Source organism: Acinetobacter sp. YH12058 (assembly GCF_013419805.1).
In the GTDB taxonomy this organism is placed as follows: domain Bacteria; phylum Pseudomonadota; class Gammaproteobacteria; order Pseudomonadales; family Moraxellaceae; genus Acinetobacter; species Acinetobacter towneri.
This window is the reverse complement of record NZ_VOZL01000021.1, coordinates 1-40689: the sequence shown is the minus strand read 5'-3', so window position 1 is coordinate 40689 and position 40689 is coordinate 1. Positions and strand designations below refer to the sequence as shown.

38 protein-coding genes and 1 pseudogene are annotated in these 40689 nt (G+C 42.3%); 24 read left to right on the top strand and 15 right to left on the bottom strand.

Annotation, left to right across the window (positions count from 1 at the left end; all coding sequences use genetic code 11):
• Positions 1-261: 261 nt before the first annotated feature.
• The 4 genes from leuC to leuB all read left to right on the top strand — a co-directional run bounded on the left by leuC (position 262) and on the right by leuB (position 4243).
• Positions 262-1710 (top strand): 3-isopropylmalate dehydratase large subunit, encoded by a 1449-nt coding sequence (gene leuC, locus FTU09_RS11450; RefSeq protein ID WP_004976092.1) that lies wholly within the window; start codon positions 262-264, stop codon positions 1708-1710.
• A 97-nt stretch (positions 1711-1807) separates the two neighbouring features.
• Positions 1808-2458, top strand: a complete 651-nt coding sequence (gene leuD, locus FTU09_RS11445; protein WP_004976094.1) for a 3-isopropylmalate dehydratase small subunit — start codon at positions 1808-1810, stop codon at positions 2456-2458.
• Positions 2459-2560: 102 nt separating this feature from the next.
• Entirely contained in the window at positions 2561-3124 is a 564-nt protein-coding gene (locus FTU09_RS11440; protein WP_154321072.1) for a hypothetical protein, read from the top strand.
• 39 nt (positions 3125-3163) lie between these two features.
• Positions 3164-4243 (top strand): 3-isopropylmalate dehydrogenase, encoded by a 1080-nt coding sequence (leuB, locus tag FTU09_RS11435; RefSeq protein ID WP_004976098.1) that lies wholly within the window; start codon positions 3164-3166, stop codon positions 4241-4243.
• Between the two features lie 114 nt (positions 4244-4357).
• On the opposite strand, the gene FTU09_RS11430 is transcribed toward leuB, so the two are convergent.
• Positions 4358-4768: a hypothetical protein gene (locus tag FTU09_RS11430; RefSeq protein WP_167845758.1), complete on the bottom strand. Its 411-nt coding sequence runs from the start codon at positions 4766-4768 to the stop codon at positions 4358-4360.
• A 158-nt stretch (positions 4769-4926) separates the two neighbouring features.
• On the bottom strand, positions 4927-5148 hold the full coding sequence (infA, locus tag FTU09_RS11425; protein ID WP_001284370.1) for a translation initiation factor IF-1: 222 nt from the start codon (positions 5146-5148) through the stop codon (positions 4927-4929).
• A gap of 230 nt (positions 5149-5378) precedes the next feature.
• On the opposite strand from infA, the gene FTU09_RS11420 reads away from it, so the two are divergent.
• Entirely contained in the window at positions 5379-6386 is a 1008-nt protein-coding gene (locus FTU09_RS11420) for an AraC family transcriptional regulator (RefSeq protein ID WP_004976104.1), read from the top strand.
• A 132-nt stretch (positions 6387-6518) separates the two neighbouring features.
• On the opposite strand, the gene truA is transcribed toward FTU09_RS11420, so the two are convergent.
• The 5 genes from truA to asd all read right to left on the bottom strand — a co-directional run bounded on the left by truA (position 6519) and on the right by asd (position 12436).
• Positions 6519-7316: a tRNA pseudouridine(38-40) synthase TruA gene (gene truA, locus FTU09_RS11415; protein WP_180080378.1), complete on the bottom strand. Its 798-nt coding sequence runs from the start codon at positions 7314-7316 to the stop codon at positions 6519-6521.
• 12 nt (positions 7317-7328) lie between these two features.
• Positions 7329-8309 carry an asparaginase gene (locus FTU09_RS11410; protein WP_004976109.1) on the bottom strand — a complete coding sequence of 327 codons (981 nt, stop codon included), beginning with the start codon at positions 8307-8309 and terminating at the stop codon, positions 7329-7331.
• Positions 8310-8355: 46 nt separating this feature from the next.
• Positions 8356-9663, bottom strand: coding sequence for a fimbrial protein FimV (locus tag FTU09_RS11405; RefSeq protein ID WP_180080375.1), 1308 nt, complete (start codon positions 9661-9663; stop codon positions 8356-8358).
• Positions 9664-9729: 66 nt separating this feature from the next.
• Positions 9730-11148, bottom strand: a complete 1419-nt coding sequence (locus FTU09_RS11400) for a FimV family protein (RefSeq protein WP_257226858.1) — start codon at positions 11146-11148, stop codon at positions 9730-9732.
• A gap of 169 nt (positions 11149-11317) precedes the next feature.
• Positions 11318-12436, bottom strand: coding sequence for an aspartate-semialdehyde dehydrogenase (asd, locus tag FTU09_RS11395; RefSeq protein WP_004976115.1), 1119 nt, complete (start codon positions 12434-12436; stop codon positions 11318-11320).
• Between the two features lie 189 nt (positions 12437-12625).
• Here asd and FTU09_RS11390 point away from each other — a divergent pair, with 189 nt between their 5' ends.
• On the top strand, positions 12626-13753 hold the full coding sequence (locus tag FTU09_RS11390; protein WP_096901696.1) for an endonuclease/exonuclease/phosphatase family protein: 1128 nt from the start codon (positions 12626-12628) through the stop codon (positions 13751-13753).
• A gap of 345 nt (positions 13754-14098) precedes the next feature.
• Here the strand turns inward: FTU09_RS11390 and FTU09_RS11385 are convergent, their stop codons facing one another.
• The 3 genes from FTU09_RS11385 to FTU09_RS11375 form a co-directional block, all read right to left on the bottom strand.
• Positions 14099-15211, bottom strand: coding sequence for a glycosyltransferase family 4 protein (locus FTU09_RS11385; protein WP_180080370.1), 1113 nt, complete (start codon positions 15209-15211; stop codon positions 14099-14101).
• A gap of 24 nt (positions 15212-15235) precedes the next feature.
• A complete protein-coding gene (locus FTU09_RS11380) occupies positions 15236-16171 on the bottom strand; it encodes a lauroyl acyltransferase (protein ID WP_180080367.1) in 936 nt (311 codons plus the stop codon).
• A gap of 167 nt (positions 16172-16338) precedes the next feature.
• Positions 16339-18246, bottom strand: a complete 1908-nt coding sequence (locus FTU09_RS11375; protein WP_179990480.1) for an ATP-binding cassette domain-containing protein — start codon at positions 18244-18246, stop codon at positions 16339-16341.
• A gap of 35 nt (positions 18247-18281) precedes the next feature.
• Here FTU09_RS11375 and FTU09_RS11370 point away from each other — a divergent pair, with 35 nt between their 5' ends.
• The 11 genes and pseudogenes from FTU09_RS11370 to FTU09_RS11320 all read left to right on the top strand — a co-directional run bounded on the left by FTU09_RS11370 (position 18282) and on the right by FTU09_RS11320 (position 29158).
• Complete coding sequence (locus FTU09_RS11370; protein ID WP_004976120.1) at positions 18282-18524, top strand: SlyX family protein; 243 nt, start codon at positions 18282-18284, stop codon at positions 18522-18524.
• 127 nt (positions 18525-18651) lie between these two features.
• Complete coding sequence (locus FTU09_RS11365) at positions 18652-19617, top strand: hypothetical protein (RefSeq protein ID WP_179989444.1); 966 nt, start codon at positions 18652-18654, stop codon at positions 19615-19617.
• A 16-nt stretch (positions 19618-19633) separates the two neighbouring features.
• Positions 19634-20641 carry a PIN domain-containing protein gene (locus tag FTU09_RS11360; RefSeq protein WP_096901707.1) on the top strand — a complete coding sequence of 336 codons (1008 nt, stop codon included), beginning with the start codon at positions 19634-19636 and terminating at the stop codon, positions 20639-20641.
• Positions 20642-20742: 101 nt separating this feature from the next.
• Complete coding sequence (locus FTU09_RS11355; RefSeq protein WP_004976129.1) at positions 20743-21192, top strand: ammonium transporter; 450 nt, start codon at positions 20743-20745, stop codon at positions 21190-21192.
• Between the two features lie 34 nt (positions 21193-21226).
• Positions 21227-23866 carry a type I DNA topoisomerase gene (gene topA / locus FTU09_RS11350; RefSeq protein ID WP_180051881.1) on the top strand — a complete coding sequence of 880 codons (2640 nt, stop codon included), beginning with the start codon at positions 21227-21229 and terminating at the stop codon, positions 23864-23866.
• An 11-nt stretch (positions 23867-23877) separates the two neighbouring features.
• Positions 23878-24846, top strand: a complete 969-nt coding sequence (locus FTU09_RS11345; RefSeq protein ID WP_180080364.1) for an NYN domain-containing protein — start codon at positions 23878-23880, stop codon at positions 24844-24846.
• A gap of 14 nt (positions 24847-24860) precedes the next feature.
• Positions 24861-25616: pseudogene (locus FTU09_RS11340) on the top strand (hypothetical protein).
• Between the two features lie 158 nt (positions 25617-25774).
• Positions 25775-27763, top strand: a complete 1989-nt coding sequence (locus FTU09_RS11335; protein ID WP_180044360.1) for an ATP-dependent helicase — start codon at positions 25775-25777, stop codon at positions 27761-27763.
• A 79-nt stretch (positions 27764-27842) separates the two neighbouring features.
• Positions 27843-28097 (top strand): RNA-binding protein, encoded by a 255-nt coding sequence (locus FTU09_RS11330; protein ID WP_004976139.1) that lies wholly within the window; start codon positions 27843-27845, stop codon positions 28095-28097.
• A 175-nt stretch (positions 28098-28272) separates the two neighbouring features.
• Positions 28273-28776 carry a DUF6586 family protein gene (locus FTU09_RS11325; RefSeq protein WP_179988458.1) on the top strand — a complete coding sequence of 168 codons (504 nt, stop codon included), beginning with the start codon at positions 28273-28275 and terminating at the stop codon, positions 28774-28776.
• A 103-nt stretch (positions 28777-28879) separates the two neighbouring features.
• On the top strand, positions 28880-29158 hold the full coding sequence (locus FTU09_RS11320) for a hypothetical protein (protein WP_131261040.1): 279 nt from the start codon (positions 28880-28882) through the stop codon (positions 29156-29158).
• A 190-nt stretch (positions 29159-29348) separates the two neighbouring features.
• Here the strand turns inward: FTU09_RS11320 and FTU09_RS11315 are convergent, their stop codons facing one another.
• From FTU09_RS11315 to FTU09_RS11300, 4 genes are all read right to left on the bottom strand, one after another.
• Positions 29349-31064, bottom strand: coding sequence for a cation:proton antiporter (locus tag FTU09_RS11315; protein WP_180061247.1), 1716 nt, complete (start codon positions 31062-31064; stop codon positions 29349-29351).
• A gap of 158 nt (positions 31065-31222) precedes the next feature.
• On the bottom strand, positions 31223-31378 hold the full coding sequence (rpmG, locus tag FTU09_RS11310; RefSeq protein ID WP_004976146.1) for a 50S ribosomal protein L33: 156 nt from the start codon (positions 31376-31378) through the stop codon (positions 31223-31225).
• A 16-nt stretch (positions 31379-31394) separates the two neighbouring features.
• A complete protein-coding gene (gene rpmB / locus FTU09_RS11305) occupies positions 31395-31631 on the bottom strand; it encodes a 50S ribosomal protein L28 (protein ID WP_004976147.1) in 237 nt (78 codons plus the stop codon).
• Between the two features lie 163 nt (positions 31632-31794).
• Entirely contained in the window at positions 31795-33243 is a 1449-nt protein-coding gene (locus FTU09_RS11300; RefSeq protein ID WP_004976148.1) for a coniferyl aldehyde dehydrogenase, read from the bottom strand.
• Between the two features lie 117 nt (positions 33244-33360).
• Between FTU09_RS11300 and FTU09_RS11295 the strand changes: the two genes are divergently transcribed.
• The 6 genes from FTU09_RS11295 (at position 33361) to FTU09_RS11270 (ending at position 38226) form a co-directional block, all read left to right on the top strand.
• Positions 33361-34062, top strand: a complete 702-nt coding sequence (locus tag FTU09_RS11295) for a TetR/AcrR family transcriptional regulator (RefSeq protein WP_004976150.1) — start codon at positions 33361-33363, stop codon at positions 34060-34062.
• A 91-nt stretch (positions 34063-34153) separates the two neighbouring features.
• On the top strand, positions 34154-35020 hold the full coding sequence (gene purU / locus FTU09_RS11290; RefSeq protein WP_004976151.1) for a formyltetrahydrofolate deformylase: 867 nt from the start codon (positions 34154-34156) through the stop codon (positions 35018-35020).
• 261 nt (positions 35021-35281) lie between these two features.
• Positions 35282-36073, top strand: a complete 792-nt coding sequence (locus tag FTU09_RS11285) for an energy transducer TonB (RefSeq protein WP_104853035.1) — start codon at positions 35282-35284, stop codon at positions 36071-36073.
• 20 nt (positions 36074-36093) lie between these two features.
• Positions 36094-36717 carry a MotA/TolQ/ExbB proton channel family protein gene (locus FTU09_RS11280; RefSeq protein ID WP_096901723.1) on the top strand — a complete coding sequence of 208 codons (624 nt, stop codon included), beginning with the start codon at positions 36094-36096 and terminating at the stop codon, positions 36715-36717.
• The gene (locus FTU09_RS11275) at positions 36717-37121 is read left to right on the top strand and encodes a biopolymer transporter ExbD (RefSeq protein WP_004976158.1); all 405 of its coding nucleotides are present in this window, start codon (positions 36717-36719) and stop codon (positions 37119-37121) included. The genes FTU09_RS11280 and FTU09_RS11275 overlap by 1 nt, the downstream gene beginning before the upstream one ends.
• Before the next feature lie 166 nt (positions 37122-37287).
• Positions 37288-38226, top strand: a complete 939-nt coding sequence (locus FTU09_RS11270; protein WP_136144062.1) for a DMT family transporter — start codon at positions 37288-37290, stop codon at positions 38224-38226.
• A 146-nt stretch (positions 38227-38372) separates the two neighbouring features.
• On the opposite strand, the gene FTU09_RS11265 is transcribed toward FTU09_RS11270, so the two are convergent.
• Positions 38373-39620 (bottom strand): YihY family inner membrane protein, encoded by a 1248-nt coding sequence (locus FTU09_RS11265; protein WP_178866098.1) that lies wholly within the window; start codon positions 39618-39620, stop codon positions 38373-38375.
• 114 nt (positions 39621-39734) lie between these two features.
• Here FTU09_RS11265 and wrbA point away from each other — a divergent pair, with 114 nt between their 5' ends.
• On the top strand, positions 39735-40331 hold the full coding sequence (gene wrbA, locus FTU09_RS11260; RefSeq protein ID WP_026438329.1) for an NAD(P)H:quinone oxidoreductase: 597 nt from the start codon (positions 39735-39737) through the stop codon (positions 40329-40331).
• Positions 40332-40689: the final 358 nt, after the last annotated feature.

Genomic DNA, 40689 nt, shown 5'->3' with positions numbered 1-40689 from the left:
GTATTTTTCTTAATAGTGACTATATTACAAGTATTTAAAACGACATTTCGTGTCGTTCATATGGTTTACTCCAGTCGCTTATATCCTCGTGCTGAACCACGAGGTTTTACGCTCCAGTGGATAAAAATTATTTTGCTAGAAACAACTAAATAATTCCTAAAAGTTTTTAAATTAATAAAAATGATAAATTAGATTTATACAAATTCGCGGTTATAATCAAATTAATGAAAAAATTACCCAGTCCAGTGGAGTAGATCTGACATGGCAGGCGAAAACCAACAAGCACAAAATCCAGCTGCAAAAACTTTGTACGACAAATTGTGGGATGATCACTTGGTCACTCAACGTGATGATGGCTCGGCTTTATTGTATATCGACCGTCATTTATTGCATGAAGTGACTTCTCCACAAGCCTTTGAAGGTTTGCAACTTGCAGGACGTAAGCCGTGGCGTTTAAGTGCCAACGTGGCAACGCCTGACCATAACGTACCAACGTCTAAGAAAGAACGTGCAGACGGTATTGCAGGTATTGAAGATGATACCTCACGTATTCAGGTACAAACTTTAGATGACAACTGTAAAACCTTTAACGTGGTGCAGTTTGACATCAACGACATCCGTCAGGGGATTGCGCACGTGGTTGGGCCTGAGCAGGGCTTAACTTTGCCAGGTATGACCGTAGTTTGTGGTGACTCACATACAGCGACTCACGGTGCATTTGGGTGTTTAGCGCATGGTATTGGGACGTCTGAAGTTGAACACGTATTAGCAACCCAATGCTTAGTTCAAAAGAAAATGAAAAACATGCTAGTGCGTGTAGATGGCAAATTAGGTCAAGGCGTTACACCGAAAGATGTCGTTTTAGCGATCATTGGTAAAATTGGTACTGCAGGCGGTACAGGTCACGCGATTGAGTTTGGTGGTCAAGTATTCCGTGATATGTCGATTGAAGGACGTATGACAGTATGTAATATGGCGATTGAAGCAGGCGCGCGCGTAGGTATGGTCGCTGTGGATGACAAAACCATTGAATACGTGAAAGGTCGTAACTATGCACCAAAAGGCGAGCAATGGGATGCAGCAGTTGCTTACTGGAATACTTTACACTCAGATGAAGGCGCGCACTTTGACACCGTAGTGGTATTACAAGGCGAAGAAATTGAGCCGCAAGTGTCTTGGGGAACTTCACCTGAAATGGTCATTCCAGTATCACAAGCCGTACCAACTTTAGAGCAGGCGAAAGATGATGTACAGCGCAATGACTGGACGCGTGCTTATCAATATATGGGCTTAACTGCAGGTCAGTCTTTGGCAGATATTCAATTAGACCGCGTATTTATTGGCTCATGCACCAACTCGCGTATTGAAGATATTCGTGCAGCCGCTGAAGTGATTAAAGGTCGTAAAGTTGCAGCAAGCATTAAACAGGCGATGGTGGTTCCGGGTTCTGGTTTAGTTAAGCAACAAGCGGAACAAGAAGGCTTAGACAAAGTGTTTGTAGAAGCAGGCTTTGAATGGCGTGAACCAGGTTGTTCAATGTGCTTGGCAATGAACGCAGACAAATTGCAACCGGGTGAACACTGTGCATCGACTTCAAACCGTAACTTTGAAGGTCGTCAAGGTAACGGTGGTCGTACCCATTTGGTGAGTCCAGCAATGGCAGCTGCGGCAGCAATCGCAGGTCATTTTGTAGACGTACGTTCATTCTAAGTTATGCCTTCATCCCAGCCTTCTCTCAGAGAGATGGCGTTCCCTCTCGCTATAGCAGAGGGTAAGGGAGAGGTTACGGATTCAGTGAGAATTAAACATGAAAAAATATACCGTTGAACAAGGTATCGTTGCACCATTAGACCGTGCCAATGTCGATACAGACTTAATCATTCCAAAACAGTTTTTGAAATCTATCAAACGTACAGGTTTTGGCGATAACTTATTTGATGAATTGCGTTATTTAGATGAAGGTTATCCGGGTCAGGACAACTCAAAACGTCCGATTAATACTGAGTTTGTATTGAATCAGCCGCGTTATCAGGGTGCTTCAATCTTAATTTCACGTGCCAACTTTGGTTGTGGTTCAAGCCGTGAGCACGCACCTTGGGCATTGAATGAATATGGTTTCCGTACCGTTATTGCACCAAGCTTTGCCGATATTTTCTTCAATAACTGCTTTAAAAACGGCATGTTGCCTGTGATCTTGTCTGAAGAGCAGGTCGAGCAATTATTTAAAGAGTGTGCGGCGACTGAAGGCTATCAATTAACCATCGACTTGGACGCACAAGAAGTACGTACACCAAGCGGTACGGCATTTAAATTTGAAGTAGATCCATTCCGTAAACACTGTTTATTGAATGGTTTGGATGATATTGGCTTAACATTACAAGCAGCCGATGACATTCGTGCTTATGAAGAGAAAACTAAGCAGTCGCGTCCATGGGTTTTTGCCGAAATTCAGGCATAAATTCGCTGAAATTTGTCATAGCATCGCTGCCTAACTCTTGCTAACATCGGCACATAATAATTTTTATATTTTGTATCTAACAGGTGAGGTTGGGCGCGAACAATGACTAAAATTTTCGGTCGGCTTGCTGTCATTGGATTATGTATCACCATGCTAAGCGCATGCCAAACGTGGAATACAGCACGCATTAAACAGGTGAAAGAAACTGAACAAAGCAAATCCAATGCACTGATTTACTGTGCGGGTACAGATGATTGTGAGTTTGAGCGTTTAAATACGGTCACAATTGTCGATGCAGAAAAACATCGTGTTACACGTGCTGCCATTCAGGAGGGTTTAGTGCGTTTACAGGAATCATCCTTAAATAAATCCAATGCCTTGTATTTATCTGTACCGCCTAAACAACATGAATTGGTGATTCGCTTTTATCCCATTTCTAAAGATCGTGCAGAAAAACTGCATGTAATTCATAAGTTTAATGCCAAGCAAAAATATACCTTTAGAATGTATCGTGATCGAAGTCGTACTAAAGGCAGCTTATTAAATGTGTCTGCGCCAGATCCTTTATGTGTAGATTTGGTGCAAAACAACAAAACCATTCGACGTTTTTGCAAACCCTACAATGTCTTAAATGGCTTGGGTGAGTTTGTAGAACAAAAAATTTAATCCCACAGTCTTTGACTGTCATGAACAATGGAAACTCTCATGTCAAAACATATTTTGATTTTAGCTGGTGACGGCATTGGTCCAGAAATTGTGAAAGCTGCTGAACAAGTGCTGACACGTGTCAATGAAAAATTCAATTTGGGTTTGACTTGGGAACAAGGTTTATTGGGTGGTTCTGCAATTGATGCACATGGCGAACCGTACCCAGCAGTGACATCTGAGCAAGCGAAAAAAGCCGATGCAATTTTATTGGGTGCAGTTGGTGGTCCAAAATGGGACAACATTGAGCGTTCAATCCGTCCAGAGCGTGGCTTATTAAAATTGCGTTCAGAACTCAATTTATTTGCTAACTTACGTCCTGCAATTTTGTATCCACAATTGGCAGATGCTTCAAGCTTAAAACCTGAAATTGTATCGGGCTTAGATATCTTAATCGTGCGTGAATTGACAGGTGGTATCTATTTCGGTCAGCCACGTGGTATCCGTGAATTAGAAAATGGTGAAAAACAAGGTTTTAATACCGACGTATATGCTGAGTCAGAAATCAAACGCATTGCAAAAGTAGCGTTTGAAATGGCGAAATTGCGTGGCGGTAAAGTATGTTCGGTGGATAAAGCCAACGTACTGGAAGTGACTGAATTGTGGAAGCAAACCGTGACTCAGTTACATGCAGAACAGTACCCAGAAATCAACTTGTCGCACATGTATGTCGATAACGCAGCGATGCAATTGGTACGCGCGCCAAAACAATTTGACGTATTGGTGACAGGTAACTTGTTTGGTGACATCTTGTCTGATGAAGCGGCGATGTTGACAGGTTCTATTGGTATGTTGCCATCTGCATCTTTAGACGAAAATGGCAAAGGTATGTATGAGCCTTGCCATGGTTCAGCGCCAGATATCGCAGGTCAAAACTTGGCAAACCCATTGGCAACCATTCTTTCTGTGGCAATGATGTTACGTTACACCTTCCGCGAAGAAGCGGCAGCAAAAGCCATTGAAGATGCAGTAGGCAATGTATTAGATCAAGGTTTACGTACTGCCGATATTATGTCTGAAGGCATGAATAAAGTTGGTACTGTTGAAATGGGTCAAGCAGTCGTTACGGCACTCAACTAAAAATTTAAGCGATTTAACCTATCGCTTACAGCTCAAAATCAAATCATTAAACGCAGTCTTCGGGCTGCGTTTTTTTATTGGTTTTGTACTTTCAGAGTGTTTTAGCTAGGAGACTTAACAGCGTTGTCCCGAAACATACACTGCGGTAGCAATACCCTGCTGTAGGCGAAAATACAAATCACAAGTCAGTGCAACATCGTAACTTTCATGACTCGGGATACCGATATTTAACGGAACAGCACCAATACCTGTAGTGGGATGCTGCGCCATAGGGATCGGAACACGTACAGGACGAATAATGATACGGTAATGTAGCAATTGAGGGGTAGCTTGAGCTGTACCAAGCTGTTGATAGCCAATTTGGCTTAATTGCAAATGGGTCAGGATATATTGGCTAGATTGACCAATAAATTGCTGTAAATACGCATCGCGGTTTAAAGTGGAATGCGGTGGATTACTACTACACGCCACTAAACTGAGCGCAAAAAGACCTGTTATACAAGCAACGCAGGATCGAAATAACATGCTTTTTCTCCCTTGCTCAAAACTTTATTGTAGAAGGCAATGCAAGAAAAGAATGTGGTGATTCGATAAGCGGCGGGGACGAATTAAAGGCTAAACAGAATTTTTTTAAGTGAACGTAAAAAAGCCACTCCGAAAGTGGCTTTAGCTTACTCTAAAACTTAGCGTGCGCGATAAGTGATGCGACCCTTGGTTAAGTCGTAAGGTGTCATTTCAACTTTCACACTGTCGCCTGTTAAAATACGAATATAGTGTTTACGCATTTTACCAGAAATGTGAGCAATCACTTCATGACCGTTTTCTAAACGTACACGAAACATAGTATTAGGAAGCGTTTCGGTGACAACGCCTTCGAACTCGATGAGTTCCTCTTTATTGGCCATAGCCTACCTGAGTATCAAATTGGAAAGGCGCAAATTATAGGCAATTTTTCTGAAAAAAACAAGATGCTTTACCCTATACACAGCGCATCTGTTAGTAAAATAAGCGAATCATCGGTTTATACTTTTTCTGTAAAAATGGGCTTGGGTAGGTTGTCAGTTCGGTCAATCGCAGTTAATCTAATTTCAATCTTTTTAAGTATAAATGAAGTACATACAAGGAAGGTTTTTGCGTGGGTCAGCTAACTGATGCATCGGTTGTATTGCGTTTAGGCTACCAAGCGATTCGTCGTGCGGGGTTGCCAACCGAAGATATTTTAACAAAAGCAGGTGTGGCCTTAAATCAGGTCGAAGCCAATGAACGTACGCCTTTAAATGCACAATATGCGTTTTGGGTTGCGGCTGAGGAAGTCAGTAAAGACCCTGATATTGGTTTACATCTGGGGGAACATTTGCCACTTTATCGCGGGCAGGTGATTGAACATTTGTTTATTTCTTCAGAAAACTTTGGTGAAGGCCTAAAACGTGCTTTGGCTTATCAACGCCTGATTAGTGATGCTTTTGATGCCAAATTGGTGGTGGAAGATGGACGCTGCTATTTAACCAATGGCGTGCAGCCGTGGTCAGAAAATATCGTCAATCGTCATTTTTCTGAATGCGCCATGTCGGGTGTTTTACGCTTCTTTAAATTCATTACCGAAGGTCGTTTTCAGCCTATTTATATTGACTTTAACTTTAGTGATGGTGCTGCAGATGATGAATATTTCCGTGTCTTTGAATGTCCTGTGAGTTTGGGGCAGAAAGAAACGCGTTTGTATTTTGATCCGAGTATTTTGGATTATCCACTGTGGCAGGCAGAACCTGAGTTATTGCAATTACACGAACAGTTGGCATTGGAAAAACTGCAGGAACTGGCGCGTTATGATTTGGTTGGTGAAGTGCGCCGTGCCATTGGTTCGACCTTAGAAAGTGGAGAAACGACACTAGAAACAGTGGCGGCACAATTGAATATCACGCCACGTCGTTTGCGTACCCAATTGAGTGAAGCCAATACCAGTTTTCAGCAAATTCTGTCCGATTATCGATGTCGTTTGGCTAAACGATTATTATCGAATACCAATGAAAGCGTGGAGCGGATTGTGTACTTAACGGGTTTTTCAGAGCCAAGTACTTTTTATCGTGCTTTTAAACGCTGGACCAATGAAACTCCAGTGGAATATAGAAAACGTAAACAGCGTTAAGTTTGAAAATTTAAAACCTTTCCTAAACAGAATCCTCCCTAAATCCCCCTTTTTCAAAGGGGGGGACTTTCGTTTTTAACGCCTCGAAATGGAGCTCCTCTCTTTGGAAAAGGGAGGTCGGGAGGGATTAAATTATTCCGGCATGTTTAACCAATGTGGCCCTAAAGGAACTTTCGGTAAATCATACTGTTCAGGATAATGTGCCTGAATAAAATACAAGCCATCTGGCGGGGCAGTAATTCCTGCTGCTTTACGGTCTTGAGCTGCAAAAATTTGGTCAATATGTGCAATGTCATACAAACCTTGCCCGATCTCCAATAGACAACCCATGATATTGCGAACCATGTGATGCAAAAAACCATCGGCTTGAATATCTAACACTAAATAATTGCCGTGACGAATTAAGCGGCAATGGCTGACATGACGGACAGGCTGATTGGACTGACACGCTGCGGCACGAAAGCTTTCAAAATTATGTTTCCCTTCAAATTTCTGCGCAGCCGCAATCATTTTATCGACATCTAAGGGATAATAAGCGTGAGTGACTTGTTTGTGCAGCAAGGCAGGGCGTTGTGGATTGTTATACACGACATAGCGATAACGCCGTGCCTGAGCCTTAAAACGAGCATGGAAGTCCATATCCATCGTTTTAATCCATTGAATTGCAATGTCTTTGGGTAGTTGGCTGTTGGCACCCATCAACCAACCGCGTTCAGGGCGAATGGCATGCGTATCAAAATGTGCCACCATATTGGTTGCATGCACGCCTGCATCGGTACGTCCTGCACCATGTAAAATAATGGGTTCATCGGCAATTTTGCTCAGAACTTTTTCAATGGTTTCCTGCACACTAGGTACGCCTGCTTGCTGGGTTTGCCAACCCCGATACCGAATGCCACAAAACTCAATTCCGATTGCAAAACGCTGCATAATCACCTCAAATCACACTGAAGACTGCCAATGCGCATACCACTGTGCAAGGCTGTCGTATTGTAAATACATTTTTAAGGCTTTGGCATAAAGATCTGCGTGACTTTGGCAATCACTGATTAAAATTTTACTGTCCTGTAACCACTGGCTGATCGCATAGCGTTGTTGCATGCCACCAAAAGTGACTTGGGTGGTGAGAATCACGGCACATTGTTGAGCTTGTAAGGCCTGAATTAACTCAATCACTTCGGCATTGACGGCCATATTGCCTGTACCATAACTCTGTAAAATGAGGCAGTGTGGTGGCTGTTGCTGTAAGGCTTTTAAATTATCGACCAAAGCGGAAATGGCAATTGGCTGTAACATCCAGTTCAGGCAGTTAAAGTGCTGGGCTTTTTCAATATGTTGAGTGCTAATGTTGAATGCTGGCTCATTCTGCGATTTGTTCTCCGTGTAAACCAAAGCAGACTGACCTGTAAATGCATTTAACTCGGTGGTGTGTTGTTTCAGTGCCGTTGCGGCATGAATCAGTTGCTGATGGAAGGCCAGATATACTCCCTGAGTCACTTGATGAATCTGTTGTAAAGCAAAATTTAGGTTGTCCAAGGCATCACTAAATTCACGGGTATCTGTGCCTTGTGCATTGAGTAAGGGATATTGGCTACCCGTGAGAATGACATGGGTACTTTGCGCTAAAAAACGTGCCAAGACTGCGCTGGCATAGCTGAGGGTGTCGGTGCCATGTAAAATAACGAAATGTTGAAAATCATCGTGTTGTAATTTTTGAATATATTGAATGAGCTGTAACCAGTCTGCGGCTGTGCAGGCACTACTGTCTTTAATGACAGGGGCAACAAAGCATTCAATCTCTAAATTTAGGGGTAAGACCTGTGCCAAGCGTGGCAGAAATTGCTCCGCAGGCATTGGGCTTAGTGGTTCACCGACACAGCCAAAAGTGCCGCCCATATAGATTAACGCAATTTTTTTCATCATAAAAAAAGCAGCCAAGAATGACTGCTTTATCTTAATCTGATTTGAATTAAGAAGCGATTTGATTCAGTAACTGATCGGCACGTTGGCGTTGTTCAGCAGAATAATTTGCGCCTTGTTCGCTAAGTAAAGCTTTCGCAGCATCATAAGCGCCCAATTCCACATATTGGTTCGCCAAGTCTAAATTCAACTGAATTTCATCTACTTGAGATAAGTCTGGGAATGATTTCACCAATGGATCATTTAGATCAACATCTGTGCTGACAACGGTTGCAGCAGGTTCAAGTGCAATACTTGGTGCAGCAATGACTTCAGGTTCAATTGCAGGCTGAAGGTTGGTTTCCTCAGCAGGCGCACTGTCAAATGTGAAATTAAAATCAGGCGTTGCAGGTTCAGCTTTTGCTTCAACCGCAGATGCGCTTTCTGGTGTAGAAAAATTGAAGTCTAGACTTGGGGCTTTGACTGAAGAAGCTTCATTGACTGTTGATTCTGGGGCTGTTGTTTCAGCTGGACTTGGTGTTAAATCAAACGTGAAGTCGAGCGGTTTAACTTCCTCTGCAGGGCTTACACTTGGTTCAGCTGTAATTGCAGGCGCTTCAGTTTTTGCTTCTGCTGCTGTGGAATCGAGTGAGAAATTAAAATCCAGTGCAGCAGGTTCTGCTTTGACTTCAGGTTCGGCTGCTTTTTCTACAACAGGTGTAGCTGCAGGGCTGAAATTTAACGATGAGGTGTCAAATTCTAAAGCTGCTTCAGGTTCTGCAGTTTTATTTGAGGTCAGTTCGTGCTGTAACTGGTCAAAAGAAGCCGTTTGATTTGGCGTACTCACAGGTGCAGTAAAATCTAAGCTGCTTGGAGCTGCTGTCGGCGCTTCATTTGCTGATTTTTCAGCAATATCTTCATGTGCATGACTGGCTTTTTTCGCTTCAGCTTGTGACAGAATATCGTCAAGCTCTAAAGAACGTAAATGATTCAGCAATTGATCAATTGCAAATTCATCTTTTTGTTGTAAATGAATATCAAGCAAGAATAAATACAAACCATGCAATGAGTTATCACGTTTTAATGCTTGGTTAATTTGTGCTTCTGCAGCAAAGAAATTACGTTCTTTGATCAGGTTTTCAATGTTGGTTTGGATTTTTACAGGAACAGGGGTAGAGTGTTGTGGTGTTGGAACAACCTCTTCAACCACCACCGATTTCTGGGCAACTTTTTTGGTAGTTGTGGTTTTCTTGCCACTGGTTTTGGCTGGCGCTGCTGTTTTCTTGTTGCTTGGTTCGGCTTCTTTACTTGCTTCACGCTTTTTCAAGAAAATTGCGATCACCAGTAATAAAATAAACGGAATCACATAAATCAGCATGTTTATACCCCTTGAGGATGTGGTCCCTGTTTGACCTTATCCCAAAAAAATCATTGTGTGTAACATTTAGTGTTTTGGCTTATTTGCGGCTTGTTGTTTTTGCAATTGTTGTTGCAGTTCGGCAAGGCGCGCGTTGAGTAATTGAATTCTGTGATCCTTCTGACGTAATGCCAATTCTAATTCTGTTACGTTTCTCTGTAATTTAACGGTTTTCTCGCGGGATGTCATAACTTTTAATGACAAGTCACCCGAAGTTTGTGTGGATTGTGTGTTCTTCTTGGCAGAACCGTGGGTCGAGTCTTGTTGATTCTCTGCCACGAGGCTCATTTCTGCTTGATTTAAACGATATTTGGCTTTGCCTGATTGTGGTGCACTGGCCGTTTCTGGTTTTGGAATTGCGGCTTTTTTCTCTGGTTTAGAGTTAGCTTGTGCATGTAAGTTTAAGGTCGCACCACGACGTAAACGATTGGCATCGCCTTGAATAAAAGCATGCTCATTATTGGCTTTAATTTGTTGCATCACTTCGGCAACAGGGCGATTGTTTTCGCCCGCAATGCGTGAGGCAATGGCCCATAATGATTCATTCGATTGCACTACATGTTGAGTATTGACCGTAGGCTTCGCTGTTACAGGGCTTGGTTTAGCTTGTGTAGCCGCTATTTGTGCAGGCTTTTTCGTTGCAGCAGCAGGCTGAGTTTGTGCTAGTTGCTTCGTACGTTGCTGTTCAGCAAATTTTTGTACCAATGGATCAGCCGATTGTTGTGCGGTGACTGAAGTGGTGGCTGTAGATGCTGTCGGTGTTGGGTTGTTATTTGTCTGTGCTGGCGCTACTTTTGGGGTAATCACAGTCGTATTTTCACTTGCTGCGCTACGGCTTGGTGCAGTTTGAATCACTGTTACTGCTTGATGGTTTAACGCAGGCGGTGTATTGCGTTTAATGGTTAGCGGTGCTTCAAAAGCCTGTTGTTCAATTGCTTTGGGTGTTTCAACCTGATAGGCCGTACTTACAGGTAAATTTAAAGCAATATCTTGCTCATTGACAATCATAACAGGCATTAAAGCTTGTTCATTGCTACGTTGCATAGCGGCCAATGGCGCAGGTGCACTGCGTTTTAATGGGGTGCGAATATGTTGCAGGCGGGTTGCATTGCCTTCTTTAATTTTGACCACAATATTCAACTCAGACTCGGTTAACGGTCGAGATGAGGTAATGGTGATAACCCCTGTACCATTGCTGTTACGACGTGTAAAAAAGTTAAGATGACCAGGCGGACGGTGACTCGCACCAATCGACATCAGATCTTCTGCCGTAGCTAAACTGACATCAATCGCTTCATTCACATTCGATTGACGAAAGTTGATTTCGGCATAGAGCAATTCCCCAGTTGTTGACTGAATTTGAATCGGGTCAACATTCATTGCATACATTTGCTGTGAAGCCAAAATAGATAAAATGGCGATCTTTAATTTGTTATATACAGTCATCTTAATTGTTAGCTCGGTCATTTATCGCAAGGCGAAAAGGATAGAGTAGCGAGTTGTATGTCGATTGTAAAATATTAACACGTTGATTACATAAAAAAGCCAGTCAAATTTGACTGGCTTGTTGAGTTTGATCACAGAATCCAAAATGATTCAGTGCTCAAGACGAGGCTTAAGCATTTTTGTAATCAATTAAGATGCGTAACATGCGACGTAATGGCTCTGCTGCACCCCAAAGTAATTGGTCACCTACAGTGAATGCACCAAGGTACTCTTTACCCATGTTCATTTTGCGTAAACGACCAACAGGTACTGTTAAAGTCCCTGTAACTGCAACTGGGGTAAGATCGGTCATTGATGCTTCGCGTGTATTTGGTACCACTTTTGCCCATTGGCTTGATTGACGAATCATATCTTCAATTTCGTTCAATGGAACGTCTTTTTTCAGCTTCAATGTGATTGCCTGAGAGTGACAACGCATTGCACCAATACGTACACAGTGACCATCAATAGGAACAATCTGCTGATTGCCTAAAATTTTGTTGGTTTCAACCTGACCTTTCCATTCTTCTTTTGACTGACCGCTTTCAAGCTGTTTGTCGATATATGGAATGAGAGAACCCGCTAAAGGCACACCAAAGTTTGCCGATGGGAAACCTTCGCCGCGTTGTAATTCGGCAATTTTAGAGTCGATGTCTAAAATTGGTGAACGTGGGTCATCCAACAAGTCTTTGGTGTTGTTATACAAGTAGCCCATGCCTGTGATCAGCTCACGCATGTTTTGCGCACCTGCACCAGAAGCTGCTTGATAGGTCATTGAAGTTGCCCATTCCACCAAATTGTTTTGGAATAATGAACCCAAGCCCATCAACATGAGTGAAACAGTACAGTTACCGCCCACAAATGTTTTGGTGCCATTCACCAAGCCATCTTTAATGACATTCATGTTGACTGGATCAAGTACGATAATCGCTTCATCATCCATACGTAGGGTAGATGCAGCATCAATCCAGTAACCATTCCATCCTTCAGCTTTAAGCTTCGGGAAAACGGCAGAAGTGTAATCACCACCTTGACAGGTAATAATGACATCCATTTGCTTCAGACTTTCAATATCTGTTGCATCCATAAGTGCTGGGGCAGTCTTACCACCAAATGCTGGTGCTTCACCACCAGCATTACTGGTAGAGAAATAGAATGGTTCAAAATGAGCAAAATCATTTTCTTCAACCATACGTTGCATAAGGACGGAACCCACCATCCCGCGCCAACCGACCAGACCTACTTTCATGCCACTTTGCCTCGGTGCGTTAAAAAACAATAAAGGAATATAAGTCTATCAAAAGGGGGCGCAACTGCAAGCATTACATGAACAAAACATGAGTATTATTGAGTGAAATCTCTTGTTTGTGTTACATACAAAATTGATAACTTTGGTTTTCATGTAAAAACGACAAAAAATACAAAAGAGTAAAGCAAGATGATTTGGGTAAAAGGGCTTGCAATATTAGTCATTTGGTTAAGTTTTTGGTCACTGATTCCACGTGATGAATGGTGGATTCGGGGCGCAGATTTTCCACGTTTACAGATCTTGGTTTTAGGCATCATTGCCTTTGTTTTGCTACTGATTTGGGAGCAGACGTGGGATGTGTCTAGCCAAGTGATTTTAATTGGACTGATTGCGGCTTTGGCTTATCAGCTCAAAATGGTCTTGCCCTACACCTTGCTGTGGAAAAAACAGGTCAAACAAGTTCGTCCAGAACAGCTAAATCCTGAAAAACAAATTTCATTAATCGTGTCCAATGTTCTGACACCAAATCAGAAATATCATCTGTTGATTGAACATATTCAAGCCTTAAAACCAGACTTGGTATTGACTTTAGAAACTGATTTGGCATGGCAACAAGCCTTGTCTGTGATTGAAGCCGACTATCCTTATCGGGTCGCTGTGCCTTTAGATAATTTATATGGCATGCATTTGTATAGCCGTTTGCCATTAAAAGACACTGAGATCAAATTTATTCTCAGCGATGAAATTCCATCCATTCATACCAGTGTGATTTTGCCTTCGGGGCAGCCTGTACAGTTGTATTGTTTGCATCCTAAACCACCAAGTCCTACCGAAGCCAAAGATTCAGTTTTAAGAGATGCCGAATTGTTGATTGTAGGCGATCAAATCAAAGATTTAGATGAAAGCTGTATCGTAATGGGTGATTTAAACGATGTGGCGTGGTCGCGGACTACGCGCTTGTTTCAAAGAATCAGTGGCTTGCTCGACCCGCGCGTAGGGCGGCACTATATCAATACCTTTCATGCCGATTATCCTTTACTGCGTTGGTCATTAGACCATGTATTTCATAGTACCGATTTTGCATTGGTGGATATGCAGCGTTTGGCGCATATCGGTTCAGACCATTTTCCTGTGTATGTGGTATTGCAAACTGGGCGGGTGTTTGATCGAATTCAGGAAGAGCTGCCCCAAACTGATGCCGATGAGCAGGAAGCACAACAGGCGATTCAGGAGGGGATTGAAAAAGCAGAGCGAGAAGAAAAACTGGTGACCGATGAAATTGCACAACCGTATAAAGCACAGGATAAATCGGTTTAGAAATTAAACGAAAAGTGTACGAAATGGCTTACACGGATTTAGGCACATGACGCATGGTTTATTCTGACTGATCTGGTTAAGATTAATTCATCAGCACAAGGACTCGGGAACGGAATATCCCATTAAGGAAGACGACGCTGACGGATAAACATCAAGGATATGATGTAGGTAAGGAACGCCATACAATAAAATAACAATAAGTTTTGAAAGCACAACCTCATGAGCCCGAGTTTTACAGGATGTAGAACTCGGGCGATGATTTTTGGGGGACTTATTTTTTTCACTCTCATAGTTTTTAAAAAAAATTAAACTTCAATCAGCTCGATTCAGTTCTATGGTTTGGTTTTAGGCGTATTTTGACTGCAAAACTTGCTGATATAAATCTAAGGTTTGATGACACATATCTGCCAAGCTGAACAATTCAACAGGGACGACACTTTGCGGTGTTTCCAGATGCAATTGCACTGCATTGAATAAAGCGACTTGGTCATCTACCGCGATGAGTCCTTGCGGATACAGTTGTGATAGAATTTCAGCCACACCACCACGGTTCCAGCCAATCACAGGTGTTCCTAACGATAAAGCCTCGAGCGCAGTGCGTCCAAAGGTTTCTGCCTGATTGGAAAGTGAAAGTACAATATCGCTAAACGCAAGCCACTCGCGAATGTCAGAACGGTGTCCAACAAAGGTTATCGCTTCGGTCAGATGTTTATCCCGAATATTGCGTTCCAGTTCCTGTAAATAAGCTGCTTTTTTAACATCTGCACCGCCTACAACAACAGCATGAATCTGTGGATACTGGGTTTTTAATTTCGCAATTAGATCAATCAATGTTTCATGACCTTTTAAGCGGGTGATACGTCCCGGCAAACAAATTAAAAACTTATGTTCAAGTTCTGGGAAATCTTGATAGGTTTGTTGCATCCATTGTGCCGAAGGTTGATACCCGTGCGGAAATGCAGCAGGGTCAATTCCACGATAAATACGGACAATATCTTCAGGTGGACAGTTTTGATAATGATCACGAATGTATTTGACTACACTGTCAGAAACTGCGATCACTTTTTCCGCTTGGGTCATAATTTGGCTGTAACGGTTAACTGAATAAAAACCATGTACAGTTGAAATTAAGTGTGGACGTTTTTCGGCTGGAATACCTTTTAGGGAAAAATGAGTTAGCCATGCAGGTACGCGGGAACGTACATGCACAATATCAGGTTGATGTTGCATAATCAGTTGGCGTAAAGGACGGATTTGCCACAAGCTTGATAATGATTTTTTGTGGATGGCTAACTTTAAATGAGTGGAACCTTCAGCTTCGAGTTGGTTAACCATCCGTCCGCCATTCGACACCACCAATGACGTATGTCCTTGAGCGACCAAGGCTCGGGCGATTTCGAGCGTACCGCGTTCTACACCGCCACTGTTTAATTCGGGTAATAACTGCATGACTTTCATGAATCTTTCCTTCTGCCGTACAGATTAGTAAATACTGTCATAACCTTCGGGGCGGCTCTTAAACCGACGATGAAACCACATATATTGGGTAGGAGCGATCCGTAATTGCTGCTCAATAATGAAATTGGTGCGCGTTGCATCTGCAACTTCATCTGCGCTTGGGAAATCCAGCAGTTCAGGTTCAATCAAGACTTTATATTGAGGGTTGGAAAGCTCACCTGTACGGTAAAAATATAACGGAATTGCTGCGGCTTTGGTCATTTTAAGTAAACGACGATGCGCTGTAACTGTCGCAGCAGGCACGCCAAAAAATGGCGCCATAACACCTTGTTTTAAACCAAAGTCCTGATCTGGGCTATACCAAATGGCACGACCATTTTTTAAGTGGCGGATTAAACCACGCATGTCATCGTGGTCAATTTGATGACCGTAAATGGTGGCGCGACAACGGTAAATCAGCATGTCCAGTAAGGGATTGTTTTGTGGACGATAGACCACATCGGGGTCAAAATATTGTGCACAGACATAGCCACCTGCATCTAGCAGAGTAGAATGTGTGCCTAACAATAAAACCCCGCGATCATCTGCTTGGGCTTGCTGAATATGTTCCAAACCTTCAACCTGAGTGCGTCCTTTAAACCACTGTGGACAGTACCATGCATTTAAGGTTTCAAATACGCCCAGCATTTGATCAACAAAGACTTGGCGAGCATTTTCATGTACTTCAGCCTCGCTCCATTCAGGAAAACACACTTCCAAATTGCGTAACGTAGTTACGCGACGTGACTTCATGCTGTTAAAGGCAAGATTGCCTAAAAGCTGCGCCAAACGATACTGAATCGCCCACGGCAAAATGGCTAAAATCATCAGGTAGACAATGCCAATCCAGATGCCCCAATATTTTGGCAACAGGAAAGACCATTGAAATTCGCCTGGTGGATATTCAGTGTGTTGACTCATAATGACCGTGTAAAGTGTTGTATCGTTGCAGTTTAGCACGAACCGATTTTAAAATTTAAAAGCATACGTCCAATGGGAAAGATGCTTAAAATGGTTTTGCAAAGCTTTGGTATTGGGGACAAGTCCTGTGCTTAAAAAGTTAGGAATAATCACTTAAGCCAATATGCTTAGTTACCATTCGCTAAGTTTTCCAGTTCGTCCCAACGCTCTAGTTTTTTCAGCAGTTCTTCATCAATTTCAGCCAAACGCTGTGAGGCTTTGGTGGCTGCATTGGCATCTGTTACAAACCAAGAACCATCCGCCAGTTTTTCAGCCAATTCGGTTTGTTCCTGTTCCAGTGCTTCAATTTCACCTGGCAACTGCTCTAAAGCACGTTGATCTTTATAGCTCAATTTTACTTTTTTGGCCGTTGGCGCTGCTGCAGCTGCTTCGGCTTTGGCAACGGCTTTTTTAACATCACTTTTTTGATCAACTACAGTTTGGTCTGGGCGTTGCTGCAAGTAGTCCTGATAGCCGCCAATATATTCATCAATATTGCCTTTGCCATCAAATACCCAAGTCGAGGTCACCACGTTGTCCATAAAAGCACGGTCGTGTGAAATCAGCAATAAAGTACCCTTATAGTCGCTGAGCATTTCCTCAAGCAACTCTAAAGTGACCATATCTAAGTCGTTGGTCGGCTCATCCATCACAATTAGGTTAGATGGTTTGAGTAGTAATTTTGCCAGTAAAATACGGTTGCGTTCACCGCCAGACAAAGCTTTAACCGGCGTGCGTGCACGTTCTGGTGAGAATAAAAAGTCTTGTAAATAACTATAGATATGACGACGTTGTCCGTTCACATCAACAAAGTCTGAACCTTCAGACACGTTATCTTTGACCGACTTTTCCAAATCCAAGACATTGCGTAATTGGTCGAAATAGGCAATTTCCAGTTGTGTGCCTGTTTTGACAGAGCCACCATGCTCAATTTCACCTAAAATGGCTTTAATCAGGGTGGTTTTACCGACACCGTTATCGCCAACTAAACCAATACGATCGCCACGTAATACCAGTGTTGAAAAGTCTTTGATAATCGGAGCTTGATTGCCAAAGGCCACTTGTAAATGTTCAATATCAAAGACCAGTTTGCCTGAGCGATTGGCTTCCTGCGCTGCCATATTGACTTTGCCTTGTTGGAAGCGACGTGCTTTTGATTCTTCACGTAAGGCTTTTAAGGCACGCACACGTCCTTCGTTGCGGGTACGACGTGCTTTAATGCCTTGACGAATCCATGCTTCTTCTTCGGCCAGTTTTTTATCAAACAGCGCATTTTGTTTTTCTTCGGCTTCTAGTTGCTGCGCCTTTAAATCTAAATAACGTGAATAGTTACCTTCGTAGCTGCGTAATACACCACGATCTAACTCGACAATGCGGGTGGCGATACTATCGACAAAAGCACGGTCATGCGAAATAAACAGTAGAGTTAAATTATTTTGATCGAGTAGGAATTTTTCTAGCCATTCAATACTTTCCACATCTAAGTGGTTGGTCGGCTCATCTAGCAACAATACGTCAGGTTGGGTGAGTAGGGCACGTGCCAACAACACACGACGTTTACGTCCACCCGATAAATCGGCCAAGTCGGCATTTGGATCAAGTCCCATTTTACTTAAAATGGCATTGACCTTATTTTCTAGCGCCCAGCCATCAAGCTGATCTAGCTTGTGTTGCAAGTTCCCCATACGGTCACAGGCATCCATATCGCCCAATACACAGGCATCACTGGCTTCGTGATAGGCTTTTAATACTGCAGCAGCTTCACCTGCACCATCGGCCACAATATCGGCGACTTTGCCTGAATCCATGGGTACATCTTGCGCCAACATGGCAATGGTGATGCCATTTTGAATGGACACTTCACCTGCATCGGGCAGTAAACTTCCTTCAATCAGTTTAAGTAGAGTAGACTTACCTTCTCCATTACGGCCAATCAAACACACTCGTTCGCCACGTTCTAGGTTAAAATTCGCGCCGTCGAGCAAGGCAGGTCCACCAAATGCAAGTTGGACATCCCTTAAAGTAATATAGGCCATAGTGTTTCCTAAAAAATCTCAAATGAGGATTTGAAATGACTAAACAAAGTATAGATGATCAGGCGTCATTTTCCGCACCCATTGAAGATTTGCAAGTGCGAATTGCATTTTTGGACGATTTAGTTGAGCAATTGAATGAACAAGTGGTTCATCAAAGTCTGGAAATTGCTGATTTAAAGAAACAAATGCAGTTGTTATATCAGCGGGTAGAGTCGGCAGATTTGTCGGATGGGATTGCACCATTTGACCCGATGACCAATCGCCCACCACACTATTAATCAATCGTACTTAATCAACGGTATTGGTTTCCGTGCTGATTTTAATTTGACCTTTGCTGTACTTCCCGCTGTAATGCTCGGCTGCTGTGCCTGAATCTTTTAAACCCTATTGTGTCCGCTAAAGTTTATGTCCTCTAAAGTTGTATTACTTGACCTTGAAAACAACCTGCCTACCGCGACTTTGTTGCGAGAAATTATTGAGCATCATCCGAGTGTGTATCTGTTTAATTGTGCAGGAAAATTTGAATATAACTTGCAGGATTTAACTGAACTCGCTGGCTGGATCAGTACGGGTCAACTTATGATTTTAGACAGCCCGCGCGCAGAGTTTAAAGAGTTTGAATATGCAGTGGTAGTTGGGCAACTGATGGCACTGCTAGAGCCAGAAACACAAGTTGAAGTGATTTCTGCGGCTGACAGTATTCAGATTTTAATGGAAATGTTGCAAGCATCTGAAATTGCCTGTCACCTGATTCATATTCAGCCTGAAATGCAGTCTGGGAAAAGCAAAAATCGTTTACCAAGCCCAATGGCAATTCGCAGCAAACCTGAATTGCTGTTGGTAAAAAAGTACTGTGATGCGCTGGCAAAAATGTCAGGCAAGCCAACCAACTTAGAAGCTTTAAAACACTCAATTGCCAATATTTTGCAACTTGAGGCCGACAAAGTGCAGCATGTGGTTGGTATGTTGATGAGCCTGAAAATTGTAAAGCGGGTGGATGAACAAATTAGCTTTCGTAAAAAAGTTCTGAAACAATGGGCTCAACTTGACCTAGATGTCGTGGAAGAATCTACGCAAGAGGCGACAGTCACTTCTACAATCGTGGCGCAAACTGAAGCCGTAGAGCCACATCCTCAGCACAGTTTATTTAAAAACTTTAGCCAAATTGACCCTGTGCAATGGGAAGTTGCCAAAAAGTTACGTGAGCTAAAGGGTGAAAAACCGAAAGATATTTATGAGTTGCGTGATTTACTAGAGCGGTTATTTCCAAAGTCTGATATTCGTTTATTGCTCAAAGAACTGATTGAAAAAGGCTATATTTATTGGAATGGACATGAAGTGCTATATAGTCATGAGATGTTCTTGAGTTAAAAGATTGTGAGAGTGTATGAAAAAAGTCTTGTTGTTGGATATTGAAAATTTACATAAATCAGAAAAAGAACTTCTAAAATATTTATCTGAATATCAATTCGTGTATTTGGTATATGCAAAATCACCTATAAATTTAAGCTTAGATGGTTTGCAGATGCTTTCTGATTTTGTGAGCAAGAAAAAGCTTGTTCTTATTAAAATGCCTAAGATTGGCCCAGATGCTGCAGATTTTGGATTAGCTTTCTTAGCTGGTCAGTTATCTATTCAAATGGATAAATCAAATGTTGAATTTGATGTAATGTCTAATGACAAGAAAATTGAATATATTGTTGATTTATTGACAGTAATGGGTTTTAAGTCTCAACAGTTAAAAAGGGATCTCTTATCTTCACCTAGCAAAGAGTTCAAATTAATAAATCAAGAAACTGATTTAAGTTCTGATGAACTGAAACCTTTACTGTTTGCAATCCAATTACTTTTAAAAAATCAACCCAAACAATTTAATTCATTAAACAATGCTCTAAAGTCTTGGTTAAAAGGATATACAAGCAATACCAGAAAGATTATTGAGCAGTTAAAAGATTATCAATTGATCCAAATTAAAGATCAGACTGTAAGTTATGAGCTATCTCGGATGAAAGATGCTCTTAAATTTAGAGAAAAAGGTGAGGTACAGGCTTTGAGTAAAGCTTTACCGTCAGTTGATGAAATTCAGATTAAGCCGCACTTGCAAAGAGTGAAACAGTATTGTGATTATCTAAGTAAAATTAGCAATAATAAACCTGCAAAATTAAATAGTTTACTGAATTCGATTCAATCTGTATTAAAGTTAAACGCTCAGCAATTGGCTCAAGACTTTATCAATATTTTAATAAAGCAAAATATTGTTAAGCAAGAAAGTACTAAACTAATATATAACGATTCCTTGATTGAGGCTTGGGCAAGTCTAGACAAAACTTGTTTGAATACAACAATAATTCAGACAAGTTTGATGGAACAACCTAATACGGAAGTTTTGTCATAAACAGTATAAGCTTCTGATAAAGCCAGTTGATTTTAGTCGGTGGTACTTGCGTTTTATATTGTGCTTATGCAACTCTAATATAAGAATAGAAAGGTTGTACTATGGAAAATACTGGAATTTGGGTTGCCGTTGCCATCATTATATTTGTGATGGGCTCTATTTTTGGTCTGCGTGTCAGCCCAAGAGAAAAAGCTTTAGGATTGATGCGTGAAAAAGCCCGAAAAATGGGACTACACCCTCGTTTGGTGGTTGCACCTGATTGGACAAAAATCCCCAAAGCTACGGAATCACGTGCCAGTATGGTGGCGTATTACAGCGTACTCATTGCCGATGCACGTTTACCGTTAATGCGTGCTTTAGTGACAGACCAAAAGCTAGAGCTGTTGCATGGCGATGAGAAATTCCAAGGCTTACCCATTGCATTAAAGGGCATTTATGCTATTGATATGCAGGCAAACTGTGTAGGAATCTATTGGGATGAAGAAGCCGATCTTCGCGCAACTCAATTAGATGAGATGAAAGCCTTTTTACATAGCTTGGCTGAACGTTAATTTTTAAACCATTAAATAGGAAATACGGTTACTTATGGCGAACGCTCCTCGGTCCACATCCAAAAGCACTGCAGCCAAATCTGAAGCTGGTCACAAACGTGCTTTAGTGATTGTGGAGTCGCCTGCAAAAGCGAAAACAATCAATAAATATCTTGGTTCGGACTACATTGTGAAGTCTTCGGTCGGTCACGTGCGTGATTTGCCAACCAGTGGTGGCGCAAAAACCACAGAAAAGAAAACCACCACCCGAACCAAACTGACCGAGGCTCAGAAAGCTGAAAAAGCTCAACAAGCATTAGTCAACCGTATGGGGGTTGATCCTGAACATGACTGGAAAGCACACTATGAAGTGCTGCCAGGCAAAGAAAATGTAGTCGCTGAATTAAAAAAACTGGCATCGCAGGTCGATGAAGTCTATCTCGCAACGGACTTGGACCGTGAAGGGGAAGCGATTGCGTGGCACTTAAAAGAAGTCATTGGTGGAGATGACTCACGTTATCAACGTGTCGTGTTTAACGAAATTACCAAAAATGCGATTCAAGAAGCCTTTAAGCATCCTGCGCGTTTAGATACCAACAAAGTCAATGCCCAACAGGCACGTCGTTTCTTAGATCGCGTGGTGGGTTTTATGATTTCGCCACTGCTCTGGGAAAAAATTGCCCGTGGTTTATCGGCAGGACGAGTGCAGTCAGTTGCGGTGAAGCTGGTTGTGGAGCGCGAGCGTGAAATTCGCGCCTTTGTACCCGAAGAATATTGGCAAGTCTTTGCAGATACTAAATCTGAAAAAGATGACATTCGTCTAGAAGCGGTTAAGCAAGCGGGTAAAACCCTCAAGTTACGCAACAAAGCTGAAACCGATGCTTTACTGAACTTGATTAAAGATGCGCAATACACCGTATCTGCACGTGAAGATAAGCCGACCAAAGTCAACCCAAGTGCGCCGTATATCACGTCAACGCTGCAACAGGCTGCGAGTACCCGTCTTGGTTTTTCAGTCAAGAAAACCATGATGCTAGCACAGCGTTTGTATGAGGCAGGTTTTATCACCTATATGCGTACAGACTCGACCTTCCTGAGTGATGACGCGGTCAATATGGTGCGTACGCATATTGAAGCGGAGTTTGGTCAAAAATATCTGCCTGCTAAACCAAATCGTTATGGCAATAAAGCAGGCGCACAAGAAGCGCACGAAGCGATTCGTCCATCTAATGTTGCGCTTAAAGGCGACAGTTTGGTGGGTGTAGAGCGCGATGCACAGCGTTTATATGATCTGATTTGGCGTCAGTTCGTCGCTTGCCAAATGACACCAGCCGAATATTTATCATCGACCATTTTGGTTGATGCCAATGGTGTCGAGTTAAAAGCCAAAGGTCGTACGCTGGTTTTTGATGGCTTTACCAAAGTGCGTGGGCAAAACAAATCGGATGATGATGTGTTACTGCCTGCAGTTAAAGTCGGTGAAATTCTTAAATTAGAGAAGCTTGATCCATCACAACACTTTACCAAACCGCCTGCGCGTTTTACCGAAGCCTCTTTGGTGAAAGAGCTTGAGAAAAAAGGTATTGGACGTCCATCGACCTATGCTGCGATTATTTCAACTATTCAAGACCGTGGTTATGTCAAACTGGAAAACCGTCGTCTGTTTGCCGAAAAAATGGGTGAGATTGTTACAGATCGTCTGGATGAAAGTTTTAATAACCTGATGAACTACGATTTTACAGCAGACTTGGAAGGTCAGCTGGATAAAGTTGCAGATGGAGAACGTAACTGGAAAGACTTACTCAACAGTTTTTATGGTGACTTCAAGCAGCGTTTGACCAATGCACAGGGCGAACAAGGCATGCGCCGTAATCTACCTGTAGAGGTTGATGCCGTGCATTGTAAAGAATGTTCACGTCCAATGCAGATTCGTACAGGTACAACAGGGGTATTCTTGGGATGTTCAGGCTATAACTTGCCACCGAAAGAACGTTGCAAGGGAACTCTGAACCTAACTCCTGTCGAGTCGCTTGCTGTATTGTCGGATGATGATACCGCTGAAACTGCAGATTTGATGTCTAAAAAACGCTGTCCAATTTGCGAAACTGCCATGGACAGCTATGTGATTGATGGTGGTCGTAAACTGCACATTTGTGGGAATAACCCAGACTGTGCAGGTTTTGAGCTAGAAGAAGGCGAGTTCAAAATTAAAGGCTATGATGGCCCAACCATTCCGTGTGACAAGTGCGATGGCGAAATGCAGTTGAAAACAGGTCGTTTTGGCCCTTATTTTGCCTGCACCAGCTGTGAAAACACGCGAAAAGTACTCAAGAATGGTCAGCCTGCGCCACCGCGTGTTGATCCAATTAAAATGGAACATTTACGTTCAACCAAACACGATGATTTCTTTGTGTTGCGTGATGGTGCAGCAGGCTTGTTCTTGGCAGCCAGTAAGTTCCCGAAAGTACGTGAAACCCGTGCACCGAAAGTCGCGGAATTACGCACAGTTGCAGAACAGCTTGATCCAAAATATCAATTTATTTTGCAAGCACCTGATGCAGACCCAGAGGGTAATCCAACATTAGTGAAATTCAGCCGTAAGAATCAAGCGCAATATATTGGTTCGGAAACGCCTGAAGGCAAACAAACCAAATGGTCATTGGTTTACCAAGATGGTAAATGGGTTGAGGCTTAACACGATCTGTTATGGAGTTGAAGCCAAAAAAATTCGCCATTTTAATCGATGCAGATAACTCATCGGTCAACTCGATTGAGTCTGTATTGGAAGAAGTGGCGAAGTATGGCATCGCCAGTGTAAAGCGCGTGTATGGTGACTGGAGCAGCGAAAGTCTAAAAAATTGGCGTGATGTACTTTTACCGCACGCCATTACGCCTGTACAGCAATTTGCTTATACCAAAAGCAAAGATACCACCGATATGATTTTAATTATCGATGCCATGGATTTGTTGTATAGCGGTGCTTTAGATGGTTTTTGTATTGTATCTAGCGACAGTGATTTCACGCCTTTAGCCTCTCGCATTCGTGAAAGTGGTTTAATCGTTTATGGTTTTGGGCGTAGTAATACGCCTGAAGCTTTTCGTAAAGCCTGCGATAAATTTATTTATGTAGAAAACTTGGTGTCCGAAGCTGAAAAAGCTGCGGTAGCAGAAGAATCTGATCAGAAAGGGAAAAATAATAAAGTTACCGATGTTGCACTCAGCATAGATAAATACACCTTGAACCTGATTTATAAAGCGGTCAAAGAAAATGCCGATGATAGTGGTTGGGCTTATTTAGGGGCAATTGGTACGTATATCAGCTCGGTCAAGCCCGACTTTGACACCCGAAACTATGGTTACGATAAACTCTCTGGTTTAATTAAAGCCTTGGGTTTATTTGAAACCAAATTACAGGGCAGTCAGATGTATTTGAGAAAGCGTAGTTTTAGTACGTTTGTCAAACTTGTCCAAAAAACCATTCAGCAACTTGCAGATCAGGCAGGTTGGGCAAAAATTTCCGAGATTATTCAACATATCGAACAAAATGATCCCTACTTTAATATTCAAAATCAGGGATTTGAAAATACACAGTCAGCTATACTTTCAATACACAGTGGTTGGTTGGAATTTTCCAGTGATCACAATCGTGTTAAAGTCGGCAAGCTGATGTCTTAATGTTGTCCTAATTCATGTGGAAAAAAATCCGAATTTTATGCTTATTGCTGGTTTTGCTGGTCGTTGCAGTCAATGCTTGGCGTGATCAGAGCCAAGACTGGAATAAGCCCATCATCGTATTGTTACACCCAATCAATGCCGATGGACGATCAAATACCCAAAACTATATCAATACATTAAATATCAATAATTTAAATTCTGCTTAAGACTATCTAAAACAAGCTTCTTTGCAGTACCGTGGGCAACCCATTGCGCTTTATTTCAAACAGGGGCGAGAATTAAAGCAGTTGCCACCAAAAGTGCCTGAGCAGGCATCACTACTTAATACTGTACTTTGGAGTTTAAAGTTCCGATTTTACGCTTGGCAGCAACGACAAAGCAGTGATGGTACGGCAACCGTGACGCTGTACCTGAATTATTATGATCCGAGTCAAACTCAAATTTTGAAGCATTCCACCGCTTTACAAAAAGGTAAAATTGGCTCGGTGAATTTATTTGCTTCTGCTGCACACAGTGAGCGTAATACCATGGTGATGGTGCATGAATTACTGCATACCTTTGGTGCCACAGATAAATATGATTTAAGCACAGGTCAGCCGATTTATCCGATTGGTTATGCAGACCCAAATCAGCAACCATTGTATCCACAACGACAGGCTGAACTGATGGCGGGTTATGTGCCACTTTCGCAAAGCAAAAGTAAAATGCCTGAATCGTTACAACAGACACGTATTAACGAAATCACTGCCATAGAATTGGGCTGGAAATAATGTGGATAAGCATGTACTTATCCACATCTCCACAATATAACCTGTGTAAAAGTATGTGCTTGAGCATGACTTGAGTATGAATTGAGCCATTTATATTCATGGGTTTATTCCTAAACCGATCTGTTAAACTATTCATCCACCCACTACGATGAGTCACTATGAGTTTAGCCAGCCTAATTGATGAATTGAATCCCCAGCAAAAACAAGCAGCCACGACAGCACATCAACATAGTCTGGTCTTGGCTGGCGCAGGCTGTGGCAAAACCAAAACCATTGTGGCACGTGCAGCGTACTTGATTGATCAGGGTATTCCAGCCAATCAAATTCAAATTTTGACCTTTACCCGTCGTGCGGCGAGTGAAATTGTCGCACGGGTGGAGCTAGCGCTGGGCGAGCAAGCCAAAGGCTTACGTGCTTCGACCTTTCATACTTTTTGTATGTATCTGTTACGCCGTACTCCTAAAGCCTTTGGCTTAGAGCAGTTTTCAATTATTGATCGTGATGATCAGTTGATGATGTTTCGCCTCATTCGTGGAAAAGATGATAAGAAAAATCCAAGTCAGTTACCCAAGCCTCAAGAATTATGTGATTTGTATTCTTTTGCGCGGAATACCCGTCAAAAACTGAGTGTGGCTTTAGAAAAGCAACAGCCTGAATATTTGGCACTGAAAGATCAAATTGCTGAAATTATGCAGGAATATGAAAGCCGTAAACGCGCACGTGGCTTTCTCGATTATGACGATATTTTGGCTGTGGTGGCATCGGCATTGGCGCAGTCGGAAGGTCTGGTCGATTATGTCGCGTCAATTTGTCAGCATCTTCTGGTCGATGAAATGCAGGACACCAATCCTTTGCAATGGGCTTTGCTTGAGCCTTTAAAAGATCGGGTCAGTTTGTTTTGTGTGGGCGATGATGCACAATCGATTTATGGTTTCCGTGGTGCAGATTTTGAAAATATTCATCATTTCACAGAGCGCGTACCCAATGCTCAAATTTTCAAATTAGAGCAAAATTACCGTTCTACGCAGGAAATTTTAGACCTGTCCAATTGGTTGTTAGATCAAAGTGAGATTCGCTATAACAAACGGTTGCAGGCGCATCGTGGTGATGGCATCAAACCCAAAATGCATATTTTCCCGAATGAATTTGATGAAGCCAAATGGATTGCGATTGATATTAAAGAGCGACATTTCTTGCAAGGCGCGCCGTGGTCAGATCACATGGTCTTGGTGCGTTCGAGTTTTGCAGCGCGACATATTGAAGCCGCCTGTATTGCGGCAAGTGTGCCGTATCGTTTTATTGGCGGCATGAAGCTCTTGGAAACTGCGCATGTGAAAGACTTACTTAGTTTATTGCGCGTTATTGCCAATCCTTTAGATGATATTGCATGGATGCGTTTTCTCACTTTATGGAATGGCGTGGGTGATGTCGGTGCGAGTAAGTTGGCGCAGCAATTGTTACTTGAACCCACAATGGATAAGGTGATTGAAAAGCTGGAAAAATTTGGACGCTTGCCAGAAAAAACTTTATTGATCATGAAGCAAATGGATGTCTTACGCCATGAAGTTGCAGCTTGCGTCGGTTTAGGCATTGAAGCGATTCAGGAACAATTGGCTGATAACTATAAAAAAGACTGGAATCGTCGTCAGGGTGATTTTCAGTTGGTGCAACAACTGGCGGGTAAGCATGCGCAGTTAAGTGAGTTTTTAGAAGAATATGTGCTCGATCCTGTGTCTATTTCTGAAATTGAACGCCAGTCCGATACCGATGTGGTCACTTTAATCACCATCCATTCTGCCAAAGGTACGGAGCAAAAAGTCTGTTATGTGGCGAATGTGACTGCAGGGCAGTACCCGCATGCACGGGCGCAGGGCAGTTTTGATGATATTGAAGAAGAACGTCGAGTGCTGTACGTGGCTTTGACCCGTGCCCAAAATGAACTGATTTTAACCAAGCAAAATTTTAATTTATGGGCGCGTGATACGGTAGATGAACAAGGGCGCAAACTGGACAGTTATTTTTTGAATGATCTGACACGGCAGTTGTGTACGATGGAAACTCATCACCGTACCCGTCAGCAAACTGTGAAAAGTGCCTTGGTGGAACGCCAAGCGATTAATTTAGATTTTGGCATTGATCTCGATTAAACTATGCCACAAGGTTTCCTGCAAAAAGTAGAGTAGGCGAGTGCTTTTTGATGTTTTTTGCCTATTTTAAGGTTGTAAGATGAAAATTTTAGTTCGTAGTTTAGAGCGTACAGTGACTGAAGAAGAATTGTTAAAGCTTTTTCAGGAATATGGCACTGTAGAATCTTGTAATTTGGTGTTGGATGCTGCAACAGGAAAATCTAAAGGTTTTGCATTTGTAGAAATGCCACATGCACGTGAGGCAGTAAAAGCCATTAAAGCGCTGAATACTTTGCGTCTGCATGGTCATGGAATACGTGTCAAAGCAGCAGAAGATAAACCTGCATCAAAATAGTTCAAAGGGAGCAAAAAATGCTCCTTTTTTATGCGTGATTTTTAGTAAAAATACGAGATTGGCACTGCATTGGTGCGCGATTTTATCGCAGTAAAAATAGTGTATTTTTTATTGGGTGTTGCAGGAAAATCGGTTTAATCTAAGCTTCTTAGAACGCTAAATTGAGGAAATGCTCATGTCCCGTGTTGCTCGTTTTCATGCAGATCGTACCAATCAGAAATTATATTTCGCCCGTCTTTCATGTCAGCAGGCCGAGCAAACCGAGCATGTTCAGCAAGCGCAGGCACATCGTGAAGCTGCGGTGTTTCATTTAAATGGCGCGGTGCTGGCTTTTTTGCAGGAATTGGTGCGGTATTATCGTTTAAATGACAGTAATCCAACCCTTAAATCAATTGAAGAATTGATGGCAGCCAAAGGGCAGATTTCCCCTGAAGTGGCAATTTTGGAGCAACTGAGCAAATCGGGTTTTATTGCAGAGTTAAAGCGCGCTTATCGTTTATGTCAGTACACGCCCGAGCCAAGTGCACCAGAACCTGAACAGGAAACGTCATCCAATTTGATTATTAAAGTCACGCAATCTCCGCAAGCATGGCTACCAGATACGAAAATTTTGCGCGAATGGCATCGTGACTTAACCCAGTTGATTGATGGTTTTCGTAATGAAATGGTGGAATTTTAAGCCGACCAAACGCCCTTGAAAAAAATCTGATCAGCCCGATATAAATATTCTGAACGATGCAAAGTGCAAGCGCCTTTGCCGCCATGTCGAGCATGGAGGATATATGTCTATAGAGCAATTGAAAGAATTATTTGGTAATCAGGAAGCAATTTTAGAGCTGGTTCAGCTTGAAGGTGGCGAGTTGGCATTGCGTAATGCAGGCTCAGAGAAAGAGCCATTGGTCAAAATCCAGTTTAATGACGAAGTCAAAGCCATATTGGGCGATCAGACGGCTGTTGTGGCACAGCACATGATTCAGGCGGCATTATTTGGCTTGTTGGAAAAGCAGGTCAATGAATGGCATGCCGAAATTGTGGATGAACAGCCGCAATTTATGAGTTAATCCGAAAAGGTCTTTCGGTGATGAGCTATCTTTAATGAATAGATTGTCTATCTGCTTTGGTTAAAATCATGGACAGTATTAGATAGTTTTTCATCAACACAGTGAAAGCCAATCTATACATCAACAAAAAAGCGCAGCTTAAACGGTGCGCTTTTTGTGATTTTGGCTATGGGTTTTAGATGAATGATGCTCAATGCGTTGGTGGCTGATGATGGGCAATTTCAATTTGATTTAAAATATAATTGCTCATATTTTTCGCCATTTCTTCTTTGGCAAAATACACTTCACCAATGTTGTCTTTACGAATTACTTCCGCTTCGGCTTTGCTTTCTGCACACACCAAAACCTGAATTTCAGGGTTTAGGGTTTTGGCAATATCCACAATTTTATGAATATCCAAAATGTCCATAGGCGAGAGAACGAGTAGTCGTGCATGTTGAATATGTGCCTGAATCAGTACACCCGTTTCTGTGGCAATGCCGCTGACTGCAGCAATGCCTTTTTCGCGTAAGTCTTCGACAATTTCACGGTTTTCTTCCGCAATCACGACCTTAATATTTTCAGCCATTAAATTTTGAGTAATGCGGCGTCCGACTTCACCATGTCCAACAATCACCACCTGATCACGTAAATAATCTTGAGAAACTTCATCGGGCAGCATGGCTAAAGGGTCATTGCTGCGTTCAAGCAAACGCGCCAAATAAGAGCGTTCCCGAATCCAGTTTTGCACAGGCTCAATCGCAGAAAAAACAAAGGAATTGAGGGTAATTGAAATGAGTGCGCCTGCTAAAATCAGGTTTTGTCCTTCTAGTGACAGCAGTTGTAAAGATACACCTAGCGTTGCCAAAATAAAGGAAAACTCACCAATTTGTGCCAAGCTCGCGCCTACGGTCAAGGCTGTATTGAGTGGATAGCGGAAGAACAAGACCAATGCCATGGCTGCAATGGTTTTACCCACCATGATAATGCCGACGACCGCTAAAACGTGCAGTGGTTCTTCTATCAGAATACGCGGGTCAAACAGCATGCCCACAGCAACGAAAAATAGAATGGAGAAAACTTCACGTAAGGGTAAAGTTTCTTCTTCGGCGCGATGACTGAAATCAGATTCTTTGACCACCATCCCCGCAAAGAACGCCCCAAGTGCCATCGACACGCCAAAGATTTTATAAGCACCAAAGGCAATTGATACCGCAGCAGCGACCACAGTCAGGGTAAACAGTTCCCGCGAGCCTAAGCGAGCCACAATTTGCATAATGAAGGGCACAAGGCGTTTGCCAACAATCAGCATAAAGGCAATAAAGCCTGAAACTTTTAATAAAGTCAGTCCGAGTGTTAGCCAAATATTTTCATCACTGGCATTGTCGATAGCTTGTCCACCCAGTAATACAGCTGTGGCAGGCAAAAGCACCAATGCTAAGACCATCACTAAGTCTTCAACTAACAACCAGCCTACGGCAATTTTACCGTTCACGGAGTCGAGCAGGCCACGATCACCCAATGCTTTTAAGAGCACAACGGTACTGGCACAAGACAGACTCAAGCCAAAAATTAAGGCAGAACCAAAACTCCAACCCCACATCATCGACACGCCTACACCGAGCAGGGTCGCCACGGCGATCTGCAATACTGCACCAGGCAAAGCAATGCGTCGTACCTGCATTAAATCATTTAGCGAGAAATGCATGCCAACACCGAACATGAGGAACATGACCCCAAGTTCTGCCAATTGGTTGGCAAGATGAATATCTGCCACAATGCCCGGTGTGTTGGGACTAATGATGACACCTGCAATCAGATAGCCCATAAGCGGTGGAAGGCGTAAGCGCGCAGCGATATAGCCAAATACCAGTGCCAAGCTAAAACCAACGGCAAGTAAGATGATGAGTTCTACATCATGAGGCACGAGAAACTCCTAAGCCATGGTGAAGGTGCGGTCAAAAGACTGAAATAAGACAAGCACAAATAGTGCCAAAAAAGAAAACGAGGAAATTTTAACAAGTTAGGCAAAAAAAGTGCAAAAAAAAACGACCTGAATAAGGTCGTTTTTTAAAAAAGCTAAAATTATTTGATTTTAGCTTCTTTGAAAACTACGTGTTGACGGATTTTTGGATCAAATTTTTTGATTTCCATTTTTTCCGGCATAGTACGTTTGTTTTTAGTAGTGGTATAGAAATAACCTGTACCAGCTGTAGAAACTAAGCGAATCTTATCACGCATTGTCCTGACTCCTTACTTAGATCTTTTGACCTTGAGCACGAAGGTCAGCAACAACCTTTTCAATGCCCAATTTGTCGATAATACGCATACCTTTAGTGGTTAAACGAAGACGTACGAAACGTTTTTCGCTTTCTAACCAGAAACGGTGGTTGTGCAGGTTCGGCTCGAACCGGCGCTTAGTTTTGTTGTTGGCGTGTGAGACGTTGTTACCAACGACTGGACGCTTGCCGGTAACTTGGCAAACCTTAGACATGGTGTAACTCCATTGATTTAGCCAACAGCAAATCTGTATGGCCAGTCAAAAATAAACGGATGAATTCATTCAAGGGGCGTTTTATATCAAAAATACGCTTAAAAGACAAGCGATTTTCTTCAAAAACAGCATGAGCGTGTTTGATAGCTCATGCCTTGATCAGTTAACGAAGAAGCGTCTTCGAAATCAATCGATGAATCGGCTTATCAAATGGGGGGAGAATGAACTTCAAGCTGTAAAGCTTCGGATTAGACATTACCGACCGTTCATGTGACAAGCTGAAAAAACCTTCTGGACCGTGATATTTCCCCATGCCCGATGCACCAACACCACCAAATGGTAAGTCATCTTGTGCAACGTGGGTCAATACAGTATTGAGTCCGAAATGCCCTGAATGGGTTCGCTGTGCGACATAGTCGGCACGCGCCTGATCAAAGTCGAAATAGTATAAAGCAAGAGGACGCGGTCGGCTATTAATAAACTCGATTACATCATCAATTTGTTCATATTCTAAGATTGGCAGGACTGGACCAAAGATCTCATTTTGCATAATTTGCATGTCTGGACTGACATTGGTCAGTACCGTTGGTGCCATTTTACGGGTTGCAGCCACATTTTCACTTTGCGGATTAATTTCAATAATATTTGCACCTCGCTCACGTGCATCTTCTAAATAGCCCTGTAAGCGACGATATTGTTTGTCATTAATAATAGAAGTGTAGTCTTGGTTATCACGAATATGCGGATACATTTCGGTCACAAATTGTTCGAAATGCTCCATAAATTCGGCAGTTTTGCCTTTAGGCAAGAACATATAGTCGGGTGCAACACAGGTTTGTCCAGCATTCCAGAGTTTACCTACCGCAATACGCTGCGCTACATCGACCATATCGCTAGATGGATGCACCAAAACAGGGGATTTTCCACCTAGTTCTAAAATGACAGGCACAAGGTTTTGTGACGCGGCAGCCATTACAGTTTTGCCGACTTCGGTAGAGCCTGTGAAAATAATTTTGTCAAAAGGCAAATGACAGAACGCATCGGAAATAATACCGCCGCCATTAATTACTGCCACCAATTCCTGTGGAAATGCTTCGCTCATGGCGTTTTCCAGTACTTTACCAAAATGCGCAGAAGCACTGGAAATTTTGATCATGGCATGGTTGCCTGCAGCCAAAGCACAGATCAGTGGGCCTAAAGACAACAGCAGCGGATAGTTCCAAGGTGCAATAATGCCAATTACCCCTAAAGGTTGATACTGTACCCATGCTTTTGCAGGTTGGTGGATAATACCAACCTGACGTTTAGATGGCTTCATCCAGTCGGTCAGGTTTTTGCTGTAATATTTGATATGTTCCAAGCAGGTAAGTAATTCACCAATTTTGGTTTCTGCAATGGCGCGGTTGCCATAGTCACGGTTAATGGCTTCGGCAAATTGATCCTGATATTTCACAATCACACGTTTTAAGCGGGCTAAGCGTTCAATGCGTTCTTTGGCACTTGGGACAGGATGACGCTGATAGGCATATTTCTGCAATGCCAAAATATCATCCAGACGTTGTAAATCGGGTGAATGTGGGGTCATTGAAGTTGTTTTTGTTTGACTGTTCATGGCATGTTACCATTCAATAAAAGCAATATAAGTTAATTTTTAGAGTATTTACTCTAATCAGTCAAGTGACTTTATGTTTTCATGCCCCCCAAATTTTAAAGAATGGTTGTTTTTAGGATGTCTCAAACCAAAACGTTGAAAACCAAAGAACGTATTTTGCAATTGAGTTTGCAATTGTTTAACGAGCGTGGTGAGCGTTCGGTAACAACCAATCATATTGCGGCAGAACTGGGCATGAGCCCAGGAAACTTGTATTACCACTTCCGCAATAAGAACGAAATTATTAAAGAGCTGATGGAACAATATCAGCAAGAAACTTTAGAAATGCTGGCTTTGCCTGAAAATCGTGGCTTAGATGCCAATGACAAAATTCGTTATTTTCAGGTTCTCAGTAGTCAGCTGTGGGCTTATCGTTTTTTGCATCGTGATGTCTATCATTTGGTCGAAACCAATGAAGATTTCCGCAAAATGTATCCACGTTTTGCAGGACAGGTCATGCAGCAGGGACAAAAAATTTATCAGGCCTTTGTGGATGCGGGTCTGATGCAAATGACTGAGTCAGAAATTGAAGCCTTGATTATCAATATTTGGATTGTGCTGACCAACTGGACGAACTTCTTATATATGTCGGGTCACATTACCGATTCAAACCATTTGGAAGAAAAATGGATTTGGCAGGCTTTACGTCAAATGCTGTTCCTTGAAGGGGCATATTTACGGGGTGAAAGTCGTGCAACCTATGAGCGTTTACTAGAAACACTAGGCACATCTGAACTGTTTGAGAGTTTATCATCCAGTAAAAATACTCAAGCCGACTAAGAGACTGAGAATGGCTATTTAGAATGTCTGAGAAACGCGCTAGAATACTCGGCTTGTTTTTCAATTTAACCAAGTAGTGACTAAAAACAACATGAATATGACGACTGCGAATACTGCACGTTTACTGATTACCTGTGAAGATAAGCCAGGTATTGTGCAGGCTGTATCGAGCTTTTTGTATCATCAAGGAGCCAACATTACCGCGCTTGATCAATACGCAACAGAAGCTCAGGGCGGGCGTTATTTCATGCGGGTTGAGTTTGAACTGGATCACTTGCAAAGCCGTAAAGAAAGCTTATTGCAAACCTTTGCTTCTAACGTGGCAGAGCGTTATGAAATGCAATGGCGTTTGGCTTTGGTCAGCGATGTGAAAAAAGTCGGCATTTTGGTGTCTAAAGTTGATCATGCTTTGCTCGAACTATTATGGCGTCATTCACGTGGTGGTTTACCATGTGAAATTACCAAAGTGGTGTCGAACCATGACACCTTGCGTGAAGCGGTAGAAAACTTTGGTATTCCGTTTGAAGTAGTGCCTGTTAATAAAGAAAATAAACGTGAAGCTTACGCTAAAATTGATGAATTGATGCAAGGCAATGATTTGTTGGTATTGGCGCGTTATATGCAAATTTTGGATGAAGAGTTTGTCTCTAAGTGGGAAATGAAAGTGATCAATATTCACCATTCATTCCTGCCTGCTTTCGTGGGCGCAAATCCATATAAACAAGCTTATGAAAAAGGCGTAAAACTGATTGGTGCAACTGCACACTATGTAACAGCAGACCTAGATCAAGGTCCGATCATTGAGCAAGATGTAGAGCGTGTAAACCACGACTTTACGGTAGATCAACTGCGTGAATTGGGTCAGGATGTGGAACGTAATGTACTGGCACGTGCAGTTAAATGGCATTTGGAAGACCGTATTATTGTAGATGGCAACAAAACTGTTGTATTTCAATAGGGCAAAAGCTATCTAAAAATCGAATTAAAACATGCCGACATGGCATGTTTTTTTATGCTAAAATTGTAATGTTATAACATTTATTTAAACTGTTTTTAAAATAGTAAATTTATTGGATGATTCACGTTTGTTATTAAAAAATAGTTGCAAATGAAAACACTTCTCATTTATTATTGCGTTACTTTAATTGTGCTAACCGATCAGTTTGATCGTTCGGAACTGTGATGGTTTGGCAATTGCTTTTGAAGGTCGCTGACTTTAATGAACCAATCTCCCAACGCTATGCTACAAATGCCCAATGCCATGAAAAAGAAAGTTGTGACGGCTTTAGCTGTGGTTGCATTAGGTCATGTCGGTGTGTTGTGGGCATTGGGGCAAATGCAAACTCCGACCTTAAAGCCCATAGAAAAAGAACCTTTAAAAGTACGCTTTGTAAAAATTCAAGAACAGCCTAAACCGTTGCCACCGCAACCTAAGGCTGAACCACAGCCTGAAAAACCCAAGCCTCAGCCTGTAAAAGAAGTGCCTGTGGTAGAAAAACCGTTGCCACCGCCACCGAAAAAAGTAGAAAAAGTACAGCAAGTTAAAAAAGCAGAAGCCCCTAAACCCGTGGCGAAGCCCGTAGAAAAACCAGTCGAACGTGTGGTGCAACCTGCACCTGTAGCAACGGTGACTGAAACTAAAGTGGTACAGCCTGCACCGAAACCGACAGTTGCACCTGTTGCGCCAGCACCTGCTCCTGTCGCACCTTCTGCTCCAAAAACAGTGTCGATTGGCGGCTCAGGCGTGCAATGGAGTCGTTCTCCAAAACCTTCTTATACCAATCGTGATTTACAGGGAGAAACCCGTAACGTGGTGGTTCGGATTGAAGCCAATGAAAAAGGCGTGATCACCGATGCTCAAATTACGCGTTCTAGTGGTGTACCTGCTTTAGATCAAAAGATTTTACGCGCAGTGCGTAGTGCAAAATTCAAACCGTACAAAGAAAATGGCGTGGCTTATCCAATTCGTGCTGAGCAGCCTTTTGAATTGACATTGAACCCTAACGGCTAACCTTCAACAGGAGTTCGAGTATGAACTTTTCCGTCTATTGGCAACACGCAGATGCAGTCAGCAAAACGCTGTATTTCGTGTTATTGGCGATGTCGATTGCGACATGGACCATCTTCGCATTACGTTTGATAGGCACGCGCCAATTGAAGCAACAAGCTTATGCTCAACTGTCACAGGCTTTAAATCAGCTTAAAGCAAAACTGGTGCCCTTAAATTTTGAGCAGCGTAAAGCGGTTGCTGAGCAAGCCTTATTGCGTCAAATTTCGGTAGAAAAAGCATCGGCAGAAAAAGGCGTATCGGTACTGGGTACAATTGCGTCATTAGCACCGTTTGTGGGTTTGTTTGGTACAGTTTGGGGTATTTTCCATGCACTCGTTGCGGTTGGAAAAAGCGGTCAGGCGGGATTGGCTCAAGTGGCAACGCCTGTTGGTGAAGCGTTGATTATGACGGGCTTCGGTTTGGCGGTGGCGATTCCTGCCGTGATTGCTTACAACATTTGTTCGCGTGTGAACCGTACCTTATCTACAAATTTGCAAGATCATGCACATAGTTTGTTGATTGACACCATGTTGCAACAAGATTCTTCTGTTCAAAGAACTGAAGTGAATGCAACACAACAAAGTTTAGTGGGAGGTCAGGTTTAATGGCTTTTCAATTGGGTGAAGACAACGATTCAGGCATGAATGAGATGAACCTTATTCCCCTGATCGACATTATGTTGGTATTGATGATCATCTTTTTGGTGACAGCGACCGTTGCCAACCCATCTATACCATTAACCTTACCGCAAACCAGCGCAGAAATTGTTGATTTACCGCCTGAGCAAATTCAGGTCAGTATCAATGCCAATGGTGAAGTGGCGTGGGATGATCAAATCATTAGTTTAGATGAGTTGCAAACCCGCTTTAATGATGCTAGTCAGCAAGCTCAACAGCCAACCGTGGTGTTAAGAGCAGATAAAGATGCGCGTTATGATACTGTGGCGCAAGTGATGTCACGTGCGAGTGAAGCCGGACTCAGTGATATTGCTTTCGCAACAGATGATTAAGTTAATCCTTAAAAATTAGCGATCTATTTAGGTCGCTTTTTTTATGCAAAGTCGCGCATAATGCCAAAACTCCTCAAGTACTCAATGATGTTGAATATCCAAAAGATTTAGGTTGAGTCCGCTGCTTACTTTAAAGTCTATTTTTTATCTCAGATCAGGTTCAGCCATGAGTTCACGCCAAGCACTTGATGCAAAAGCCAGCAGTATGATGCTAATTTTGTGTGTTTTTTGGGGTTTGCAACAAGTGGTGCTAAAAGTTGCTGCGGCAGATATTTCACCCTTGATGCAATTGGCACTGCGTTCAGGCTTGTCTGCTGTGATGGTGTTGCCTTTGTTATTGCTTGCAAGAAATACACAATGGGCTTCGACTGAATATCTGCCTGCAGGCATATTGGTGGGTATTTTATTTGCCGCAGAATTTTTTATGTTAGGGCAGGCGATTCAATATACTTCTGCGTCGCATGTGGTGGTTTTACTATATACCGCGCCTATTTTTGTGGCTTTAGCGTTGCATTGGAAACTACCTGCAGAGCGTTTATCTCGCTTGCAATGGGGCGGGATTCTGTTGTCTTTTGCTGGCATAGCGGTGACTTTTTTATGGCGTGATACTGTGCAACAAGAGAGCCACCAAAACTTCAGCCAGATGCTTTTTGGCGATTTACTTGCGCTGAGTGCAGGCATACTTTGGGCAGCCACAACTGTTGCGGTACGTCTAAGTCGTTTATCGGAAGCCCCTGCAACACAAACTTTGTTTTACCAATTGATGGGTGGTTTTTTGATTTTACTGCCGATGGCATGGTGGATGGGACAGGCTGAAATTCATTGGACAGCCTTAGCCATAGGCAGTTTGATTTTTCATGCGGTATTGATTTCGTTTATTAGCTATCTCGCTTGGTTTTGGTTGCTGAAACAATATTTAGCATCCAGTTTAGGCGTGTTTTCATTTTTAACGCCATTATTTGGCGTATTGTTTGGTGTATGGTTGTTGAATGAAAGCTTGAGCCAAAGTTTTATGATTGGGGCTGTTTTGGTCATGCTGGGGGTGTTGATGGTGAATGCTCAATGTTGGTTTAAACATAAAACCCAAGTACTAAAAAGAAAATAAGTATTTGCAGCTTTTCCATGAACTTGAGCAAGACTCAACATCAGCAATGTTGTCATGTAAAAATCATCTTCAAATAACCTAGTAGCTCAATACGGGTTTAAATTTGAAGATGGGTGATATTTAAAATCTAGCGAGCGCGTACAAGATTATTTTTCTTCAAAAATCTTAGAGAGCGGAATCGACAATTTGGCAGCCAAATAGTCATCGGTTTCACTGAGTACGGGGCCAAGTTTTTGCATCCATTCATCATCAGGATAGACATTGGCCAAGTCCTGACGACGTGGCAATGAATACGGTAGCTGTGAATAAAAACTCCAAAAATCTACCTGAGATAAATTGCGCACCAAAACAAATTCATCATTTTCAGTACGTTTAATTAAATTTTGTTGTTCTAGCATCAGCACATAAGACGGCCAGCGCCCAATTTCATTACGTCCCAATACATCTAAGGCTTCAGCTTCAGTGACACTTTCTCCGCGCATTTGTTTTTTGTAAAACAATTCCAGTAAGTCCAATAGCATGAGCAGCGGATGGCATTTTTTTTCGCGACTGGCTTCAAAAGCGGTCAAGGCATAACTAATTTCAACACCTAACAGCACAATATTCCAAGACAGGAAAATCCACAGTAAGAAAATAGGTACGGCAGCAAAAGCACCATAAATAATTTCATAACTGGTGAAGTTGGACATAATAAAACCAAACAGGTTTTTCAAAAATTCAAATACAACAGCACTGAACCCCCCCGCAATTAATGCGGCTTTAATAGGTACACTGCGGTTGGGAATGGTCCAATTCAGAATAAAAAAACCTAAAATGGTTAGGGCAAATGAAATCAGCCATAAAATAAATGCTCCATTGAGCTCATAACCTGCAAAGTTATTACTCAGCACATTCATAGAAGCCAAAGTTGAGGAAATGACAAAAGCACTGCCCAGTAAAATAGGGCCTAATGAGATAATGGTCCAGTAACGCATAAAACCCATAATACCGCCACGGGTTTCCTTAACCCGCCAAATTCGATTAAACACAGTTTCAATACTGGTCAGCATCATCACCGTGGTCACGAATAAAAACAAAATCCCGATGACGGTTAAGTTGCTAGATTTGTCGGTAAAGGCATTTAAGGCTTTATCAAAGGCGATGGTGGTTTTAGGTAAAAAGTTGCTGTAAATCAGTTGTTGTAATTGTTGCCGTGCAGGTTCGAGTGCCTTAATGGATGAGATGATCACCAAAAATACGGTGAGCATAGGTACAACGGCAAACAGGGTAGTGTAGGTTAAAGAGCCTGCTTGTTCACGGCAGCGATCTGCTTCAAAGCGACGCAGCACAAATAAGACAAATTGAAACCATTGTTTGTCATAAAAAGGCAGTTTCTTTAAATACTCAACGATCATACAGTGGCTGTCTCAACTTTTTTAATCATCTTTATCTGTTTTCATGGTTAAGCTTAACCAAAAAAGCAGCAAAATACCGTATAGTTTTCATTTTTAGTCTGATTTCTTAGCATGATGCAAGCATATATTCTGGTTTTGTACTTTAGTAAATATGGTTCTACCAAAGAAATGGCACATTTAATTGCCAACGGGGTAGAGGCTAGTGGCATGCCCGTTAAAATTAGAACTGTGCCAAATATCTCGACCGTGGTGCAACAAGCAGAGCCAAGTATTCCTGCCGAAGGTGATATTTATTGTACTTTGGATGACTTGGCCAATTGTGCAGGTTTGGCTTTAGGTTCACCTACACGTTTTGGCAATATGGCATCTGAAATGAAATATTTCTGGGATCAAACCACTAGTCTGTGGCTGAATGGCGCATTGCACAATAAACCTGCCTGCGTTTTTACCTCATCGGGTTCGATGCATGGTGGACAGGAAAGTACCTTATTGACCATGTTGCCTCCATTGTTTCACCACGGAATGATGATTATGGGATTGCATAATGCGCATCCTGCTTTATCAAATACCAAAACGGGCGGTACGCCGTATGGTGCAACGCATGTGAGCGGCCCGCGCCACGATCAGGCTTTGAGTCAGGATGAAAAAATCCTTTGTGAAGCGCAAGGACAACGCCTAGGTGAAATGGTAAAAAAATTACAGGGCATGTGAGATTCTTTCTTTAATTAAGATGAAGCGTAAAATGTGGATATCGTTTTACGCTTTTATCTTTTGTACTTGAATTCGATTGGCTTATGTAGCATTGAGCGTGCTAAAAAATAAGTTCACTTTTCACCTAAAATCACCATTTGCAGTGATATTCAGTTTTTCTCTTTTCACGTCTAATAACCGCTTTAAAAGCAGAGTTTTCTGTCACGGTTCACGCAGCATTTTTTTTGCAGGCTAGGGTCTGTTGACATTTCATAAATGGCTTGCGCTGTAGGCTAAAACTGAGCAGATCAGGCATGAAACGCAAGGAATAGCGAGATTATTGCTAAGTTTCATAACGCAATCTGAGAAAGTTTTAGCC

Coding starts and splice junctions, on each gene's coding strand:
- rpmG (WP_004976146.1), bottom strand. CDS start 31,378: ATGCGTGATAAGATTCGCTTAGTTTCTACAGCTGGTACAGGTTATTTC.
- FTU09_RS11280 (WP_096901723.1), top strand. CDS start 36,094: ATGAACTTTTCCGTCTATTGGCAACACGCAGATGCAGTCAGCAAAACG.
- FTU09_RS11275 (WP_004976158.1), top strand. CDS start 36,717: ATGGCTTTTCAATTGGGTGAAGACAACGATTCAGGCATGAATGAGATG.
- FTU09_RS11320 (WP_131261040.1), top strand. CDS start 28,880: ATGTCTATAGAGCAATTGAAAGAATTATTTGGTAATCAGGAAGCAATT.
- leuC (WP_004976092.1), top strand. CDS start 262: ATGGCAGGCGAAAACCAACAAGCACAAAATCCAGCTGCAAAAACTTTG.
- FTU09_RS11400 (WP_257226858.1), bottom strand. CDS start 11,148: ATGACTGTATATAACAAATTAAAGATCGCCATTTTATCTATTTTGGCT.
- leuD (WP_004976094.1), top strand. CDS start 1,808: ATGAAAAAATATACCGTTGAACAAGGTATCGTTGCACCATTAGACCGT.
- FTU09_RS11440 (WP_154321072.1), top strand. CDS start 2,561: ATGACTAAAATTTTCGGTCGGCTTGCTGTCATTGGATTATGTATCACC.
- FTU09_RS11325 (WP_179988458.1), top strand. CDS start 28,273: ATGTCCCGTGTTGCTCGTTTTCATGCAGATCGTACCAATCAGAAATTA.
- FTU09_RS11355 (WP_004976129.1), top strand. CDS start 20,743: ATGGAAAATACTGGAATTTGGGTTGCCGTTGCCATCATTATATTTGTG.
- FTU09_RS11300 (WP_004976148.1), bottom strand. CDS start 33,243: ATGAACAGTCAAACAAAAACAACTTCAATGACCCCACATTCACCCGAT.
- FTU09_RS11265 (WP_178866098.1), bottom strand. CDS start 39,620: ATGATCGTTGAGTATTTAAAGAAACTGCCTTTTTATGACAAACAATGG.
- truA (WP_180080378.1), bottom strand. CDS start 7,316: ATGCAGCGTTTTGCAATCGGAATTGAGTTTTGTGGCATTCGGTATCGG.
- FTU09_RS11390 (WP_096901696.1), top strand. CDS start 12,626: ATGATTTGGGTAAAAGGGCTTGCAATATTAGTCATTTGGTTAAGTTTT.
- FTU09_RS11335 (WP_180044360.1), top strand. CDS start 25,775: ATGAGTTTAGCCAGCCTAATTGATGAATTGAATCCCCAGCAAAAACAA.
- FTU09_RS11375 (WP_179990480.1), bottom strand. CDS start 18,246: ATGGCCTATATTACTTTAAGGGATGTCCAACTTGCATTTGGTGGACCT.
- FTU09_RS11430 (WP_167845758.1), bottom strand. CDS start 4,768: ATGTTATTTCGATCCTGCGTTGCTTGTATAACAGGTCTTTTTGCGCTC.
- FTU09_RS11385 (WP_180080370.1), bottom strand. CDS start 15,211: ATGAAAGTCATGCAGTTATTACCCGAATTAAACAGTGGCGGTGTAGAA.
- FTU09_RS11405 (WP_180080375.1), bottom strand. CDS start 9,663: ATGCTGATTTATGTGATTCCGTTTATTTTATTACTGGTGATCGCAATT.
- FTU09_RS11295 (WP_004976150.1), top strand. CDS start 33,361: ATGTCTCAAACCAAAACGTTGAAAACCAAAGAACGTATTTTGCAATTG.
- FTU09_RS11330 (WP_004976139.1), top strand. CDS start 27,843: ATGAAAATTTTAGTTCGTAGTTTAGAGCGTACAGTGACTGAAGAAGAA.
- FTU09_RS11270 (WP_136144062.1), top strand. CDS start 37,288: ATGAGTTCACGCCAAGCACTTGATGCAAAAGCCAGCAGTATGATGCTA.
- infA (WP_001284370.1), bottom strand. CDS start 5,148: ATGGCCAATAAAGAGGAACTCATCGAGTTCGAAGGCGTTGTCACCGAA.
- FTU09_RS11285 (WP_104853035.1), top strand. CDS start 35,282: ATGAACCAATCTCCCAACGCTATGCTACAAATGCCCAATGCCATGAAA.
- topA (WP_180051881.1), top strand. CDS start 21,227: ATGGCGAACGCTCCTCGGTCCACATCCAAAAGCACTGCAGCCAAATCT.
- FTU09_RS11410 (WP_004976109.1), bottom strand. CDS start 8,309: ATGATGAAAAAAATTGCGTTAATCTATATGGGCGGCACTTTTGGCTGT.
- FTU09_RS11345 (WP_180080364.1), top strand. CDS start 23,878: ATGGAGTTGAAGCCAAAAAAATTCGCCATTTTAATCGATGCAGATAAC.
- wrbA (WP_026438329.1), top strand. CDS start 39,735: ATGCAAGCATATATTCTGGTTTTGTACTTTAGTAAATATGGTTCTACC.
- asd (WP_004976115.1), bottom strand. CDS start 12,436: ATGAAAGTAGGTCTGGTCGGTTGGCGCGGGATGGTGGGTTCCGTCCTT.
- purU (WP_004976151.1), top strand. CDS start 34,154: ATGAATATGACGACTGCGAATACTGCACGTTTACTGATTACCTGTGAA.
- FTU09_RS11370 (WP_004976120.1), top strand. CDS start 18,282: ATGACTAAACAAAGTATAGATGATCAGGCGTCATTTTCCGCACCCATT.
- FTU09_RS11360 (WP_096901707.1), top strand. CDS start 19,634: ATGAAAAAAGTCTTGTTGTTGGATATTGAAAATTTACATAAATCAGAA.
- FTU09_RS11365 (WP_179989444.1), top strand. CDS start 18,652: ATGTCCTCTAAAGTTGTATTACTTGACCTTGAAAACAACCTGCCTACC.
- rpmB (WP_004976147.1), bottom strand. CDS start 31,631: ATGTCTAAGGTTTGCCAAGTTACCGGCAAGCGTCCAGTCGTTGGTAAC.
- leuB (WP_004976098.1), top strand. CDS start 3,164: ATGTCAAAACATATTTTGATTTTAGCTGGTGACGGCATTGGTCCAGAA.
- FTU09_RS11380 (WP_180080367.1), bottom strand. CDS start 16,171: ATGAGTCAACACACTGAATATCCACCAGGCGAATTTCAATGGTCTTTC.